Annotated in this window: 60 protein-coding genes and 1 tRNA gene (1 of these 61 running past the window's edge); 52 read left to right on the top strand and 9 right to left on the bottom strand. The window is 69.3% G+C overall.

What is annotated here, in order from left to right; all coding sequences use genetic code 11:
* Window positions 1-246: 246 nt before the first annotated feature.
* Both EXU48_RS22980 and EXU48_RS22985 read right to left on the bottom strand, forming a co-directional pair.
* A complete protein-coding gene (locus EXU48_RS22980) occupies window positions 247-906 on the bottom strand; it encodes a response regulator transcription factor (RefSeq protein WP_133110041.1) in 660 nt (219 codons plus the stop codon).
* The gene (locus EXU48_RS22985; RefSeq protein WP_133110042.1) at window positions 903-2,465 is read right to left on the bottom strand and encodes a sensor histidine kinase; all 1,563 of its coding nucleotides are present in this window, start codon (window positions 2,463-2,465) and stop codon (window positions 903-905) included. The genes EXU48_RS22980 and EXU48_RS22985 overlap by 4 nt, the downstream gene beginning before the upstream one ends.
* Window positions 2,466-2,643: 178 nt before the next feature.
* Between EXU48_RS22985 and EXU48_RS22990 the strand changes: the two genes are divergently transcribed.
* The 10 genes from EXU48_RS22990 to EXU48_RS23035 all read left to right on the top strand — a co-directional run bounded on the left by EXU48_RS22990 (window position 2,644) and on the right by EXU48_RS23035 (window position 15,490).
* A tRNA-Trp gene (locus EXU48_RS22990) sits at window positions 2,644-2,716 on the top strand.
* A 58-nt stretch (window positions 2,717-2,774) separates the two neighbouring features.
* Window positions 2,775-3,353, top strand: coding sequence for a preprotein translocase subunit SecE (gene secE, locus EXU48_RS25470; RefSeq protein WP_328591670.1), 579 nt, complete (start codon window positions 2,775-2,777; stop codon window positions 3,351-3,353).
* Window positions 3,354-3,508: 155 nt separating this feature from the next.
* Complete coding sequence (nusG, locus tag EXU48_RS23000) at window positions 3,509-4,279, top strand: transcription termination/antitermination protein NusG (protein WP_133110043.1); 771 nt, start codon at window positions 3,509-3,511, stop codon at window positions 4,277-4,279.
* A 102-nt stretch (window positions 4,280-4,381) separates the two neighbouring features.
* Window positions 4,382-4,813, top strand: coding sequence for a 50S ribosomal protein L11 (gene rplK, locus EXU48_RS23005; protein WP_133110044.1), 432 nt, complete (start codon window positions 4,382-4,384; stop codon window positions 4,811-4,813).
* A 101-nt stretch (window positions 4,814-4,914) separates the two neighbouring features.
* A complete protein-coding gene (gene rplA / locus EXU48_RS23010; RefSeq protein ID WP_133110045.1) occupies window positions 4,915-5,616 on the top strand; it encodes a 50S ribosomal protein L1 in 702 nt (233 codons plus the stop codon).
* 332 nt (window positions 5,617-5,948) lie between these two features.
* Window positions 5,949-6,476, top strand: coding sequence for a 50S ribosomal protein L10 (gene rplJ, locus EXU48_RS23015; protein WP_133110046.1), 528 nt, complete (start codon window positions 5,949-5,951; stop codon window positions 6,474-6,476).
* 66 nt (window positions 6,477-6,542) lie between these two features.
* Window positions 6,543-6,935 carry a 50S ribosomal protein L7/L12 gene (gene rplL, locus EXU48_RS23020; protein ID WP_133110047.1) on the top strand — a complete coding sequence of 131 codons (393 nt, stop codon included), beginning with the start codon at window positions 6,543-6,545 and terminating at the stop codon, window positions 6,933-6,935.
* A gap of 344 nt (window positions 6,936-7,279) precedes the next feature.
* On the top strand, window positions 7,280-10,804 hold the full coding sequence (gene rpoB / locus EXU48_RS23025; RefSeq protein WP_133110048.1) for a DNA-directed RNA polymerase subunit beta: 3,525 nt from the start codon (window positions 7,280-7,282) through the stop codon (window positions 10,802-10,804).
* Between the two features lie 99 nt (window positions 10,805-10,903).
* Entirely contained in the window at window positions 10,904-14,794 is a 3,891-nt protein-coding gene (locus EXU48_RS23030; RefSeq protein WP_133110049.1) for a DNA-directed RNA polymerase subunit beta', read from the top strand.
* 150 nt (window positions 14,795-14,944) lie between these two features.
* A complete protein-coding gene (locus EXU48_RS23035) occupies window positions 14,945-15,490 on the top strand; it encodes an NADPH-dependent FMN reductase (protein ID WP_165962959.1) in 546 nt (181 codons plus the stop codon).
* 114 nt (window positions 15,491-15,604) lie between these two features.
* On the opposite strand, the gene EXU48_RS23040 is transcribed toward EXU48_RS23035, so the two are convergent.
* The 5 genes from EXU48_RS23040 to EXU48_RS23060 are packed head-to-tail and all read right to left on the bottom strand — an operon-like array spanning window position 15,605 to window position 20,498.
* A complete protein-coding gene (locus tag EXU48_RS23040; RefSeq protein WP_133110051.1) occupies window positions 15,605-16,573 on the bottom strand; it encodes an ABC transporter ATP-binding protein in 969 nt (322 codons plus the stop codon).
* Entirely contained in the window at window positions 16,570-17,373 is an 804-nt protein-coding gene (locus tag EXU48_RS23045; RefSeq protein WP_133110052.1) for an ABC transporter permease, read from the bottom strand. The genes EXU48_RS23040 and EXU48_RS23045 overlap by 4 nt, the downstream gene beginning before the upstream one ends.
* Window positions 17,366-18,160, bottom strand: a complete 795-nt coding sequence (locus EXU48_RS23050) for an ABC transporter permease (protein ID WP_235857227.1) — start codon at window positions 18,158-18,160, stop codon at window positions 17,366-17,368. The genes EXU48_RS23045 and EXU48_RS23050 overlap by 8 nt, the downstream gene beginning before the upstream one ends.
* Before the next feature lie 35 nt (window positions 18,161-18,195).
* Window positions 18,196-18,972 (bottom strand): ChbG/HpnK family deacetylase, encoded by a 777-nt coding sequence (locus tag EXU48_RS23055; protein ID WP_133110053.1) that lies wholly within the window; start codon window positions 18,970-18,972, stop codon window positions 18,196-18,198.
* Window positions 18,969-20,498, bottom strand: coding sequence for an MFS transporter (locus EXU48_RS23060; RefSeq protein WP_133110054.1), 1,530 nt, complete (start codon window positions 20,496-20,498; stop codon window positions 18,969-18,971). Before EXU48_RS23060 ends, EXU48_RS23055 begins: the two co-directional genes overlap by 4 nt.
* A 526-nt stretch (window positions 20,499-21,024) precedes the next feature.
* Here EXU48_RS23060 and rpsL point away from each other — a divergent pair.
* From rpsL to EXU48_RS23260, 40 genes are all read left to right on the top strand, one after another.
* Window positions 21,025-21,399, top strand: a complete 375-nt coding sequence (rpsL, locus tag EXU48_RS23065; protein ID WP_133110055.1) for a 30S ribosomal protein S12 — start codon at window positions 21,025-21,027, stop codon at window positions 21,397-21,399.
* On the top strand, window positions 21,399-21,869 hold the full coding sequence (gene rpsG / locus EXU48_RS23070; RefSeq protein ID WP_133110056.1) for a 30S ribosomal protein S7: 471 nt from the start codon (window positions 21,399-21,401) through the stop codon (window positions 21,867-21,869). Before rpsL ends, rpsG begins: the two co-directional genes overlap by 1 nt.
* A gap of 78 nt (window positions 21,870-21,947) precedes the next feature.
* Complete coding sequence (fusA, locus tag EXU48_RS23075) at window positions 21,948-24,062, top strand: elongation factor G (protein WP_133110057.1); 2,115 nt, start codon at window positions 21,948-21,950, stop codon at window positions 24,060-24,062.
* A gap of 123 nt (window positions 24,063-24,185) precedes the next feature.
* Window positions 24,186-25,376: an elongation factor Tu gene (gene tuf, locus EXU48_RS23080; protein ID WP_133110058.1), complete on the top strand. Its 1,191-nt coding sequence runs from the start codon at window positions 24,186-24,188 to the stop codon at window positions 25,374-25,376.
* 192 nt (window positions 25,377-25,568) lie between these two features.
* On the top strand, window positions 25,569-25,940 hold the full coding sequence (locus tag EXU48_RS23085) for a hypothetical protein (protein WP_133110059.1): 372 nt from the start codon (window positions 25,569-25,571) through the stop codon (window positions 25,938-25,940).
* A 550-nt stretch (window positions 25,941-26,490) separates the two neighbouring features.
* Window positions 26,491-26,799 (top strand): 30S ribosomal protein S10, encoded by a 309-nt coding sequence (gene rpsJ / locus EXU48_RS23090; protein ID WP_006946210.1) that lies wholly within the window; start codon window positions 26,491-26,493, stop codon window positions 26,797-26,799.
* Window positions 26,800-26,809: 10 nt separating this feature from the next.
* A complete protein-coding gene (gene rplC, locus EXU48_RS23095; protein WP_133110060.1) occupies window positions 26,810-27,475 on the top strand; it encodes a 50S ribosomal protein L3 in 666 nt (221 codons plus the stop codon).
* A 5-nt stretch (window positions 27,476-27,480) separates the two neighbouring features.
* Complete coding sequence (gene rplD / locus EXU48_RS23100) at window positions 27,481-28,173, top strand: 50S ribosomal protein L4 (RefSeq protein ID WP_133110061.1); 693 nt, start codon at window positions 27,481-27,483, stop codon at window positions 28,171-28,173.
* Entirely contained in the window at window positions 28,170-28,472 is a 303-nt protein-coding gene (gene rplW, locus EXU48_RS23105; RefSeq protein WP_133110062.1) for a 50S ribosomal protein L23, read from the top strand. Before rplD ends, rplW begins: the two co-directional genes overlap by 4 nt.
* 40 nt (window positions 28,473-28,512) lie before the next feature.
* Window positions 28,513-29,349 carry a 50S ribosomal protein L2 gene (rplB, locus tag EXU48_RS23110; RefSeq protein WP_133110063.1) on the top strand — a complete coding sequence of 279 codons (837 nt, stop codon included), beginning with the start codon at window positions 28,513-28,515 and terminating at the stop codon, window positions 29,347-29,349.
* An 18-nt stretch (window positions 29,350-29,367) separates the two neighbouring features.
* Window positions 29,368-29,649, top strand: a complete 282-nt coding sequence (rpsS, locus tag EXU48_RS23115; RefSeq protein WP_133110064.1) for a 30S ribosomal protein S19 — start codon at window positions 29,368-29,370, stop codon at window positions 29,647-29,649.
* A gap of 52 nt (window positions 29,650-29,701) precedes the next feature.
* Window positions 29,702-30,070, top strand: a complete 369-nt coding sequence (rplV, locus tag EXU48_RS23120; RefSeq protein ID WP_133110065.1) for a 50S ribosomal protein L22 — start codon at window positions 29,702-29,704, stop codon at window positions 30,068-30,070.
* Window positions 30,070-30,879 (top strand): 30S ribosomal protein S3, encoded by an 810-nt coding sequence (gene rpsC, locus EXU48_RS23125; protein ID WP_133110066.1) that lies wholly within the window; start codon window positions 30,070-30,072, stop codon window positions 30,877-30,879. Before rplV ends, rpsC begins: the two co-directional genes overlap by 1 nt.
* A gap of 3 nt (window positions 30,880-30,882) precedes the next feature.
* Window positions 30,883-31,302 carry a 50S ribosomal protein L16 gene (gene rplP / locus EXU48_RS23130; RefSeq protein WP_133110067.1) on the top strand — a complete coding sequence of 140 codons (420 nt, stop codon included), beginning with the start codon at window positions 30,883-30,885 and terminating at the stop codon, window positions 31,300-31,302.
* The gene (gene rpmC, locus EXU48_RS23135) at window positions 31,302-31,544 is read left to right on the top strand and encodes a 50S ribosomal protein L29 (RefSeq protein ID WP_133110068.1); all 243 of its coding nucleotides are present in this window, start codon (window positions 31,302-31,304) and stop codon (window positions 31,542-31,544) included. The genes rplP and rpmC overlap by 1 nt, the downstream gene beginning before the upstream one ends.
* 14 nt (window positions 31,545-31,558) lie before the next feature.
* Window positions 31,559-31,852 (top strand): 30S ribosomal protein S17, encoded by a 294-nt coding sequence (gene rpsQ / locus EXU48_RS23140; protein WP_133110069.1) that lies wholly within the window; start codon window positions 31,559-31,561, stop codon window positions 31,850-31,852.
* Between the two features lie 108 nt (window positions 31,853-31,960).
* On the top strand, window positions 31,961-32,329 hold the full coding sequence (rplN, locus tag EXU48_RS23145; protein WP_133110070.1) for a 50S ribosomal protein L14: 369 nt from the start codon (window positions 31,961-31,963) through the stop codon (window positions 32,327-32,329).
* 2 nt (window positions 32,330-32,331) lie between these two features.
* Window positions 32,332-32,676, top strand: a complete 345-nt coding sequence (gene rplX, locus EXU48_RS23150) for a 50S ribosomal protein L24 (RefSeq protein ID WP_133110071.1) — start codon at window positions 32,332-32,334, stop codon at window positions 32,674-32,676.
* Complete coding sequence (gene rplE, locus EXU48_RS23155) at window positions 32,673-33,257, top strand: 50S ribosomal protein L5 (protein ID WP_133110072.1); 585 nt, start codon at window positions 32,673-32,675, stop codon at window positions 33,255-33,257. The genes rplX and rplE overlap by 4 nt, the downstream gene beginning before the upstream one ends.
* Before the next feature lie 6 nt (window positions 33,258-33,263).
* Window positions 33,264-33,449 (top strand): type Z 30S ribosomal protein S14, encoded by a 186-nt coding sequence (locus EXU48_RS23160; RefSeq protein WP_133110073.1) that lies wholly within the window; start codon window positions 33,264-33,266, stop codon window positions 33,447-33,449.
* A 57-nt stretch (window positions 33,450-33,506) separates the two neighbouring features.
* Complete coding sequence (gene rpsH / locus EXU48_RS23165; protein WP_133110074.1) at window positions 33,507-33,905, top strand: 30S ribosomal protein S8; 399 nt, start codon at window positions 33,507-33,509, stop codon at window positions 33,903-33,905.
* Between the two features lie 24 nt (window positions 33,906-33,929).
* Window positions 33,930-34,469 carry a 50S ribosomal protein L6 gene (gene rplF / locus EXU48_RS23170; RefSeq protein ID WP_133110075.1) on the top strand — a complete coding sequence of 180 codons (540 nt, stop codon included), beginning with the start codon at window positions 33,930-33,932 and terminating at the stop codon, window positions 34,467-34,469.
* Between the two features lie 2 nt (window positions 34,470-34,471).
* Entirely contained in the window at window positions 34,472-34,843 is a 372-nt protein-coding gene (gene rplR, locus EXU48_RS23175; RefSeq protein ID WP_133110076.1) for a 50S ribosomal protein L18, read from the top strand.
* 37 nt (window positions 34,844-34,880) lie between these two features.
* Window positions 34,881-35,573, top strand: coding sequence for a 30S ribosomal protein S5 (gene rpsE, locus EXU48_RS23180; protein ID WP_133110077.1), 693 nt, complete (start codon window positions 34,881-34,883; stop codon window positions 35,571-35,573).
* Window positions 35,570-35,752 (top strand): 50S ribosomal protein L30, encoded by a 183-nt coding sequence (gene rpmD, locus EXU48_RS23185; RefSeq protein WP_133110078.1) that lies wholly within the window; start codon window positions 35,570-35,572, stop codon window positions 35,750-35,752. The genes rpsE and rpmD overlap by 4 nt, the downstream gene beginning before the upstream one ends.
* A 1-nt stretch (window position 35,753) precedes the next feature.
* Window positions 35,754-36,287, top strand: a complete 534-nt coding sequence (gene rplO / locus EXU48_RS23190) for a 50S ribosomal protein L15 (protein WP_133110079.1) — start codon at window positions 35,754-35,756, stop codon at window positions 36,285-36,287.
* 154 nt (window positions 36,288-36,441) lie between these two features.
* Window positions 36,442-37,743 (top strand): preprotein translocase subunit SecY, encoded by a 1,302-nt coding sequence (secY, locus tag EXU48_RS23195; RefSeq protein WP_133110080.1) that lies wholly within the window; start codon window positions 36,442-36,444, stop codon window positions 37,741-37,743.
* Window positions 37,740-38,309: an adenylate kinase gene (locus tag EXU48_RS23200; RefSeq protein ID WP_133110081.1), complete on the top strand. Its 570-nt coding sequence runs from the start codon at window positions 37,740-37,742 to the stop codon at window positions 38,307-38,309. Before secY ends, EXU48_RS23200 begins: the two co-directional genes overlap by 4 nt.
* A gap of 8 nt (window positions 38,310-38,317) precedes the next feature.
* Entirely contained in the window at window positions 38,318-39,136 is an 819-nt protein-coding gene (map, locus tag EXU48_RS23205) for a type I methionyl aminopeptidase (protein WP_133110082.1), read from the top strand.
* Window positions 39,137-39,469: 333 nt separating this feature from the next.
* Complete coding sequence (locus EXU48_RS23210; RefSeq protein ID WP_165962961.1) at window positions 39,470-40,948, top strand: sugar transferase; 1,479 nt, start codon at window positions 39,470-39,472, stop codon at window positions 40,946-40,948.
* Window positions 40,949-41,044: 96 nt separating this feature from the next.
* Window positions 41,045-41,830, top strand: a complete 786-nt coding sequence (locus EXU48_RS23215) for an inositol monophosphatase family protein (RefSeq protein ID WP_133110084.1) — start codon at window positions 41,045-41,047, stop codon at window positions 41,828-41,830.
* Between the two features lie 335 nt (window positions 41,831-42,165).
* A complete protein-coding gene (locus tag EXU48_RS23220) occupies window positions 42,166-44,625 on the top strand; it encodes a helix-turn-helix transcriptional regulator (RefSeq protein ID WP_133110085.1) in 2,460 nt (819 codons plus the stop codon).
* Window positions 44,626-44,832: 207 nt separating this feature from the next.
* Complete coding sequence (locus EXU48_RS23225; RefSeq protein WP_165962962.1) at window positions 44,833-47,412, top strand: LuxR C-terminal-related transcriptional regulator; 2,580 nt, start codon at window positions 44,833-44,835, stop codon at window positions 47,410-47,412.
* Between the two features lie 773 nt (window positions 47,413-48,185).
* Window positions 48,186-48,407: a translation initiation factor IF-1 gene (gene infA, locus EXU48_RS23230; RefSeq protein ID WP_133110087.1), complete on the top strand. Its 222-nt coding sequence runs from the start codon at window positions 48,186-48,188 to the stop codon at window positions 48,405-48,407.
* 75 nt (window positions 48,408-48,482) lie between these two features.
* Window positions 48,483-48,596: a 50S ribosomal protein L36 gene (gene rpmJ / locus EXU48_RS23235; protein ID WP_133110088.1), complete on the top strand. Its 114-nt coding sequence runs from the start codon at window positions 48,483-48,485 to the stop codon at window positions 48,594-48,596.
* A 169-nt stretch (window positions 48,597-48,765) separates the two neighbouring features.
* Window positions 48,766-49,143, top strand: coding sequence for a 30S ribosomal protein S13 (gene rpsM / locus EXU48_RS23240; protein WP_133110089.1), 378 nt, complete (start codon window positions 48,766-48,768; stop codon window positions 49,141-49,143).
* A gap of 69 nt (window positions 49,144-49,212) precedes the next feature.
* Window positions 49,213-49,620: a 30S ribosomal protein S11 gene (gene rpsK / locus EXU48_RS23245; protein WP_133110090.1), complete on the top strand. Its 408-nt coding sequence runs from the start codon at window positions 49,213-49,215 to the stop codon at window positions 49,618-49,620.
* 199 nt (window positions 49,621-49,819) lie between these two features.
* A complete protein-coding gene (locus EXU48_RS23250) occupies window positions 49,820-50,824 on the top strand; it encodes a DNA-directed RNA polymerase subunit alpha (RefSeq protein ID WP_133110091.1) in 1,005 nt (334 codons plus the stop codon).
* A gap of 41 nt (window positions 50,825-50,865) precedes the next feature.
* Window positions 50,866-51,468: a 50S ribosomal protein L17 gene (gene rplQ / locus EXU48_RS23255; protein WP_133110092.1), complete on the top strand. Its 603-nt coding sequence runs from the start codon at window positions 50,866-50,868 to the stop codon at window positions 51,466-51,468.
* 218 nt (window positions 51,469-51,686) lie between these two features.
* The gene (locus EXU48_RS23260) at window positions 51,687-52,406 is read left to right on the top strand and encodes an alpha/beta fold hydrolase (RefSeq protein ID WP_235857228.1); all 720 of its coding nucleotides are present in this window, start codon (window positions 51,687-51,689) and stop codon (window positions 52,404-52,406) included.
* A 9-nt stretch (window positions 52,407-52,415) separates the two neighbouring features.
* On the opposite strand, the gene EXU48_RS23265 is transcribed toward EXU48_RS23260, so the two are convergent.
* Window positions 52,416-53,177, bottom strand: coding sequence for an ROK family protein (locus EXU48_RS23265; RefSeq protein ID WP_133110093.1), 762 nt, complete (start codon window positions 53,175-53,177; stop codon window positions 52,416-52,418).
* A gap of 160 nt (window positions 53,178-53,337) precedes the next feature.
* Here EXU48_RS23265 and truA point away from each other — a divergent pair, with 160 nt between their 5' ends.
* Complete coding sequence (truA, locus tag EXU48_RS23270; RefSeq protein WP_235857229.1) at window positions 53,338-54,177, top strand: tRNA pseudouridine(38-40) synthase TruA; 840 nt, start codon at window positions 53,338-53,340, stop codon at window positions 54,175-54,177.
* Window positions 54,178-54,224: 47 nt separating this feature from the next.
* Here the strand turns inward: truA and EXU48_RS23275 are convergent, their stop codons facing one another.
* On the bottom strand, window positions 54,225-54,761 hold the full coding sequence (locus EXU48_RS23275; RefSeq protein ID WP_328591671.1) for a DUF5709 domain-containing protein: 537 nt from the start codon (window positions 54,759-54,761) through the stop codon (window positions 54,225-54,227).
* Between the two features lie 151 nt (window positions 54,762-54,912).
* Between EXU48_RS23275 and EXU48_RS23280 the strand changes: the two genes are divergently transcribed.
* Window positions 54,913-56,243 carry the 5' portion of an ABC-F family ATP-binding cassette domain-containing protein gene (locus EXU48_RS23280; protein ID WP_133110095.1) on the top strand. Its footprint extends 352 nt past the window's final position, so only the first 1,331 of its 1,683 coding nucleotides appear in the window; it begins with the start codon at window positions 54,913-54,915; its stop codon lies beyond the right edge, outside the window.

The raw sequence follows: 56,243 nt of genomic DNA on the forward strand, positions 1-56,243 counted from the left end.
GGCGCCGGCACCTTCGCCGGCGGCACCGGCACCGGCACCGGCGCCGGCACCCGCGCCGTCCGCGCCGTCGCCGGTGGCGCAGGCCTCGCCGGTGTCCGCCGCCTCGCCCGCGTCCGCCGTCTCCGCCGCGTCCGCGGACTCGGGCGACTGAGGCGAACGGGACGATCGCGGCGACGTCCACCGTCTCCACCGGGTCCGCGTCGACGCCGGGTGGCCACCCGTCGGGCCGCCCGGCGTCGGTGCGCCTCAGCGCAGCCGGTACCCCATGCCGCGCACCGTCTCGAAGCGCTCGGCGCCGAGCTTCTTGCGCAGATAGCGCACATAGACGTCGACGACGTTCGAACCCGGGTCGAAGTCGTAGCCCCAGACCCGTGAGAGCAACTGCTCGCGGGTGAGCACCTGCCCGGGGTTGCGGAGGAACGTCTCGGCGAGGGTGAACTCCCGGGCCGACAGGTCCACCTCGGCACCCCCGGCGCGGGCCCGGCGGGTCCGCAGGTCGAGGGAGAGGTCGCCGTGCACGAGCGTGGTCGGCTCGGCGGCGCCCGCCTCCGAGCGGAGCCGCAGACGGACCCTGGCCAGCAACTCCTCGAACCGGAACGGCTTCGCCATGTAGTCGTCGGCGCCGCTCTCGAGACCGGCCACGGTGTCCGTCACCGAGTTCCGGGCGGTCAGGATGATCACGGGAATCGTGATGTTCATCGCCCGGACCTGGCGCAGCACCGCGAAGCCGTCGATGTCTGGCAGCCCGAGGTCGAGGACCATCAGGTCGAAGTCACCGGTGCTCGCGAGGTCCACCGCCTCCCGGCCGGTGGTGACGGCGGTGGGTGCGTACCCGGCGGAGCGGAGCCCCTTCGCGACGAAGGACGAGATCCGGACCTCGTCCTCAGCGATCAGGATCTGGCTCATCTGTTCTCCAGGGTGGTGGTGCTCGGCTCGCCGCCGGCGTGGTGGGAGGGCTCGGAAGGGTGGTCCGGGCTGGGGGACTCGTCCGGCGCCGGGTCGGTCGGGCCATCGGGGTCGGCTGGGTCAGGCAACATCTCGGGCGCGGCCACGAGGGGCAAGTGGATACTGACGGTCGTGCCGTGACCGAGCCTGGACTCGGCGCTCGCGCGGCCGTGGTGCGCCGTGGCGATGGAGCGCACGATGGTCAGGCCGAGCCCGGAACCCTCGGCGGGGCTGCCCGCACGCTCGAAGCGGTCGAAGATCCGGCCCAGGTCCTCCTCGGCGATGCCGACGCCCTCGTCGCGGACCCAGAGCCGGACCTCGGTGTTCGTCGCCGAGCTCCCCAGTGCGATCGTGGATCCCGGCTCGGAGAACTTCACCGCGTTCGAGGCGAGCTGGAGCAGCGCCTGCGTGATCCGGCGCGGGTCGATCTCGGCCGTGACGTCGGCGAGGCCGTCCAGGGTCCAGCGCCGGTCCCCGAGCGGTCGGGCCTTGGTAAGGACCTCGTCGGTGAGCAGGGCGACGTCCGTGGGCTCGGGGCTGACGAAGTCGGGCCGGCTCGCCTTCGCCAGCGTGACCAGGTCCTCCACGAGCCCGTTCATCCGGTCGAGCTCGTCGAGTGCGAGGTCCTTGGTACCCGCGGCGTCGACCGGGTCGGTGGGGTCCATCAGTTCGAGGTGACCCCGGATGATGGTCAGCGGGGTGCGCAGCTCATGACCGACGTCGTCGAGCAACTGGCGCTGGGACGCGAACGCCTCCTCGAGTCGGGCCAGCATCCCGTTGATGGTCTCGGTGAGCACGGCGAGGTCGTCGTTGCCGACCACCGGGATCCGCCGGGACAGGTCGCTGGACGTGGCGATCTCGTCCGCCGCGGTGCGCAGCAGCTTGATCGGTTCGAGCAGACCACCGACCACGAACCAGCCGATCAGGGCCATCCAGGCGATCGCACCGAGGGCCACGAGGGCGTAGGTGCGGAACGTCTCGCCCAGTTCCGCGTGCTCGGCGTCGAGGTTCCAGGCGAGCACGAGGGCGCCGGGCGTGCCGCCGGGCTCCGGGGCGACCGGCACCGCCGCCACGTAGTAGGTCCGCACCTGCGTGCTGACCTGCCAGAACCGGCTCCGCTCCCAGTTGGCGGCGTCGGCGACGGCGGCGACGAGTTCGGGGTCCTCGGTGATCCACTGCTGGGTCGGACCCGCATCGGCCACCAGGGCCACCTCGGTGCCCAGCATCGAGAACATGGCCTCGTTCGGCTGCACGACCATCCTGCTCAGGGCGGTGCGCAGCAGGGCTTCCGCCGACGCGAAGGGCTCGCCCGTGGTGGGATCGATACCGTCGGTCGCGAGCTTGTCGAACTCGGCCCTCGAGTCCTGCAGGACGGCGCGGATGCGGTCGTCGACCCGGTTGGTCTCCAGGACGTAGGCGATGGTGCCGGCCAGGGCCACCGTGAGGGTCGTGAGGAGTACGAGCGCGACCATCACGCGGGTGCGCACCGAGGCGCGCAGGCGGAGTCGACGAAGGCCCATCGAACGATTATCCCGTAGTTGCCCGTGCCCGCCGGGATCCTGGACGGTGAGCCTCGGCACACGGGTTCGACCCATGGCGCCGACTCCCGTACACTCATCCGAGGTGGTTGACGCCCGCCATGATGGATCGTGCCCGAGTGGCCCTGGTCCACCGGCACCCGGGCGGCACTCATCGCGAAGGGTAGTGGCGCAATTGGTAGCGCACCGGTCTCCAAAACCGGCGGTTGAGGGTTCGAGTCCCTCCTGCCCTGCACAGTCCGTCGATCGCCCGTCGAGCCGCCATCCACACGAACGAGTTGGGGAACACCTGTGAGCACACCCACGAACCCGGAGTCGGGCGAACCCGACGGCGGCGAACGTGGCGACGTCACCGGCCCCACCGACCCCGTCGACGAGGTCTCCTCGGCGGAGGTGGCCGACGCCGACGACGTGGGCTCCGACTCCGACGAGAACGCGAGCGACGCCGTCGACGAGCCCGCGACCGACTCCTCGACGGAGGCGGCCGCCACGACCGGGAGCGCGAGCCGGTCCACCTCCCGGCGGGCCTCCTCGGACGCGGGCGGGCGGTCCGTGAGCAAGTCGGGGTCCGCGAAGCCCACGTCGGCCAGGGCGGACAAGGCCGTGGCCGCGACCGCGGGAGCCGGCAAGGGTCGCGCGACCCGGAGCCGTGCGGAGGCCGAGCGCGAGGTGCGGCTGAACGTCTTCCAGCGGATCGCGCTCTTCGTCCGCCAGGTGATCGCCGAACTCCGGAAGGTCGTCACCCCGACCCGGTCCGAACTGCTGACCTACATCGCGGTGGTGGTCGTGTTCGTGCTGATCATCATGGCGTACGTCGGAGTGCTGGACTTCGCGATCGGCAAGCTGGTGCTCTGGGCGTTCGGCTCCTAGCGCCGCAGGCTCCCACCACGATGCCCCGGGGGGCGTCACCGGCGATGTGACGCCAGTTGCGCGAAGCGGGACAATGACGAGGTCGGACGGTTCCGATTCTCGATGAAGCATGCAGGATCAACGAGCAGGACAAGACGAGGGAAGCAGGTCAGGACGTGTCTGAAGAGACCCGCGACACCGGCGAGGCGGTCGACGTCGTCGAGGAGGTCGGCGCCGACGGCGTGGACTCCGGCGACGGTACGGACCCCGCGGGCATCGCCGAGGACTCGGCCGTGTCCGAGCAGGATTCCGCCGAGGCCGGCGTCGACGCCACCGACGAGGACGAGGACCCGCTCGTCGCCTTCCGGCGCGAACTGCGGATGCTGCCCGGCGACTGGTACGTGATCCACTCCTACGCCGGCTACGAGAACCGGGTGAAGGTCAACCTCGAGTCCCGGATCCAGTCACTCAACATGGAGGACTACATCTTCCAGGTCGAGGTGCCCATGGAGGAGGTCGTCGAGATCAAGAACTCCGTCCGCAAGGTGGTCCGCCGGGTGCGGATCCCCAGCTACGTGCTGGTGCGGATGGACCTCACCGACGAGTCCTGGGGCGCCGTGCGGCACACCCCGGGCGTCACCGGCTTCGTCGGGCACACGCACTCGCCGGTCCCGCTGAGCATGGACGAGGTCATGTCGATGCTCGCCACCACGGTGGAGCAGAAGGCCCCGGCCGCGACCGGTGGTCGCGCCCCGGCCGCCACTCCCGCCGTGCAGGTCGACTTCACCGTGGGCGAGTCGGTCACCGTCACCGACGGCCCGTTCGACACCCTGCCGGCCACCATCTCCGAGATCAATGCCGAGGCCCAGAAGCTCAAGGTGCTGGTCTCGATCTTCGGCCGCGAGACGCCCGTCGAGCTGTCGTTCAACCAGGTCGCCAAGATCTGATCCCGCTCATCCGAGCAAGGGTCCGGACCGGGCCCTGACCGCAAGGTCGTGCAACCGGGTCATCGCCCACGGCGTAGGCCCATCAACAGAAAGCAGCAAGGCATGCCCCCCAAGAAGAAGGTCACCGGCCTCATCAAGCTCCAGATCCAGGCCGGCGCGGCCAACCCCGCGCCGCCGATCGGCCCCGCGCTCGGTCAGCACGGCGTGAACATCATGGAGTTCTGCAAGGCCTACAACGCGGCCACCGAGTCGCAGCGCGGCAACGTGATCCCGGTCGAGATCACCGTCTACGAGGACCGCTCGTTCACGTTCATCACGAAGACGCCGCCGGCCGCCGAGCTCATCAAGAAGGCCGCCGGTGTGGCCAAGGGCTCCGGTACCCCGCACACGACCAAGGTCGGTTCGCTGACCAAGGAGCAGGTCCGCGAGATCGCCCAGACCAAGTTCGAGGACCTCAACGCCAATGATCTCGACGCCGCGTCGCTGATCATCGCCGGCACCGCCCGTTCCATGGGCATCACCGTCACGGACTGAACCGTCCCTGACCCACAACCCGCTGCGGGCGCCACGCCCGCCGCACAGTGGAAGGGTCCGCGCGGGCCCGCACCACGACTGCTCAGTCGAAGGAGAAGCAGATGACCACGCGCAGCAAGGATTACCGCAAGGCCGCCGAACTCGTGGAGGCCGACCACGTCTACGCCCCAGCGGAGGCGATCGAGGTCGCCCGCAAGGGTGCCGCGACGAAGTTCGACTCGACCGTCGAGGTCGCGTTCCGGCTCGGGGTCGACCCCCGCAAGGCCGACCAGATGGTTCGCGGCACCGTGAACCTCCCGCACGGCACCGGCAAGACGGCCCGGGTGCTGGTCTTCGCGACCGGTGACCGCGCGGAGCAGGCCATCGCGGCCGGTGCCGACGAGGTCGGCGGCGACGAACTCATCGAGAAGGTCGCCGGCGGCTACACCGACTTCGACGCGGCCGTCGCCACGCCGGACCTGATGGGCAAGGTCGGTCGACTCGGCCGTGTGCTCGGGCCCCGTGGCCTGATGCCGAACCCGAAGACCGGCACCGTCACCATGGACGTCACCAAGGCCGTCACCGACATCAAGGGCGGCAAGATCGACTTCCGGGTGGACAAGCACGCCAACCTGCACTTCATCATCGGGAAGGTCTCGTTCAGCCCCGAGAAGCTGCTGGAGAACTACACGGCCGCCTACGAGGAGGTCATGCGCCTGAAGCCGGCCTCCTCCAAGGGCCGCTACATCACCAAGGCCGTGCTCAGTACGACCATGGGCCCCGGCATTGCGATCGACCCGGCGAAGCTGTCCGCGGAGGTCTGAGACCCGCCCGTTGCACGACCATCGGCCCGGCCCCTGAAGACGGGGGGCCGGGCCGACGTGTGAGCGTCGAGTCCGGCCGGTCACGCCGTGGCCCATCCCACAGGCCCGGGATTTGGCCCGGTCGCCGACGCTGTGTAAACTTGTGCCTGCCCAAGACCGCCGGTCGCCCGTCACACGACGGGGCCAAGTCCGCAGATGCGGAGCCAGCGCAGGTGAACGAGTTCGATCAGTGCCGGAACGTCAGTTCCGAATTCGAACCCCGTGCATCTGCGCGGGGTTCTTTCCGTATGTGCGCCCCTCGACCTTCGCGGCACATCTCGGAAGGAGGGCCCATGGCACGGCCTGACAAGGCGGCAGCAGTTGCCGAACTGACGGAGAAGTTCCGCCAGTCCACGGCCGCTGTGCTGACCGAGTACCGCGGGCTCACGGTGGCCCAGCTCAAGTCGCTGCGCACCGATCTCGGCGGTACCACCAGCTTCGCCGTGGTGAAGAACACGCTCACCGGCATCGCGGCCAAGGAGGCCGGCATCGACGCGTTCGATGGCGAGCTCACCGGTCCGTCGGCCATCGCCTTCATCTCCGGTGACCCGGTCGAGGCGGCCAAGAGCCTGCGTGACTTCGCCAAGGCGAACCCCAAGCTGGTCATCAAGGGTGGTGTCCTCGACGGGCGCGCCCTGACGTCCGAGGACGTCACCAAGCTCGCGGACCTCGAGTCCCGCGAGGTGCTCCTGGCCAAGGCGGCCGGTGCGTTCAAGGCGAAGCTGCACCAGGCGGCCTACGTCTTCAACGCCCCTGCCTCCAAGGCGGTGCGCACCATCGAAGCCCTGCGTGAGAAGCAGGCGACGGAGGCCGCGGCCTGAGGCCCGGTCTTCGACCAACCACCCACTGCTTCTCCGCAAGCAGGACCAACAGGAAGGAACGCCATCATGGCGAAGCTCAGCACCGACGAGCTCATTGACGCTTTCAAGGAGCTCACCCTCATCGAGCTCTCCGAGTTCGTGAAGCAGTTCGAGGAGACCTTCGAGGTCACCGCCGCCGCCCCGGCCGCCGTTGCGGTCGCCGCCGGCCCGGCCGCCGGTGGCGGCGCCGCTGACGAGGCCGAGGAGCAGACGGAGTTCGACGTCATCCTCGAGTCGGTCGGCGACAAGAAGATCCAGGTCATCAAGGAGGTGCGCGCCCTCACGAGCCTCGGCCTGAAGGAGGCCAAGGACCTCGTCGACAGCGCCCCCAAGGCGATCGTCGAGGGCGTGGCGAAGGACGCCGCCGACAAGGCGAAGGAAGCCCTCGAGGGCGCCGGCGCCACCGTCACCGTCAAGTGATCTGACGGCGGGTGCCCGGCTCCGCCACGTCGCGCCGCGAGCGATGACGAGGTGGAGCGCGGCGGCCCGCCTGCGGTACCAGGCCACGGCATCGACAGATGTCGGCGCGGCCACAATGACGAGGCCCGCACCGGACACGGTGCGGGCCTCGTCGCCACTGGACAAGCGTAGCCAAAGTGGCTATGCTGTCGCTTTGCGCTGTCTTCTGCCCCCAGCACATGCTTCCCGAACCGGGTTCATCGTTCACGTCCACGTGTGCGATGTCGGTCCCGGGCGAAGTTCGGGCGGGGTTTGTTCGGGGTGGTCCGGCGCGCGTGCACACAATTCGTAGGGAAGGACCCCTCTTGGCTGCCTCGCGCACCCCTTCTGCTCCGACTACCGACGCTATCGCCCAACGTACCGCCTCTCGACGGGTCTCCTTCGCAAAGATCCAAGAGCCTCTCCAGGCACCCGACCTGCTCGGGTTGCAGACCGACAGCTTCGACTGGCTGCTCGGCAATGAGGAGTGGCAGGCGCGTGTTCAGGCTGCCGTCGACTCGGGCAACAACGACGTCACCATGACCTCCGGCCTCGAGGAGATCTTCGAAGAGATCTCACCGATCGAGGACTTCGGGGCGACGATGTCGCTGTCGTTCCGGGACCACCGGTTCGAGCCCCCGAAGTACACCGCCGACGAGTGCAAGGAGAAGGACTTCACCTTCTCCGCGCCGCTGTTCGTCACGGCGGAGTTCGTCAACTACACGACCGGTGAGATCAAGTCGCAGACGGTCTTCATGGGCGAGTTCCCGCTCATGACCGAGCGCGGCACCTTCATCATCAACGGCACCGAGCGGGTCGTCGTGTCCCAGCTCGTCCGGTCGCCCGGCGTGTACTTCGAGCGCACCCCGGACAAGACCTCCGACAAGGACATCTTCACCACCAAGGTGATCCCTTCCCGCGGCGCCTGGCTCGAGTTCGAGATCGACAAGCGCGACGCCGTCGGCGTGCGCGTCGACCGCAAGCGCAAGCAGTCGGTCACGGTGTTCCTCAAGGCCCTCGGCATGACCGAGAGCGAGATCCGCGAGTCTTTCGCCGACTACCCGTCCGTGCTGGAGACCCTCGAGAAGGACAGCGTCCACACGCAGGACGAGGCGCTGCTCGACATCTACCGCAAGATCCGTCCGGGTGAGCCGCCCACGGTCGAGGCCGGCACCGCCCTGCTCGACAACTTCTACTTCAACTCCAAGCGTTACGACCTGGCGAAGGTCGGCCGCTACAAGGTGAACAAGAAGCTCGGCGTGGACGCCGCGATCGACGACTCCGTGCTCTCGCGCGACGACATCATCGCCACCATCAAGTACCTCGCCGCACTGCACAAGGGTGAGGCCGAGATCCCCGGCCTCAAGGACGGCAAGGAGGTGGCCGTCCGCGTCGAGACCGACGACATCGACCACTTCGGCAACCGTCGTATCCGCGCCGTGGGCGAGCTCATCCAGAACCAGGTGCGGACCGGGCTGTCCCGGATGGAGCGCGTGGTCCGGGAGCGGATGACCACCCAGGACGTCGAGGCGATCACGCCGCAGACCCTGATCAACATCCGTCCCGTCGTCGCCTCCATCAAGGAGTTCTTCGGGACCAGCCAGCTGTCGCAGTTCATGGACCAGAACAACCCGCTCGCGGGTCTGACCCACAAGCGCCGGCTGTCCGCGCTCGGTCCGGGTGGTCTCTCCCGTGACCGCGCCGGCATGGAGGTCCGTGACGTCCACCCCTCGCACTACGGCCGGATGTGCCCGATCGAGACCCCGGAGGGTCCGAACATCGGGCTGATCGGGTCGCTGGCGACGTACGCCCGCATCAACCCGTTCGGTTTCGTCGAGACCCCGTACCGCAAGGTCGTCAAGGGTCGCGTCACCGACGATGTGGACTACCTCACCGCCGACGACGAGGACCGCTACGTCATCGCGCAGGCCAACGCCCCGCTGACGGACGACGGCCACTTCGCCGAGTCCGACGTGCTGGTCCGGGTCCGCGGCGGGGACACGCTGGACATCGCTGCCGAGAACGTGGACTACATGGACGTCTCCGCACGTCAGATGGTCTCCGTCGCGACCGCGATGATCCCGTTCCTCGAGCACGACGACGCGAACCGCGCCCTCATGGGCGCGAACATGCAGCGCCAGGCCGTGCCGCTGGTCCGCAGCGAGGCCCCGCTCGTCGGAACCGGCATGGAGCGCCGCGCGGCGGTCGACGCCGGTGACGTCATCGTGGCCACGAAGCCGGGTGTGGTGCAGGAGGTGTCCGCGGACGCGATCGTCGTGGCCCAGGACGACGCCACCACGTTCACCTACCGGGTCGCCAAGTTCCGTCGCTCCAACCAGGGCACGTCCTACAACCAGCGGGTGCTGGTCGAGGAGGGCGCCCGGGTCGAGGTCGGTTCCGTGCTCGCGGACGGCCCCGCCACCGACGAGGGCGAGCTCGCTCTCGGACGCAACCTGCTGGTCGCGTTCATGTCGTGGGAGGGTCACAACTACGAGGACGCGATCATCCTCTCCCAGCGTCTGGTCCAGGACGACGTCCTCTCCTCGATCCACATCGAGGAGCACGAGGTCGACGCTCGCGACACGAAGCTCGGGCCGGAGGAGATCACGCGGGACATCCCGAACGTCTCCGACGAGGTCCTCGCGGACCTGGACGAGCGCGGCATCATCCGCATCGGTGCCGAGGTCGGGGCCGGGGACGTGCTGGTCGGCAAGGTCACCCCCAAGGGTGAGACCGAGCTGACCCCCGAGGAGCGCCTGCTGCGCGCCATCTTCGGTGAGAAGGCGCGTGAGGTGCGCGACACCTCGCTGAAGGTGCCCCACGGCGAGTCCGGCACGGTGATCGAGGTCCGCGAGTTCAACCGCGAGGACGGCGACGAGCTGCCCCCGGGCGTGAACCAGTTGGTGCGGGTCTACATCGCCCAGCGACGCAAGATCACCGACGGCGACAAGCTCGCCGGGCGCCACGGCAACAAGGGCGTCATCTCGAAGATCCTGCCCGTTGAGGACATGCCGTTCCTCGAGGACGGCACCCCGGTGGACATCATCCTGAACCCGCTCGGTGTGCCGGGCCGGATGAACGTCGGACAGGTCCTCGAGACCCACCTCGGGTGGGTCGCGAAGCAGGGCTGGGAGGCCGGCATCGCCGAGGGCACAGGTGCGAAGTCCGCCACCCCGGCGTGGGCGAAGAACCTCGCCCCGGAGGCGCTCAAGGGCGCGCCCGGCACCCCGGTGGCTTCGCCGGTGTTCGACGGTCTGCACGAGGATGAGTTGACGGGGCTTCTGGACTCCACGACCCCCACCCGGGACGGGGACCGGCTCGTCGACGCGACCGGCAAGGCGCGGCTCTTCGACGGCCGCTCCGGCGAGCCGTTCCCGTCGCCGATCGCGGTCGGCTACATGTACATCCTGAAGCTGCACCACCTGGTGGACGACAAGATCCACGCGCGTTCCACGGGTCCGTACTCGATGATCACGCAGCAGCCGCTGGGTGGTAAGGCGCAGTTCGGTGGTCAGCGGTTCGGCGAGATGGAGGTGTGGGCCCTCGAGGCGTACGGCGCCGCCTACGCGCTCCAGGAGCTGCTCACCATCAAGTCCGACGACGTCCCCGGCCGGGTCAAGGTCTACGAGGCGATCGTCAAGGGCGAGAACATCCCCGAGCCGGGCATCCCCGAGTCCTTCAAGGTGCTCATCAAGGAGATGCAGTCGCTGTGCCTGAACGTCGAGGTGCTCAACTCCGACGGGACGTCCATCGAGATGCGTGACACCGACGAGGAGGTGTACCGGGCCGCTGAGGAGCTCGGTATCGACCTCTCCCGTCGTCCCGACGCGAGCAGCGTCGAAGAGATCTGAGCGGCACCGTCGGTGACCGGGTCCACGTGACCCGGCCACCGACGGCCCCCTCATCCTGATTTGGTTCCACACGGTGTTCCACCGAAGGAAGTAGGAAAATTGCTCGACGTCAACGTCTTCGACGAGCTACGTATCGGTCTCGCGACCGCGGACGAGGTCCGCGCCTGGTCGCACGGTGAGGTCAAGAAGCCGGAGACCATCAACTACCGCACCCTCAAGCCCGAGAAGGACGGCCTCTTCTGCGAGAAGATCTTCGGCCCCACCCGGGACTGGGAGTGCTACTGCGGCAAGTACAAGCGCGTGCGCTTCAAGGGCATCATCTGTGAGCGCTGCGGCGTCGAGGTGACCCGTTCGAAGGTCCGCCGCGAGCGGATGGGCCACATCGAGCTCGCCGCCCCGGTGACCCACATCTGGTACTTCAAGGGCGTCCCGTCCCGGCTGGGCTACCTGCTGGACCTGGCTCCGAAGGACCTCGAGAAGGTCATCTACTTCGCGGCCTACATGATCACCTCGGTCGACACCGACGGCCGTCACGAGGACCTGCCGAGCCTGCAGAACGAGATCGACCTGGAGAAGGCCGAGATCGCGAAGCGTCGTGACCTCGACGTGGCCAACCGCGGCGAGCGTCTCGAGGCCGACCTGGCCGAGCTCGAGGCCGAGGGGGCCAAGGCGGACGCCCGCCGCAAGGTCAAGGACTCGGCCGAGCGTGAGATGGCTCAGATCCGCAAGCGCGCGGACAACGAGCTGGACCGCCTCGAGCAGGTCTGGGACCGCTTCAAGAACCTCAAGGTCGCCGACCTCGAGGGCGACGAGATGCTCTACCGCCAGCTGCAGGACCGCTACGGCAACTACTTCGAGGGATCGATGGGTGCCGGAGCGATCCAGAAGCGGCTCGAGAGCTTCGACCTCGAGGCGGAGTCCGAGTCGCTGCGGGAGACGATCCGAACCGGCAAGGGCCAGCGCAAGACCCGTGCCCTCAAGCGGCTCAAGGTCGTCAACGCGTTCCTGACCACGAACAACTCGCCGCTCGGCATGGTGCTGGACTGCATCCCGGTGATCCCGCCGGACCTGCGTCCGATGGTGCAGCTCGACGGTGGCCGGTTCGCGACCAGCGACCTGAACGACCTCTACCGCCGCGTGATCAACCGCAACAACCGGTTGAAGCGACTGCTCGACCTCGGCGCGCCCGAGATCATCGTGAACAACGAGAAGCGGATGCTGCAGGAGGCCGTCGACTCGCTGTTCGACAACGGACGGCGTGGGCGTCCGGTGACCGGTCCGGGCAACCGGCCGCTGAAGTCGATCTCGGACATGCTCAAGGGCAAGCAGGGCCGGTTCCGGCAGAACCTGCTCGGCAAGCGCGTCGACTACTCCGGTCGTAGCGTCATCGTGGTCGGCCCGCAGCTCAAGCTGCACCAGTGCGGCCTGCCCAAGCAGATGGCGCTGGAGCTGTTCAAGCCGTTCGTCATGAAGCGGCTCGTCGACCTCAACCACGCGCAGAACATCAAGAGCGCCAAGCGCATGGTGGAGCGTGCGCGCTCCGTCGTGTGGGACGTCCTCGAAGAGGTCATCACCGAGCACCCCGTGCTGCTGAACCGCGCACCGACGCTGCACCGCCTGGGCATCCAGGCGTTCGAGCCGCAGCTGGTCGAGGGGAAGGCGATCCACCTGCACCCGCTGGTGTGTGGTGCGTTCAACGCCGACTTCGACGGTGACCAGATGGCCGTGCACCTGCCGCTCTCCGCGGAGGCGCAGGCCGAGGCACGGATCCTGATGCTCTCGAGCAACAACATCCTCAAGCCGTCCGACGGACGCCCCGTGACCATGCCCTCCCAGGACATGATCATCGGGCTGTTCCACCTGACGTCGGACCGTGAGGGCGGGCTCGGCGAGGGCCGCGCGTTCACCTCCGCGGCGGAGGCCCTGATGGCCTTCGACGGCGGTGAGCTCGACCTGAACGCGAAGATCACCCTGCGGCTGACCGACCTGGTCCCGCCGGAGGGCTGGGAGGCGCCGGAGGGCCACACCGAGGGCGACCCGATCCTGTTCGAGACCACCCTGGGCCGCTCCCTGTTCAACGAGGCGCTGCCGGTGGACTACCCGTTCATCAACACGGTCGTGGACAAGAAGGTGCTCTCGGCGATCGTCAACGACCTCGCGGAGCGTTACCCCAAGGTGGTCGTCGCGGCCAGCCTGGACGCCCTGAAGGAGGCCGGCTTCAAGTGGGCCAGCCGTTCGGGTGTGACCATCGCGATCTCCGACGTCGCGACGCCGGCGAACAAGGCACAGATCCTCGAGGGCTACGAGACGAAGGCCGCGAAGGTCCAGGGTCAGTACGACCGTGGTCTACTCACGGACGACGAGCGTCGTCAGGAGCTCGTGGAGATCTGGAACCAGGCCACCGACGAGGTCGCGGCCGCCATGCGGGAGAACTTCTCGAAGACCAACCCGGTGAACCGGATGGTCGGCTCGGGTGCCCGTGGGAACTGGATGCAGGTACGTCAGATCGCCGGTATGCGTGGTCTGGTGGCCAACCCGAAGGGTGAGATCATCCCGCGGCCGATCAAGTCGAACTACCGCGAGGGCCTCTCGGTGGTCGAGTACTTCATCGCCACCCACGGCGCCCGGAAGGGTCTGGCCGACACCGCGCTGCGGACGGCCGACTCCGGCTACCTGACCCGTCGTCTCGTGGACGTGTCCCAGGACGTCATCATCCGTGAGGACGACTGTGGCACCGAACGCGGGCTCACGCTGCCGATCCTGGAGCGCACGGCCAGTGGCCAGGCACGCCGCACGGACACCGTCGAGACCAGCGTCTACGGGCGCAGCCTCGCGGGTGCGGTGACCGGCCCCGACGGCGCAGTCCTCGGTGAGGGCGGCGACGACGTCGGCGACGTGCTCCTGGACCGGCTCATCGAGGCCGGTGTCGAGCAGCTCAAGGTCCGGTCGGTGCTCACCTGTGAGTCCCGCGTCGGCACCTGTGCCAAGTGCTACGGCCGTTCGCTGGCCACCGGCAAGCTGGTCGACATCGGTGAGGCCGTCGGCATCATCGCGGCCCAGTCGATCGGTGAGCCCGGCACCCAGCTCACGATGCGGACCTTCCACACCGGTGGTGTGGCGAGCGCCGAGGACATCACGCAGGGTCTGCCGCGTGTGACCGAGCTGTTCGAGGCCCGCACCCCCAAGGGTGAGGCCCCGATCGCGGAGGTCGCCGGCCGGATCGCCATCGACGAGAGCGAGCGCTCGCGTCGCCTGGTGATCACGCCTGACGACGGCAGCGAGGAGATCGCCTACCCGGTCACCAAGCGCTCGCGACTGCTGGTGCACGACGGCGATCACGTCGCCGTCGGTCAGCAGCTGGTCGCCGGTGCCGTTGACCCGAAGAAGGTGCTGCGGATCCTCGGCCCGCGTGCGGTGCAGAAGCACCTCGTGGACGAGGTCCAGGAGGTCTACCGCTCCCAGGGCGTGGACATCCACGACAAGCACATCGAGGTCATCGTCCGGCAGATGCTGCGCCGGGTCACGGTGCTCGACTCCGGTGACTCCCGCCTGCTGCCGGGTGAGCTGGCCGAGCGGGCACGGTTCGAGGACGAGAACCGTCGGGTGGTCTCCGAGGGTGCCCAGCCGGCCTCGGGTCGCCCCGAGCTGATGGGGATCACGAAGGCCTCCCTGGCCACCGACTCGTGGCTGTCCGCGGCGTCGTTCCAGGAGACCACGAAGGTGCTGACCGAGGCCGCGATGAGCGGTCGCTCGGACTCCCTGCTGGGTCTGAAGGAGAACGTCATCCTCGGTAAGCTCATCCCGGCCGGGACCGGCCTGCCGCGCTACCGCAACGTGCGCGTCGAGCCGACCGAGGCCGCGAAGGCCGAGATCTACCCGAGCTTCGGGTACGACGAGATCGACTACACGCCGGTGTCCGAGGGCTCCGGCGAGGCGATCGCTCTCGAGGAGCTCGACCTCGGCCGCGGCTTCGAGGCGGACTTCCGCTGAGTCGCATGGCCTGAGCCACCAGCGAAGGGCCCGGCATCCCGCAAGGGGTGCCGGGCCCTCGTTCGTGTACGGGCTCGGGCCGCGGTGTGAGGCCCGGCACACTCGGCCACCGAATGGAATATGGTTGAAGATTCAGGCATTGTTTCGTGCATGCATTCACACAAGATCGGAATCATCGTCAGTTCCTCCCGCCCGACCCGGATCGGCACCAAGGTCGCCACGTGGGTCGGCGGGCTGGCACCGCACGGGGCCGAGGTCGAGATCATCGACCTGGCCGAGGTGGCCCTGCCCTTCCTCGCCGAGGCCGAGCTGCCGGCCACCGGCAACTACGCCGAGGCCAGCACGGTCGCCTGGGCCGAGCGGGTGCGCACCTATGACGCCCTCATCGTCACCCTGCCCGAGTACAACGCCGGCTACCCGGCCGTCGTGAAGAACGCCATCGACACCCTCCACGCCGAGTGGAACGAACTGCCGATCGGCATCGTGGGCTACGGTTGGGGCGGCGCCGCGGGATCCGCCCGGCAGTTCGGCGAGGTCCTCGACCGCGTCAAGGCGCTGCGCCTCGACGGTCCAGGCCTCAGTTTCGGCCAGGACCTCACGCCCGACGGCGACTTCCTCGACGCCGCTCCGGCCGACGACGTGCGTGGCCTCTACGACCAACTCGTCGCCGCCGTGCGCGAGAAGGTGGCCGCCTGACCCGCCGGCCCTGACCCGTTCCGACCGCAGCGGCGGTGGCGCTCGGCGCCACCGCCGCTCGTCTGCCCGGCCTCGGTGGCGGCACCGGGCAAGGGGCCGAGGATGGCTGCCGGCTCAGGCCCCGCTGGCGTACAGCCGTCGGACCACGTCCTCGATGTCCGGCTCCTCGATCGTCAGGTCGCGCACCGAGGCCCGTGCCGACACCTGCGCGAGGACCGCGGCCGCCGTCGTCGATCCGGGTGTGAAGGCCAGCCGCTGACGTAGCCCGTCGGCCTCGACGCCGAGCAGCCGGGTGCCGGCGACGTCATCGAGTGGGGCCGCGTTCTCCTCCAGGTCGACGACGATCACCCGGTCGGCACCGACCCGCCGGACGAGGCCGGCGAGGGTGCCGTCGTAGGCCATCCGCCCGTGGTCGACCACGATGATCCGGTCGGTCAGGCGCTGCACGTCGTCCATGTCGTGCGTGGTCAGCAGGAGCGTGGTGTCGGACGTGGCGCGTTCCTCGAGCAGGAACTGGCGCAGCCGCTCCTTGCTGAGCACATCGAGCCCGATGGTCGGCTCGTCGAGGATGAGGAGGTCGGGGGAGTGCAGCAGCGCCGCCGCGATCTCACCCCGGATGCGCTGCCCGAGGCTCAACTGGCGCACCGGTGTCTCGAGGAAGTCGCCGAGGTCGAGCCGCTCGACGAGCGTGTCGCGCCGCGCCCGCAGCGCCTGGGGCCCGAGCCGGTGGATCGCCGCCAGGGCGCGGTAGGACTCCGAGAGTGGCAGGTCCCACCACAGCTGGGACCGCTGCCCGAACACCACCCCGATCCGCCGCGCCAGTTCCCGGCGGTGGCGGTGCGGGTCGAGGCCACAGGTGCGGACCCGTCCGCTGGTGGGCACCAGGATGCCGGTGAGCATCTTGATCGTGGTGGACTTCCCGGCGCCGTTGGCGCCGATGTAGCCGACGGCGGCGCCCGCCTCGATCGTGAAGGCCAGGTCGGCGACCGCGCGGGTGACCGAACGCCGTCGGCGCAGGCCGCGACCGGTGTGGACGACGAAGTCCCGGCTCAGGTCCGTCGCGCTGATGATCGGTTCGGTCATGATCCCGCTCCCGTGTAGTGACGCAGGCCCGCCCGCCAGCCGAGCAGGGCGACGGTCCAGATCCCCGCGGCCGCAACCGGCGCGAACCAGCCAAGCACCGCCGGGGTCCAGGCCGGGCCGGAGTGGCCCAGCAGGACCAGGGTCGGTAGGTACGCGGTGAACGCGGCCGGCACCACGAACGTGAACAGCACCCGCATCGGCAGCGTGAAGATCGAGGTCGGGTACGAGGCCGCATAGTTGCCGCCGTAGGTGAACGCGTTCGCGAACTCCCCGCCCTCCACGAGCCAGAACTGCACGCCGGCCGCGCACACGAACAGCGCTGCGAAGATCACCGCGCTGAACACCGGCGTGAGGACGGCCAGGGCCACCAGCGCCGGCGACCACGCGATCGTGTTCATCGACAGGGCGACCACCAGGACCACCACGGCCACGGCCGTGCGGCCGAGTCGGCGTAGCTGCAGGTCGCTGGTGATGAGCTGGGCCAGCACCGGCAGCGGTCGCAGCAGGAACGCGTCCAGTGTTCCGGTGCGCAGGTACCGGGGTAGCGAGTCCACGTGCCCGACCACCATGTCCGCGGTTGAGAAGCCGATCCCGGCGAAGGAGAACAGCAGCAACGCCCCGGCCAGATCCAGCTCGCCGAGCACGCTGATCGAGGAGAAGATTACGAGCACCTCGGCGAGCTCGAGGACCCCGATCCCGGCCGCGCCGACGAGGTCCATGGCGAAGGACCGTCGGTAGGCCAGCTGGGCGCGCAACCGCGAGGCGAGCAGCGCCCGGTAGGGCCTCAGCAGCTCAGCCACCCTGCACCACCACCTTCCGGGCCCCGACCTCGAACACCACGCGACCGATCACGAGCAGGCCGATCGCCCAGGCGACCTGCTCACCGAGCAGGATGAACGCCTCCGGCCCGTCGGCCCGGCCCATGATGATGTCGATCGGGTGCTGCAGCATCGCCGGGAACGGCGTCCACGCCGCGATCGTCGCCAGCCAGGGCGGGAACCAGTGCACCGGGACGACCAGGCCGCAGAGGAGGTTGGAGGCGACCAGGTAGAGCGTCGTCACCCCGCGCAGCTCGAGGAGCCAGAAGGCCGCCAGATTCATGAGCCAGCGGCACGCGAACGACACCACGACGGCGAGGGTCACCGAGACGAGGCCGAGCAGGTAGGGGAGAGCCTCGGCGGGCAGTGCCAGTCCGGTCACGAGCGCGCCGACCAGCAGCGGTGGCGCACCTCGTGGTAGGAGTTGGAACGCGGCCCGGCCCAGATCCGCGGCGAGATAGCCGGCCTGAGGGTCGATCGGGCGAGCCAGGTCGATGGCGATGTCGCCGGTCCGGATCCGCTCCGCGAGCTCGGTCCAGGTGAACACGTTCACGGGGCCGATCAGGGCCTGGGCGAGCCAGGCGTAGGTCGCACCGGTGAGCGCGTCGTAGCCCGCCAGCGTGCCGCCCGCGGCCCCGATCGCCCCCATGGTGATGGCCGCCTTGATGAGGCCGAACACCGAGTTCGTGAACGCCCCGGCGGCGGCTGCGGAGCGGTACGCGGACCACCTGCGCCAGCCGAGACCGGCGTAGACGGCGAGTGCGGACACAAGAGCGAGAACTTACTCGCGCCCCCGGACGGGCGTCAAGGCCCGGCTCCCTCCTGGGGCGATGCCCCGTGCGCGGCCCAGCTGGTCGGCACGACCCCCGCCGCCTCGAGGCGCGCCCGCAGCAGGCCGTCCCGGAGCAGTTCGAACTCCCAGACGCGCTTGGCGCCCAGTCCGTCGATCTCGGCGACGGCCGGATGCAGGAAGAACTCGCTGACCCCGGCCGGGAGCGTCCCCACGGCAGCGGCGTAGGTGCGTGCCGCGTCCCGCGGGCCGTCGATCGCCGCCACTGGCCGCGGGTCGGTGTGGATCGTCTCCGGAAGCCGGACCCCGGAGTCGTCCGCCAGGGCGACGGCGAGCCGATGTGCGGCAGGTGCTCCGGTGCCGTCGGGCAGACGTCTGGGCAACCGGAGCGGCAGGCGGTGCCGGGCGGCCACGGCGATGGCCTCCATGAGGACCCCGCCCGGCCGGGTCGCCTCCGGGCCAAGGCCGTAGAGAGCCTCCGTGTGCAGGTCGAGGTGGGTGGGCGGAGCGGCGCGGGTGCGCATCCAGTCCACCTGGTCCTCGATCGCGGCCTCGATCTCGGCGTGGCCCGCCGTGGCGAGCCAGGCCGGCTCGAACTCCACGTGGAGCCCGACGGCGATCGGCAGTTCGAGCTCGAGGGCCGCCTGTGCGTGGTCCCGCCCGACCAGCAACGAGGTCGCCGTGACGGTGCCGGACGCGGCCAACTCCGCGACGGCGTCGTTGACCGCGGGGGACAGGCCCAGGTCGTCCGCGGTGATGATGGCACGGATGGCACGGACGTCTCCGCTCATGCGCGGGGAGGCTCGCCGGCCTGACGGGGCGCGGCGGGCGGGTCGTCGTCGCTCACCCGGGCGCCGGTGTTCGGGTCGTGGACCGCCGCCGCCTCTGCGACCTCCGCGCCGGCGGGGCCATCGATGGTCCCCGTCGGGACGATCTCGGCTGCTGCGCCGCGGTCGAACCGGACGAACCGGGACAGGATCGCGGCGCAGGTCACCAGGACGAACGGGAAGGTGGAGAGCAGGAACCGGGCCGCCTCGTCCGGGCGAGTGCCCGTGTCGTCGCCGCTGTGGAACCCGAACAGGGCGGCCACGGCGAGGAAGCCGAGGGACTTCACGAACGCGTTCAGCCGGTTGAAGAAGCCGAACGCGGACAGGAACATGCCCTCCCGGCGGACCCCGGTGCGCGCGGTGTCCTCGTCGAGGAGTCTGGCCACGATCAGGTCCATGGTGGCCATCACCCCGCTGTAGCCGAGGCCGACCAGGGCTCCGCAGACGATCGCGGTGGCCAGCGAGTTCGCCAGCGACATCGACGCCAGCGCGAGCGCGAGCACGATCAGGGCGATCCGCCAGATCGGTTCCGGGCCGTACCGCCGGACCAGCCGGGTCCACAGCAGCAGGCACATGGCGGAGATGCCGATGACCGTGGCGAGCAGGTACGTGGCGTTGCCCTCGGGCAGGCGCAGCGTGTACTTGACGAAGAACGCGACGGCGGCGATCACCAGCGCCATGCCGGCGGAGTAGAGCCCGCTGGTGACGGCGATCAGCCAGAACTTCCGGTTCGCGACGATGACCCGCAGCGAGTCGAGCAGCCGAGGCTGCTCGGCGGACAGGGCCCGTGGATCCTCACGGGCACCGAGCGCGCAGAAGATGATCACCACGGCCGCGACGGCCCCGAAGATCATGGCCGTCCGGGAGTAGCCGATCGCGGTCGTGATCATCGGGGTCAGCGCCACCGAGATGATCATCGCGACCAGCTGGAAGCCCTGCCGGAGCGAGTTCGCGACCGCGCGGCGGCGCTCGTTCGGGAACAGTTCCGGCAGCAGAGCACCGTAGTTGGCGTTCACAAGGGAGTCGGAGGTACCGGTCAGCACGGTGAAGACGGCGAACCAGACGATCAGGGTGGTGCCCTCGAGGCCGGTGGGCGGCGAGAAGAACAGGATGAACGAGATCGCGAGGATCGGTGCGGCCAGGATCATCCACGGGCGGCGGCGGCCCCACCGGCTCCGGGTCCGGTCGGAGAGATAGCCGTAGACCGGGTTGTCGATCGCGTCGATGACCGCGTAGACGCCCATGACCGCCGCGTAGGCGCGCCCGTCCATGCCGAGTTCGACGATGTAGAAGTACGCCATGAAGGCCGTGAACATGTTGATCGGGATCGACGTGCCGAACATCCCGACCGCGTAGCGGGCCGGCGGGGTGCCCGGTCGTCCGGAGGTCTCGGGCAGCCCGGTCGGGCGGGCTCCCGCGGGCGTCCCCGGCATCGGCGCGACCGCCGTCGCGGACTCGACCGCGCCGTCGTGATCGCCGTGTGTCGTCATCGTCGACCCCTTCTCCTGCCGTTCCCGCCACCTGCGAGCGGCCGACCGTCACCTGCCTCGAGCGTAGTGCGCGTCCGGAACGTGGACTCCGCGAACGAGGTCCCACCATGAACCTCCGATCGGCGCTAGGTTGGTGCCGCAGACCAGCGGCCGGGTCGGTGGAGGGTGTTTCGCACCACACCATGCCGCCCGCCTTTGACGCCCTCGTCGCGCGGAGAGTACTCTGGTCGGCAGTGCCCGCTCTGTCGGGCTCTCGCGTGCGCGCTCCTCACCAGGCCGCGGCTCCGAAGGGGGCTCGACCAAGGACGAGCGTGCGGTGGGTTCGCCCCCGTCCGGCACGCACACCGACCACCACTACATCCCGTGATGGGCCTGTGATGGGCGAGGTGTGTGTGAAGAACCGGGGCCGACACGCCCGAGCGCGGGGGTCACGTCGGGGTGGAATACGCCGGGCGCGAGCAGTGTTCCGGTCCTGATCGGCACCCCGATCACCAACGAGCAGTCAGACTTTCGAGACGGAGATGTAGTGCCCACCATTCAGCAGCTGGTCCGCAAGGGTCGCAGCGCCAAGGTCGGCAAGACCAAGACGCCTGCCCTCAAGGGCAGCCCCCAGCGTCGCGGCGTGTGCACCCGCGTGTACACGACGACCCCCAAGAAGCCGAACTCGGCCCTGCGCAAGGTTGCCCGCGTGAAGCTGTCCAGCCAGATCGAGGTCACGGCCTACATCCCCGGCGTCGGTCACAACCTGCAGGAGCACTCCATCGTGCTCGTGCGCGGTGGCCGTGTGAAGGACCTCCCGGGTGTCCGTTACAAGATCGTGCGTGGCGCCCTCGACACCCAGGGCGTTCGCGGCCGTCAGCAGGCTCGCAGCCGCTACGGCGCGAAGAAGGAGAAGAAGTAATGCCTCGTAAGGGTCCGGCCCCGAAGCGGCCGCTCGCGATCGATCCCGTCTACGGCTCGCCGACGGTCACCCAGCTGGTGAACCGGGTGCTGCTGGACGGCAAGAAGTCCACCGCCGAGCGGATCGTCTACGGCGCCCTCGAGGGCGTCCGCGAGAAGACGCAGTCCGACCCGGCGGTCGTGCTCAAGCGCGCGTTGGAGAACGTCCGTCCGACCCTCGAGGTCCGGTCCCGCCGCGTCGGCGGTGCGACGTACCAGGTGCCGATCGAGGTCCGCGCCTCGCGTCAGACCACGCTGGCCCTGCGGTGGCTCGTCGACTACGCGCGCGCCCGCCGCGAGAAGACGATGACCGAGCGACTCATGAACGAGATCCTCGACGCCTCGAACGGCCTCGGTGCCGCGGTCAAGCGCCGCGAGGACACCCACAAGATGGCCGAGTCGAACAAGGCCTTCGCGCACTACCGCTGGTAGTCGACCCGGTCGTGGCGCCGGCACCCCCGGCGCCATGACCCACCTGATCACGCTCGTATCGACCAGAAGAGAGCAACTGTGGCACTCGACGTGCTGACCGACCTCACCAAGGTCCGCAACATCGGCATCATGGCCCACATCGACGCCGGCAAGACCACCACCACGGAACGGATCCTGTTCTACACGGGGGTCAACCACAAGCTCGGTGAGACGCACGACGGTGCGTCGACCACCGACTGGATGGAGCAGGAGAAGGAACGCGGCATCACGATCACCTCCGCCGCGGTGACCTCCTTCTGGAACGGCAACCAGATCAACATCATCGACACCCCGGGCCACGTGGACTTCACGGTCGAGGTGGAGCGCTCGCTGCGCGTCCTCGACGGCGCCGTCGCCGTCTTCGACGGCAAGGAGGGCGTCGAGCCGCAGTCCGAGACGGTGTGGCGTCAGGCCGACAAGTACGACGTGCCGCGCATCTGCTTCGTCAACAAGATGGACAAGCTCGGTGCGGACTTCTACTACACGGTCGACACGATCATCAAGCGTCTCGGTGCCAAGCCGCTGGTCATGCAGCTGCCGATCGGCTCCGAGAGCGAATTCGTGGGCGTCGTCGACCTGGTCACGATGAAGGCGTTCGTGTGGCCGGGTGACGCCAAGGGTGACGTGAGCATGGGTGCCGCCTACGAGACCCGCGAGATCCCCGAGGACCTCCTCGAGCGCGCGCAGTCCTACCGCGCCCAGCTGATCGAGGACGTCGCCGAGTCGTCCGACGAGCTCATGGAGAAGTTCCTGGAGGGCGAGGAGATCAGCAACTCCGAGCTCAAGGCCGGCATCCGCAAGATGACGATCAACTCCGAGGCCTACCCCGTGTTCTGTGGCTCGGCCTTCAAGAACCGTGGCGTGCAGCCGATGCTGGACGCGGTCATCGACTACCTGCCGTCCCCGATCGACGTGCCGCCGATGATCGGTCACGACCCGAAGGACGAGGCGGTCGAGCTGACCCGCGCGCCCTCGGAGGAGGAGCCGTTCTCCGCCCTCGCGTTCAAGATCGCGGCGCACCCGTTCTTCGGGACGCTGACGTTCATCCGCGTCTACTCCGGCGTCGCCCACCCCGGCGACCAGGTCATGAACACGACCAAGGGCCGCAAGGAGCGCATCGGGAAGCTGTTCCAGATGCACGCCAACAAGGAGAACCCGGTCGAGGAGGCCCACGCCGGCCACATCTACGCCGCGATCGGCCTCAAGGACACCACCACCGGTGACACCCTGTCGGCCCTCGATGCGCCGATCGTGCTCGAGTCGATGTCCTTCCCGGACCCGGTCATCTTCGTGGCCATCGAGCCGAAGACGAAGGGTGACCAGGAGAAGCTGTCCACGGCCATCCAGAAGCTCTCGGCCGAGGACCCGACGTTCACCGTCTCGCAGAACGAGGACACCGGCCAGACCGAGATCGGCGGCATGGGCGAGCTCCACCTGGACATCCTGGTGGACCGCATGCGTCGCGAGTTCCGCGTCGAGGCGAACGTCGGCAAGCCGCAGGTCGCCTACCGCGAGACGATCCGCCGCAAGGTGGAGAAGCTCGACTACACCCACAAGAAGCAGACCGGCGGCTCCGGCCAGTTCGCGAAGGTCCAGATGACCTTCGAGCCCCTCGACAGCGAGTCGGGCGAACTGTACGAGTTCGACAACAAGGTCACCGGTGGCCGCGTCCCGCGGGAGTACATCCCGAGCGTCGACGCCGGTGTGCAGGACGCCCTGCAGGTCGGCGTGCTCGCCGGCTACCCGCTCGTGGGTATCAAGGCCACCCTCCTGGACGGCGCGTACCACGACGTCGACTCCTCCGAGATGGCCTTCAAGATCGCCGGCTCGATGGCCCTCAAGGAAGGCGTCAAGCGCGCCGACCCGGTGCTGCTGGAGCCGGTCATGGACGTCGAGGTGCGCACGCCCGAGGAGTACATGGGCGACGTCATCGGCGACCTGAACTCCCGCCGTGGCCAGATCCAGTCGATGGAGGACGCCAGCGGCGTTAAGGTGGTTCGCGCCTTGGTGCCGTTGTCGGAGATGTTCGGCTACATCGGTGACCTGCGGTCCAAGACCCAGGGTCGTGCGGTGTACTCGATGCAGTTCAGCAACTACGCCGAAGTGCCTCGGAATGTCTCCGAGGAGATCATCAAGAAGACCCGGGGCGAGTAGTCCCACAGGTCGACCCTGTTTCACCATCACCAAACCGACCCGTAGGATCACTCAGTCTCAGTGGGGCGACAGCCAGTCACCTCAGATGCTGCGTATAACTACCCAAGTTCCAGGAGGAACCCAGTGGCGAAGGCCAAGTTCGAGCGGACCAAGCCGCACGTCAACATCGGCACGATCGGTCACGTCGACCACGGCAAGACGACGCTGACGGCTGCCATCTCCAAGGTGCTCGCTGACAAGTACCCGGACCTGAACGAGTTCACCCCGTTCGACCAGGTCGACAACGCTCCCGAGGAGCGTCAGCGCGGCATCACGATCAACGTCTCCCACGTGGAGTACCAGACGGAGAAGCGCCACTACGCGCACGTTGACGCCCCCGGTCACGCTGACTACATCAAGAACATGATCACCGGTGCCGCGCAGATGGACGGCGCGATCCTGGTGGTCGCGGCGACCGACGGTCCGATGGCCCAGACGCGTGAGCACGTGCTGCTCGCCCGCCAGGTGGGTGTGCCCTACCTGCTCGTCGCGCTCAACAAGTCCGACATGGTCGACGACGAGGAGATCCTCGAGCTCGTCGAGATGGAGGTCCGCGAGCTGCTGTCGAGCCAGGAGTTCGACGGCGACGAGGCGCCGGTCGTGCGCGTCTCCGGTCTGAAGGCCCTCGAGGGCGACCCGGTCTGGGTCAAGTCCATCGAGGACCTCATGGAGGCCGTCGACGAGAACGTCCCGGACCCGGTCCGCGACATCGAGAAGCCCTTCCTCATGCCGATCGAGGACGTCTTCACCATCACCGGCCGCGGCACCGTCGTCACCGGTCGGGTGGAGCGTGGCCAGCTGAAGGTCAACGAGGAGGTGGAGATCGTCGGTATCCGCGCCCCGCAGAAGACGATCGTCACCGGCATCGAGATGTTCCGGAAGCTGCTCGACACCGCTGACGCGGGCGAGAACGTCGGGCTGCTGCTGCGTGGCACGAAGCGTGAGGACGTCGAGCGCGGCCAGGTCGTCTCCAAGCCGGGTTCGATCACGCCGCACACCGACTTCGAGGCCCAGGTCTACATCCTGGCCAAGGACGAGGGCGGCCGTCACAACCCGTTCTACGCGAACTACCGTCCGCAGTTCTACTTCCGCACCACCGACGTCACCGGCGTCATCACGCTGCCCGAGGGCACCGAGATGGTCATGCCGGGCGACAACACCGAGATGACGGTCGAGCTGATCCAGCCGATCGCCATGGAGGAGGGCCTCGGCTTCGCCATCCGTGAGGGTGGCCGGACCGTCGGCTCCGGTCGAGTGGTCAAGATCATCAAGTGATCCACCGCCGGGCGCGAGCCCGGCGCGGGACATGACGAAGGGCCCGACGGCGTCACGCCGGCGGGCCCTTCGTCGTCCCCGCTCGGGCCCGAGCGGCCGCCGGGACCGGTGGTTGCCGGGCGCTCCGGACGTGGCAGAGGTCCCCATGTCCCCGCGACCGGCCGGGCCCGGGTGCCGGATAGGCTGGTCCGCATGGGATGGTTCACACAGGGGAATGACGCCAAGGGTCCGACGCCAGCCGAGGCGGAGGCGCTGTGGGACGCCGAGGCGCCTGAGGCCGGGCCGGGTGCGGCCACGCTGAAGCTCACCGACGCGTTCCAGGTGCCCGGCAGCGGTGTCGTGTTCACCGGTCGCGTCGAGAGCGGCACGTTCCGGGTCGGCCAGCAGGTCATCGTCACGGGGAGGTCGGGCTTCGCCCGCGGTACCATCGGCGACATCTCGCTCGGCCAGGAGCGGCCCGCGTCCGTGGGCGCCGGCAAGTACATCAGCTTCAACGTGGCGAACCTGAGCCTGCGGGTCGAGATCCTCGGGCTGGACGAGAACGCGAAGATCGTCGGTCTCTGAGCCGCGCCGCTGGACGGCGGACGCGGTCCGAGGGCGGCCTCCGGGCCGACGGCGATGTCGAACTCGGCCGCCGTCCGTCCCGCGTTCCCGGCTCGTGCCCGGCGGGACCGGCTCGCGTCCGGGCGAGCCCTCCCGTGCGGCCTCGAGTCCTGCTGGTACGGTGACGGAGGCCATCCGAGGGGTGCGGCCCCCGGCCGACGTGACCTCCGGCGTCGGGCCGTGTGGTGCAGGCCACCGGTGCCCGAGTTGGGATCTGCCCATGACCTGTGGCAGACTGTTCAGGTTGCCTCGTGCGAGGGGTGCAGGACACGCGTGTGCGTGGGTCGGAGGTTTCCGGCCGGGCGCAGACACGACGAGTCCGGCCATCGACGCGGCAGCCGACCCAGACCGATCCGATTTGACTGGCCCGCGGGGCAGGCGAACGGATCACACAAGTCATCTTCCGACCCAACACCAACCGGTGTACGGCGGTGGGGTGCGCCGCACAGCGCGACACGCCCGAGCGCGGGGGTCGGTCAGTTGGTACTAAGAGAGAGAGTCAGACGACGCCATGGCGGGACAAAAGATCCGCATCCGGCTCAAGTCCTACGACCACGAGGTCATCGACAGTTCGGCGCGCAAGATCGTCGACACGGTGACTCGCGCTGGTGCGACGGTCGTGGGCCCGGTGCCGCTGCCAACCGAGAAGAACGTGTTCTGCGTCATCCGTTCTCCGCACAAGTACAAGGACAGCCGCGAGCACTTCGAGATGCGCACGCACAAGCGGCTGATCGACATCGTGGACCCGACGCCGAAGGCCGTGGACTCGCTCATGCGACTCGACCTGCCGGCCGACGTCAACATCGAGATCAAGCTCTGAGGACTCAGTCATGACTTCTACTCCCCAGCAGTCCGAGCGCGCCGTCAAGGCGATCCTCGGCACGAAGCTCGGCATGACCCAGGTGTGGGACGACGCCGGTCGTCAGCTCCCGGTCACCGTCGTGCAGGTGGGCACCAACGTCGTGACCCAGATCCGCACGGTGGATAAGGACGGCTACTCCGCTGTCCAGCTCGGCTTCGGCCAGATCGACCCGCGGAAGGTCACCCAGCCCCTCCGGGTGCGCGCCGACAAGGCGGGCGTGACCCCGCGCCGGCACGCAGCCGAGTTCCGCACCTCCGACGCCGAGTCCTACGAGGTCGGCCAGGAACTGACCGCGGAGACGTTCGAGGCCGGTGCCCTGGTCGACGTGATCGGCACCACCAAGGGCAAGGGCACCGCCGGTGTCATGAAGCGGCACGGCTTCTCCGGGGTGGGCGCCTCCCACGGTGCGCACCGCAACCACCGCAAGCCGGGCTCGATCGGTGGGGCCTCTACCCCGTCGCGCGTGTTCAAGGGCCTGCGCATGGCCGGCCGGATGGGCCACGACCGCCAGACCACCCAGAGCCTGACCATCCACGCCGTGGACGCCGAGAAGGGCCTGGTGCTGATCACCGGCGCCGTCCCCGGTCCCAAGGGCGGACTGGTCGTCGTTCGCACCGCCGTGAAGGGGGCGTGAGAGTCATGACCGACGCAACCGTGATCGACGTCATCGACGCCAAGGGCAAGAAGTCCGGGTCGGTGGATCTCCCCGCTGAGATCTTCGACGTCCAGACCAACGTGCCGCTGATCCACCAGGTCGTCGTCGCCCAGCTCGCGGCGGCCCGCCAGGGGACGCACAAGACCAAGACCCGCGGAGAGGTCCGCGGCGGTGGTCGCAAGCCCTACAAGCAGAAGGGCACCGGCCGCGCCCGTCAGGGCTCGACCCGCGCGCCGCAGTTCGCCGGCGGTGGCATCGTCCACGGGCCGGTTCCGCGCGACTACAGCCAGCGGACCCCCAAGAAGATGAAGGCCGCCGCCCTGCGCGGTGCGCTCTCCGACCGCGCTCGCGCCGGCCGCCTGCACGTGGTGAGTTCCTTCGTGACCGGCGACACGCCGTCGACCGCCACCGCGGTGTCGGTACTCGTCGGGGTCGCCTCCTCGCGCCACGTCCTCGTGGTGCTCGAGCGAGCGGACGAGCTCAGCTGGAAGAGCCTGCGCAACGTGCCCTCGGTGCACCTGATCTACCCGGACCAGCTCAACACCTACGACGTGCTGGTGAGCGACGACGTGGTCTTCACGTCGGGCGCCTACGAGGCATTCGTGGCCGGCCCCGCAGCGGGCCGTGGCGCGACCGCCGTCGCCAGCTCTGCCGAGGTCGAGGAGGAGCAGAAGTGAGCGCAGCACTCAAGGACCCGCGCGACGTCGTGATCTCCCCGGTCGTCTCCGAGAAGAGCTACAACCTTCTCGACGAGGGCAAGTACACCTTCGTGGTGGACCCGCGCTCGAACAAGACCGAGATCAAGATCGCCATCGAGCAGATCTTCAACGTCAAGGTCGCGTCGGTGAACACGATCAACCGCAAGGGCAAGACGCGGCGCACGCGCTTCGGGATGGGCAAGCGCAAGGACACCAAGCGCGCCATCGTCACGTTGCGCGAGGGCAGCATCGACATCTTCGGCGGAGCGGTCGGCTGACGCCGACTCTCGGACCAGAACAGATTGAGGATCTAATCCCATGGGAATCCGTAAGTACAAGCCGACGACGCCGGGCCGCCGCGGTTCGTCCGTTGCCGACTTCGTCGAGATCACCCGCACGACGCCGGAGAAGTCGTTGGTCCGTCCGCTCACCAAGAGCGGCGGCCGCAACTCCTCGGGCCGGATCACGGCGCGGCACATCGGCGGTGGCCACAAGCGCGCCTACCGCGTGATCGACTTCCGTCGTCACGACAAGGACGGCGTGCCCGCGAAGGTCGCGCACATCGAGTACGACCCGAACCGCACCGCGCGTATCGCTCTGCTGCACTACGCCGACGGCGAGAAGCGCTACATCCTCGCCCCGGTCCGCCTGAAGCAGGGTGACCGTATCGAGAACGGCGCGGGCGCCGACATCAAGCCGGGCAACAACCTCCCGCTGCGCAACATCCCGGTCGGTACCGTCATCCACGCCGTCGAGCTCAAGCCCGGCGGCGGTGCGAAGATCGCCCGGTCGGCCGGCTCCTCGGTGCAGCTCGTCGCGAAGGACGGCCCGTACGCACAGCTGCGGATGCCCTCCGGTGAGATCCGCAACGTCGACCTCCGCTGCCGCGCCTCCATCGGTGAGGTGGGCAACGCCGAGCAGTCCAACATCAACTGGGGCAAGGCCGGCCGGATGCGGTGGAAGGGCAAGCGCCCGACCGTCCGTGGTGTCGCCATGAACCCGGTCGACCACCCCCACGGTGGTGGTGAAGGCAAGACCTCCGGTGGACGTCACCCGGTCAGCCCCTGGGGCCAGACCGAGGGCCGTACCCGCCGTCCGAACAAGCCGAGCGACAAGCTCATCGTGCGCCGTCGCCGTACCGGCAAGAAGCGCTGATAGGGAGACGACGACGAGATGCCTCGCAGTCTGAAGAAGGGTCCCTTCGTGGACGGCCACCTGCAGAAGAAGGTGGACGTGCAGAACGAGAAGGGCACGAAGAACGTCATCAAGACCTGGTCCCGTCGGTCGGTCATCACCCCCGACTTCCTGGGTCACACCTTTGCAGTTCACGACGGTCGCAAGCACGTCCCGGTGTTCGTCACCGAGTCGATGGTCGGCCACAAGCTGGGGGAGTTCGCCCCGACCCGCACGTTCCGTGGGCACGAGAAGGACGACCGCAAGGCGCGTCGTCGCTGATCTCGCGGCACGCGAACTCACCAAGCACACTCTTTGAGAAGGCAGGACATCGATGGAAGCCAAGGCGCAGGCGCGGTTCGTGCGCGTCACGCCCCAGAAGGCCCGGCGCGTCGTGGACATCATCCGCGGCAAGCAGGCCGATGAGGCCGTGGCCGTGCTCCGCTATGCCCCCCAGGCGGCGGCGGAGACCGTGCGCAAGGTAGTGGAGAGCGCGGTCGCCAACGCCCGCGTGAAGGCCGAGCAGGCCTCGGTCGCCTTCAACGAGGGCGACCTGGTCATCGCGGAGGCGTTCGTGGATGAAGGTCCCACGCTGAAGCGGTTCCGGCCGCGTGCCCAGGGACGGGCCAACCAGATCCTCAAGCGCACCAGCCACATCACCGTGATCGTGGCTGAGCGACAGACCAAGGGAGGGGCTCGCTGATGGGCCAGAAGGTCAACCCCACAGGGTTCCGGCTCGGCATCACCACCGACCACCGGTCCCGCTGGTTCGCTGACTCCACCAAGGAGGGGCAGCGCTACCGCGACTACGTCCGCGAGGACGTCGAGATCCGCAAGCTGATGGCCACCGGCCTGGAGCGGGCCGGAATCTCCAAGGTGGAGATCGAGCGCACCCGCGACCGGGTCCGCGTCGACCTGCACACCGCCCGCCCGGGCATCGTCATCGGACGCCGCGGCGCCGAGGCCGACCGCCTGCGCGGTGAGCTCGAGAAGCTCACCGGCAAGCAGGTGCAGCTGAACATCCTCGAGGTGAAGAACCCCGAGATCGACGCCCAGCTCGTCGCCCAGGGCATCGCCGAGCAGCTCGCCTCGCGGGTCTCCTTCCGTCGTGCGATGCGCAAGGGCATGCAGTCCGCGCAGCGCGCCGGTGCCAAGGGCATCCGGGTGCAGTGCTCCGGTCGCCTCGGTGGTGCCGAGATGAGCCGGAGCGAGTTCTACCGCGAGGGTCGCGTGCCGCTGCACACCCTGCGGGCGTACGTGGACTACGGCTTCTTCGAGGCGCGCACCACCTTCGGACGCATCGGCGTCAAGGTGTGGATCTACAAGGGCGACCAGACCGAGAAGCAGTTCGCTGCCGACCAGGTCAACTCCGGTCCCCGACCGCGTGGTCGTGGCGACCGTGGCGACCGCCCCCGCGGTCGTCGCAACGACGCCCCTTCGGCGCCCGCCGCCGAAGCCCCCGCAACCACCCCCGCCGCGGCTCCGGCCGGCGGCTCCGAGACGGAGGCCTGAGCCATGCTCATCCCCCGGCGCACCAAGCACCGCAAGCAGCACCACCCCACCCGGCGTGGCGCGGCCAAGGGCGGAACGAACGTCACGTTCGGCGACTTCGGCATCCAGGCCGTCGAGCCCGCGTACGTCACGAACCGCCAGATCGAGGCTGCTCGTATCGCCATGACCCGTCACATCAAGCGTGGCGGCAAGGTGTGGATCAACATCTTCCCCGACCGCCCGCTCACCAAGAAGCCGGCCGAGACCCGCATGGGTTCCGGCAAGGGTTCGCCGGAGTGGTGGGTCGCCAATGTCAAGCCCGGTCGAGTTCTCTTCGAGCTCGCCGGAGTGAACGAAGAGCTTGCTCGCGAGGCCCTGCGCCGCGCGCAGCACAAGCTCCCGATGAAGACGCGTTTCGTGCGTCGCGAGGGTGGTGACGCGTGATGGCTATCGGATCCAAGGAACTGGCGCCGTCCGAGCTCGACGGCATGGACAGCGAGCGCCTGGTCGCCGAGCTGAAGAAGGCCAAGCAGGAGCTGTTCAACCTGCGGTTCTCCTCGGCCACCGGCCAGCTCGAGGACCACGGCCGGCTGAAGACGGTGCGTCGCGACATCGCCCGCATCTACACGATCCTGCGCGAGCGCGAGCTCGGGATCCGTACCGAGCCCACCGCCGACGCGAAGTGAACGAGGCAACGACAATGAGCACCCCCACCACCCCGGAGACCGGGGCCGACGAGGCCACGCGGGCCGACCGCAAGGTCCGCCGCGGTTATGTGGTCAGCGACAAGATGGACAAGACCGTCGTGGTCGAGGTCGAGGACCGGGTCAAGCACCCGCTCTACGGCAAGGTCATGCGTCGCACCAACAAGGTCAAGGCCCACGACGAGGCGAACGAGGTCGGCATCGGTGACCTCGTGCTGATCATGGAGACCCGTCCGCTGTCCGCCAGCAAGCGGTGGCGCGTCGTCGAGATCCTCGAGAAGGCCAAGTAGAACCGCCTGAGCCCGGGTGCGCGCATCCGGGCCGGGCACCTGACAACCATCCGTTCGGCAAGGCTCGCTCGAGAGCGAGAACCGGCACGACGACAGGAGTAGATCCACATGATCCAGCAGGAGTCGCGACTCAAGGTCGCCGACAACACGGGTGCCAAGGAGATCCTTTGCATCCGCGTTCTCGGCGGTTCCGGTCGTCGCTACGCCGGCATCGGCGATGTCATCGTCGCCAGCGTCAAGGACGCGATCCCCGGCGGCAACGTGAAGAAGGGCGACGTCGTCAAGGCGGTCGTGGTTCGTACGGTGAAGGAGCGCCGGCGTCCGGATGGCTCCTACATCCGATTCGACGAGAACGCAGCAGTGATCCTCAAGGCCGACGGCGAGCCGCGCGGCACGCGCATCTTCGGCCCCGTGGGCCGCGAGCTGCGTGACAAGAAGTTCATGCGCATCGTCTCGCTCGCACCGGAGGTGCTGTAACCATGGCAAAGGTCAAGAAGGGCGACCTGGTGGTCGTCATCGCGGGCCGCGACAAGGGCCAGCAGGGGCGGGTCCTCGAGGTCCTGGTCGACTCCGACCGGGTGATCGTCGAGGGTGTGCAGCGCGTGCAGCGCCACACCAAGGTCGCGCAGTCCCAGCGGGGCTCGCGCACCGGCGGCATCGAGACCGTCGAGGCCCCGATCCACATCAGCAACGTGATGGTGGTGGACGCCGAGACCAAGAAGGGCACCCGGGTCGGCTACCGCACGGAAGAGGTCGAACGTGACGGCCGCACCCGCACGCAGCGGGTCCGCGTCGCCAAGCGTTCCGGTAAGGACATCTCATGAGCACCGTCACCGAAACGTCGGCGGACGCCCCCGTCGCGCTGCCCCGGCTCAAGCAGAAGTACCGCGAGGAGATCATTGCGGGACTTCGCGAGGAGTTCTCGCACGCGAACGTCAACCAGGTGGCGGGTCTGACCAAGATCGTCGTCAACATGGGCGTCGGGGACGCCGCTCGCGACTCCAAGGTCATCGAGGGCGCCATCCGCGACCTGACCGCGATCACCGGCCAGAAGCCCCAGACCACCCGGGCCCGCAAGTCGATCGCGCAGTTCAAGTTGCGCGAGGGTCAGCCGATCGGCGCGCACGTGACGCTCCGGGGCGACCGCATGTGGGAGTTCCTGGACCGGCTCCTGACGTTCGCGCTGCCGCGGATCCGTGACTTCCGCGGGCTGTCCCCGAAGCAGTTCGACGGGAACGGCAACTACACCTTCGGCCTCACGGAGCAGTCGATGTTCCACGAGATCGACGTGGACAAGATCGACCGTGTCCGCGGCATGGACATCACGGTCGTCACGACCGCTACCACGGACGAGGAGGGTCGTTCGCTGCTGCGTCGACTCGGCTTCCCGTTCCAGGAGGCCTGAGCGCAGATGGCGAAGACCGCGCTGATCCAGAAGGCGAACCGCAAGCCGAAGTTCGGTGTGCGGGCCTACACCCGGTGCAACCGTTGCGGCCGTCCGCACTCGGTGTACCGCAAGTTCGGCCTGTGCCGAGTGTGCCTGCGGGAGATGGCCCTTGCCGGCCAGCTCCCCGGCGTGACCAAGAGCAGCTGGTAAAACGACTACGTCGCAGGTCCCGATGAGGAAACCGCGGCGAGGAAGGGCAACAGCCCAATGACAATGACAGACCCGATCGCCGACATGTTGACGCGTCTGCGCAACGCGAACTCGGCGTATCACGAGTCGGTTCCGATGCCGTACTCCAAGCTCAAGTCCCACATCGCGGAGATCCTCCAGGCGGAGGGCTACATCACCGGTTGGTCCGTCGAGGACGCCGAGGTGGGCAAGACCCTGAACCTCTCGCTGAAGTTCGGCCCGAACCGTGAGCGCTCGCTCGCGGGGGTGCGTCGTGTCTCGAAGCCGGGGCTCCGGGTCTACGCGAAGTCGACCAACCTGCCGAAGGTGCTCGGCGGCCTGGGCGTGGCGATCCTGTCCACCTCCTCGGGCCTGCTCACCGACCGTCAGGCGGCCAAGAAGGGCGTGGGTGGGGAAGTCCTCGCCTACGTCTGGTGACCAGGGAATCAGGAGGAGAACCCCATGTCTCGAATCGGTAAGGTTCCGGTCACCGTTCCCAGCGGCGTCGATGTCAACATCGACGGCGCCGAGGTCACGGTCAAGGGTCCCAAGGGCACCCTTGCACACACCATCCCCGCGCCCATCACCGTCGCCCGCGACGACGACGGCGCGCTCGTGGTCAGCCGCCCGAACGACGAGCGCGAGTCGCGTTCGCTGCACGGCCTGACCCGCACCCTGCTCGCCAACCTGGTGCAGGGCGTCACGCAGGGCTATGAGAAGAAGCTCGAGATCGTCGGTACCGGGTACCGCGTGGTCGCCAAGGGTTCCACCCTGGAGTTCGCGCTCGGCTTCTCCCACCCGGTCTCCGTGACCGCCCCGGAGGGCATCACCTTCGCCGTCGAGTCCCCGACCAAGTTCTCGGTCGCGGGCATCGACAAGCAGCAGGTCGGCGAGGTCGCCGCGAACATTCGGAAGATCCGCAAGCCCGAGCCCTACAAGGGCAAGGGCGTGCGGTACGCGGGCGAGCAGGTCCGCCGCAAGGTCGGAAAGGCTGGTAAGTAGCCATGGCTCTGTCCATCAAGGGAACGGGCAAGCGCGTCGCCCGGTCGCGGCGTCACCTCCGGGTGCGCAAGCGCGTCACCGGCACTCCCGAGCGTCCCCGCCTGGTCGTGAACCGATCGGCTCGCCACATGGTGGCGCAGCTGGTCGACGACACCACCGGCACGACGCTGGTGTCCGCCTCGACGCTCGAGGCAGACCTGCGCAGCGGCGACGGTGCGAAGACCGACAAGGCTCGCCAGGTCGGCGAGCTCGTCGCCGAGCGTGCGAAGGCCAAGGGCGTCGACGCCGTCGTGTTCGATCGTGGCGGCAACAAGTACCACGGACGGGTCGCAGCGGTCGCCGAGGGCGCCCGCGAGGGGGGACTGTCCCTGTGACCACGGCCCAGCATTCCGACAAGCAAAGGATCGCATGATGGCTGCTCCACAGCGCAGCAGGACCGGCGGGACCGCCGGCACCGCCGGTGGCGGCACCGGCGAGCGTTCGAACGAGCGCTCCAACGATCGCCGCGACCGCCGCGGCGGGGACAACCGTCGCGGGAACGACGCCGACAAGAACGCCTACGTCGAGCGCGTCGTGACCATCAACCGCGTCTCGAAGGTCGTCAAGGGCGGGCGGCGGTTCAGCTTCACCGCCCTGGTCGTCGTCGGCGACGGTGAAGGCACCGTGGGCGTCGGCTACGGCAAGGCCAAGGAGGTGCCCGCGGCGATCGCCAAGGGTGTCGAGGAGGCCAAGAAGAACTTCTTCAAGGTTCCGATGATCCAGCGCACCATCCCGCACCAGGTGCAGGGTGAGGCGGCGGCCGGCGTGGTGTTCCTGCGCCCGGCGTCGCCGGGTACCGGGGTCATCGCCGGCGGTCCGGTCCGCGCCGTCCTGGACTGCGCCGGGATCCACGACGTGTTGTCCAAGTCGCTCGGGTCCGAGAACGCGATCAACATCGTGCACGCCACGGTGGCCGCGCTCCAGGGTCTCGAGCAGCCCGAGGCCGTCGCCGCCCGGCGCGGACTCCCGCTCGAGGACGTCGCCCCGGCGGCGTTGCTGCGGGCGCAGGCCGCCGGACGCAGCGAGGCCGCTGAGGCTTCGACCTCCGGGGCGGTGGCATCATGACGCAGCTCAAGGTCACCCAGAAGAAGTCCGTCATCGGCGGCAAGCAGAACCAGCGCGACACGCTGCGCTCGCTCGGTCTGAAGCGCATTGGCGACACCGTCGTCAAGGAGGACCGTCCCGAGATCCGCGGCATGGTCACCACGGTGGCGCACCTGATCACCGTCGAGGAGGTCGACTGACATGGCTGAGAAGGCTGTGAAGGCGGAGAACAAGGCCGACAAGGCCGTGGCGGAGAAGTCCGCGAAGTCGGAGGCGGCCACCGAGTCGCGTCCGGGCACCCTCAAGGTGCACCACCTGCGTCCCGCCCCGGGTGCCAGGACCGCGAAGACCCGTGTGGGTCGCGGTGAGGGATCCAAGGGCAAGACCGCCGGTCGCGGCACCAAGGGCACGAAGGCGCGTTACCAGGTGCCGGCGCGGTTCGAAGGTGGTCAGACGCCGCTGCACATGCGGCTGCCGAAGCTGCGCGGGTTCCGGAACCCGTTCCGTACCGAGTACCAGGTGGTGAACCTGGACAAGTTGTCGGCGCTCTACCCCGAGGGTGGCGCGGTCAGCGTGTCCGACCTGGTCGCGAAGGGTGCCGTGCGTGACGGCCACCCGGTCAAGGTGCTCGGCACCGGCGAGGTCAGCGTGAAGCTGGACGTCACCGCGCACGCGTACTCCGCGTCCGCGAAGGACAAGATCGTCGCAGCAGGCGGAAGCATCGAGCAGGCCTGAGGCACCCAAGGTGTACGGCGGCGCAGGAAACAATGGTTCCTGCGCCGCCGTACGCCGTTACCGGCCCGACGACCGTTAAGGTCGGACGGTACCCATCGGGCGAACCGGTGTGCGCGAGATGCGCACCGACCCGTTGACCCAAGCAGGAGGACCTTTGCTCGGCGCATTCGCTCGCGCGTTCCGGACCCCGGACCTGCGGAAGAAGTTGCTCTTCACGCTGGCCATGATGGCCCTGTTCCGGCTCGGTTCGTTCGTCCCCACGCCCGGCGTCGACTACGTCAACGTCCAGCAGTGCATCGGCACCGCAGGCGATGGCCAGGACGTCCTCGGCCTGGTCAACCTCTTCAGTGGTGGCGCACTGCTCCAGCTGTCGGTGTTCGCCCTCGGGATCATGCCGTATATCACCGCGAGCATCATCATCCAGCTCCTGCGGGTGGTCATCCCACGGTTCGAGGCCCTGCACAAGGAGGGCCAGTCCGGCACCGCGGTGCTGACCCAGTACACCCGCTACCTGACCATCTTCCTGGCAGTCCTCCAGGCGACCACGATCATCACGGTCGCCCGGACCGGCAACCTGTTCCCGGACTGCGGGGTCCCGATCATCCCGAACGACTCGGCCGTCACGATGATCCTGATGATCGTCACGATGACCGCCGGGACCGGCCTGATCATGTGGATGGGTGAGCTCATCACCGAGCGCGGTGTCGGCAACGGGATGTCGCTGCTGATCTTCACCTCGATCGCGGCGTCGTTCCCGAGCGCGATGTGGCAGATCGCCACCTCGGACAACGGGATCGTCAACTTCACGATCTTCCTCGTCATCGCGATCCTGGTCGTCGGCCTGATCGTCTTCGTCGAGCAGTCCCAGCGCCGGATCCCGGTGCAGTACGCGAAGCGCATGGTCGGCCGACGCATGTACGGGGGCTCGAGCACGTACATCCCGATCAAGATCAACATGTCCGGTGTGATCCCGGTGATCTTCGCCTCATCCCTTCTCGCGCTCCCGACCCTCGCGGCGCAGTTCGTCGAGGACCAGACCACCCCATGGGTGCAGTGGGTCGCGGTGAACCTCATGGACCCCGGCGCGAACATCCACATCGCGATCTACATCGTGCTGATCATCTTCTTCGCGTACTTCTACACCTCGATCACGTTCAACCCGGACGAGGTCGCGGACAACATGAAGCGCTACGGCGGGTTCATCCCGGGCATCCGCGCCGGCCGGCCCACCGCTGAGTACCTGCAGTTCGTCATCTCGAGGATCACCGCCGCCGGCGCGATCTACCTCGCCCTGGTCGCGCTGATCCCGACGATCGCGTTCAAGCTCATGAACATCAGCACCCAGATCCCCTTCGGTGGCGTCTCCCTGCTGATCGTCGTGGGTGTCGGTCTGGAGACCGTCAAGCAGATCGACGCGCAGCTCCAGCAGCGCCACTACGAAGGGTTCCTCCGATGACTCGACTCGTCCTCCTCGGTCCGCCCGGAGCCGGCAAGGGCACCCAGGCCGCGCGCGTCGCCGAGCGCCTCGGCGTGCCGGCCATCTCCACCGGTGACATCTTCCGTGCCAACGTTGCCGAGGGCACCGACCTCGGCAAGCTGGCCCAGCGGTACATGGACTCGGGCGAGTACGTCCCGGACGAGGTGACCAACGAGATGGTCGCCGACCGCCTGACCCAGCCGGACGCCGTCGGCGGCTTCCTGCTCGACGGTTATCCGCGCACCGAGGCCCAGGTGCGCGAGCTGGACGACATGCTGGCCGGTGCCGGCACCGCGCTGACCCGCGTCGTGGAACTGACGGCGGACCCCGAGGAGGTCGTAGCCAGGCTGTTGAACCGGGCCCAGGAGCAGGGCCGCGCCGACGACACCGAGGACGTCATTCGACGCCGTCTTGAGGTGTACGCCGAGCAGACCGCACCGCTGGTCTCGCTCTACTCCGAGCGCGGGCTGCTGGTCCGCGTGGACGGCATGGGCGATGTCGTCGAGGTCACCCAGCGTCTGCTGGCCGCGCTCGACGCCGACTGAGCCGCGTCGTGTTCGGCCGCGACCGGATCGAGTACAAGACCCCCGATCAGATGCGCATCATGCGCCGAGCGGGGCTCGTGGTCGCGGACCTGCTCGACGCGGTACGGGAGCGGATCCGGCCCGGGGTGACCACGGGCGAGCTCGACGAGGTGGCCGCCCGGGTGATCGCCGACGCCGGCGCCACCTCGAACTTCCTGCACTACCACGGCTTCCCGGCCCGGATCTGTGTGTCGGTCAACTCCGAGGTGGTGCACGGCATCCCGGGGGAGCGGGTGATCGAGCCCGGTGACGTGGTCGCGGTCGATGGCGGCGCCATCGTGGACGGATGGCATGGTGACTCGGCGTTCTCGGTCGTGGTGCCGGACGCCGATCCCGCGGACCTCGACCTCGTGCGGGTCACGGAGGAGTCGATGTGGGCGGGGATCGCGGCACTCGCCACGGCGGAGCGCCTCGGTCAGGTGGGCGAGGCCATCGACGACGTCGTCACCGCCGCCGGTGGGCTGGGGATCGTCGCCGAGTACGTCGGCCACGGGATCGGTTCGGCCATGCACCAGCCGCCGGACGTGCTCAACTATCGCTCCGGCCACCGCGGACCTCGGGTCCGCGCCGGCATGTGCCTCGCCGTCGAGCCGATGCTCGTGCGGGGTGAGCCGGCGACGGCGGTCCTCGCCGACGACTGGACGGTGGTCACCGTGGATGGTTCCCGTGCCGCCCACTTCGAGCACACGGTCGCGGTCCACCCGGGTGGAATCTGGGTTCTGACGGCCCGGGACGGGGGCGTGGAGGGCCTCGCCCGGCACGGGGTGAGGGTGGCTCCGCTCGGCTGATCGAGCGTTCCGAGCACGCCCGTTCGGCCTGCCACATGCTTGGAACGATCAACTCCCACCCCGTCGTGGGACGCCTCACCCTCGCCTCACCCGCCACGTGAATCTGGTTCACCCACGGCCACCTCGCAATCATCCCTCGAACTCCTTACCGCGCCCGAACCCAGGTGGTTGAGTTCCACACAGCCGGGGATGTCAGAGGCGGCCGATCCCGCCCCTCGCTTCGCGGGAAGCCACCAGGTTGACGGAGGACGGGGCAGTGTTGATTCGTGTCATCACCGATGCGGCGAGGACGATCTCCTGCGCGCACGGAGCACAGGACGACGAGGTAGACCGGTGGCACTGACAACCGACCGTCCCTCTCGGATCCGCTCGGGCCGCGGGGAGCTCCTCGCCAGCCTGATCTCGCGGATCGCGTCGCCGGTTCCCGCTGAGGAGGAGCCGACCTGGGCGGAGGCCTCCCGTCGGTACCGGGCGATCGCGATCGCGTCGGACGCGGTGATCGCCGTGGCCGTCACCTGGCCCGCCGCCGCGTTGATGTACCCGGGCGGCCTCGCGCTCGCCATCGGAGTCGTCGTGGCCGCGTTGTTCGTGACGACCGTCGCCCTGCACGACGGTTACGACACTCGTCGAGCCGCATCGGGCGCCGCCGAACTCACCGCCATCGCGCGCAGCGGATTGCTGCTGGCCGTCGGGGTGATGGCCCTGGTCTTCGTGAACGTGGACCTGCCCCGGGTGGCGGTGATCACCAGCCTCGTCCTGATGACCGGCGGCGCTCTCGCGCTGCGACTCGGACAGCGCTCCGTGGTTCGGCACGCCCGCTCACGGGGCAGGATGTTGCGGCGCACCCTCCTCGTCGGTTCGCCGGAGCGGCTCGCACCGGTCCTCGCCGAACTCGCCCGCGAGCCTCGGCACGGCTTCGCGATCACCGGGATCTGCCCGCCCGCCGGCAGCGGTGCCGAGGACTCCGACGCGCCCGTGGTCGGCACCGTCGAGGAGGTGCCCGACCTCATCCGGAGCCTGCGGGTGGAGACCCTGGTGATCGCCGGGGACGGCATGAGCGTCGAGGAGCTGACGAGGTTCCGGCGTCGGATCGAAGGGCTCGACGTCGAGTTGCTGGTGGCCCCGAACGTGGCCCGGGCCGGCTCGACCAGAGTGTCGCTGCGGGGCCTGACGGACACCCCGGTGCTGAGCGTGACCACCGGCCCGGGCCGGCGGCACCACTGGGGCAAGGCGGTCCTCGATCGAGGGCTCGCCGCCGTCCTCCTGCTGCTCGCCATGCTGGTGCTCGTCCCTGCTGCGATCGCGGTCCGGCTGACCTCCCGGGGGGCCGCGCTGTTCCGGCAGACTCGCGTGGGTCTGAACGGCCGACCGTTCACGATGTACAAGTTGCGGTCGATGTACCCGGATGCGGAGGCGCGCCTGGCGGCCCTCGAGGGTCGCAGTGACGGCAACGGCACACTGTTCAAGATGCGTCGCGACCCCCGGACCACGCCGGTCGGCCGGTTCCTGCGCCGCTTCTCCATCGACGAACTCCCGCAGCTGTGGAACGTGCTTCGCGGTGACATGTCCCTCGTCGGTCCCCGGCCGCCGCTGGTCAGCGAGGCCGCCGGATACGACGACGCGAGTCGCCAACGGCTGCAGGTCCGTCCCGGGCTCACCGGACTGTGGCAGGTGAGTGGCCGCTCGGACCTGTCCTGGGAGGAGTCCATCCGGCTCGACCTGCGCTATGTCGACAACTGGACCCTGACCATGGATCTGACGATCCTCTGGCGCACCGCACGCGCCGTCCTCGGAGGCCGCGGTGCCTATTGAACCAGCGGGTTGGTGCCGGGTGGAGGGGGTGCGCCCTCGTACCCCCGACGGGGGCGCATCCCCGCCTCCCGGCACCACGTCGCGCGTGGTGCGTCGATGATCGCCGGACGGGCGCCCGTCGCGGCGACGATGGAGGCAGACGTCGACGACCTGCACCTCGCCCAGGTGCTGGCCGGTTCGACCGGCGACCTCCTCGAGGAGTTGCGCGCCGACTGTGCAGGGCTCGAGCCTTCCGAACTCGGCCGTCGCGCCCGGGCGCGGGCGGGCAGTTTCCTGGCGTCCCAACTGATCGCACGATGCCCGATGGACTCGGTGCTGTCCGGCGTGAACGCGGGCAGTTCGGACCCGCGGGCCAGACGCACGTGGTTGATCGGCGCACTGGACGGCGCCGAGGAGTTCGCGACCGGCCGCCGGGACTGGGGGGTCAGCGTCGCCCTCCGGTCCGGGGGCGTCGTGACGGCGGCCGCCGTGGCTCTCCCGGGGCTGGACATGCTGCTCAGCATCGATTCGAGGACCCCGCCGTATCCCGGTGAGGCGCAGCGGCGCCTGGTCGTCGAGCGGGGCGCCAGCGCGGCGCTGGTGGACGCGGTGGCCGTGGCGATCGGCGGTCGCGCTGTCCGGGCCGGGTCCGTCGCGTACCGCACCGCGGCCGTCGTGCGGGGTGAGGCGGACGCGCACCTGCACCTGGGCCGACTGCCGGTCTGGGACGTCGCGGCTCCGGTTGCCGTGGCACGCGCGGCCGGGCTCCACACGAGCCTACTGAACGGCAGCGAGGTCCCACTCGACCGGCCCGACCACGTGGTGCCCGACCTGATCATCTGCCGCAGGGAACTGGCGCCGGAACTCCTCCGGATCGTCAGCGCCATGCCGCTGACCGAATGACCGGGCCAGGGCCGGCTCCGCGAGCGGCGCAGCGAAGCCGGGTTCGCGGCGTGTCCTAGCCGGCCAGGACCGGCGCGAGTGTGGTAACGAGCAGGTCTCGATCTAGATCATTCACTGACATGATCGCGACCTTCTCGTTATCCTCGGGTGGTCAACCCAGTGTGAGATCGTCTGCGAGCCGCGTTCGAGCCCGTAACGGTGTGTCAGGGGGGCCTCATCGTCGCTATGCCCGACTCGTTCGGTGGCTTGATCGCTCGGAACGCGCACAGTGGTGCGCGAAGGTCGTGCTGCCTGCGTGACACGCCGTGGAACCGGATGCCTGCCGGAGGGGCCCGGTGACGGCCGAGACCGCGTCGCTCCCTCCTGGCCTGCCGCGGATCCCACGTGACACCCAGATCAGCGAGCACGTGCTCAACACGCTTGCGGGCGAGCACCCGCTCACGGTCCTGCGTGGGCCGCGGGGGTACGGGAAGACCAGTGCCATCGTGACCTGGATGCGCAGCGCCGACCGCCCGCACGCGACCGTCTACGTCACCCTCAGCATCGCCAGCAACGAACTGGACGGATACTGGGCGGAGCTACGGTCGGGGCTCGAGCGAGCGGAACTCCTGGGCCCTGCGGCACCGGGTTCCGACCCGCATGCGGACGTGACCGTGCTGCTCGCGGAGCGGCGGGAGCCACTGGTCCTGATCATCGACGACTTCCACGAGGCCGGGCTCAAACACGGCGCCGCGACGATCGACGACGAGATGGTCGACCTCGTGCGGCAGAACGACCAGCTGTTCCTGGTGGTCGGTTCACGGACCCTGCGAGCACTCGAGACCACCGGTGCCCTGTCCGTCGAGGCCGCGATGATCGGTCCGGCCGACCTGCGGATGACCGGGCCGCAGGTGCACGACCTGGCGTCCCGGCTCGGGCTCACGATCACGATGGACCAGGCCCAGCAGATCGCCGTCGACCTGGGTGGTTGGCCCTCGGCGATCCGGGCCGGGCTGATGCGTGCCGTGTCCGGCTCCGACGGCATCGACGGGCCGCTGGTCGACGGGAGCCTCGTCGATGGTTACATCGCCACGATGGTGCGCGACCTGCGGTTCGAGAACGTGCGTTCGTTCCTGCTGCGCACGGCGATCCCCGAGCAGTTCGACATCGAGATGGCCCGCGCGATCGCACCCGAGGGCAACACCGTCCGGATCCTGCGGAACGTGCGGGCGGCCGGGCTGCTCAGTGAGCGGCACACCGTCGAGGGGCAGATGTACTCCTACGCCCCGGCGATCCGCAACGCACTGATCCGGGTCATGCGGGAGTCACGCCCCGAGCTGTTCCGGGAGGTGCATCTGGCGCTGATGCATCTCTCGGCTGCCAACCGGGACCCCGGCGAGACGCTGACACATGCGGTGCACGCGGCCCAGTGGGCCACTGCGATGGACGTCATCGAACGGCAGTGGGCGCGCCTGCTCACGCACCAGCCGCTGACCCTGATCGCCGCGGCGCGGCGGTTCCCCGACGACATGGTCGCGCAGAACGCCCGGCTCCGGGTGGCCGTCGACTACGTCGAGGGCGCACTCGACCCACACTCACCGGACACGAACATCTGGGCGGTCCCGGACTACAGCGCCATCAACGCCATCGTCGAGGAGAACCGGTCGGAGGCAGGGGATCCCGAGCGCGACGAGAGCCTCGTGCTCCTGCAGTGGGGCATCTCCAGTCTGCTCGGCGGCAACCTGGACACGGCCATCTACGCCTTCGGCCGTGCCCGTGAGCGCGGACTGATCTCGCCGGCGGACACCGGCGCGCTCCAGATGGGGACCGTCGGCCTCGCCCTGGTGCACGCCGTGAACGGCGAGCCGGACCTGGCCCTGCGCTGGCTGGAGGACTCCACCCTCCAGGACCGGATCCAGCACGCCCAGCCCGAGGATGCCCGGGACATCTCGCTGGTCGCGGCCAGCATCGCCCGGGCACTCGCCATGGCCGACGCAGCCCACCCCGGCGCCGACGAGGCGGTCGCCACGATGATCGAACCACGGCACCGGGACGAGCTCTGGGCACTGACCGTGTTCATCCGAGCCCACCACGTGGTGCTCCACGGCACTCCGGACCGGATGTTCCGGCAGACCAACCACCTGCGCGCCGCGCTGCGCCACATCGCCCGCGGGAGCCTGGTCGAAGCGGTCCTCAGCTCGACCCTCGTGGAGTTGCTCCTGGTGGCCCAGATGCCGGGGGTGGCCCGTGAGGTCGCGGACCGCTACGACGGAAACCCGGTGGCCTGGGCCGCGATCGCGAAGGTGCATCTGACCGACCGGACGTTCGGGGAGGCGATCGCCTACGCGACGAAGTCGCTCGACTCCGGAGGGTCGCGGCGCGCGGCCATGGAGTGCCAGGTCATCCTGGCCAGCGCCCACCACGCGTTGGGCAACCTCACCGAGGCCAGGCGGGCGTTCGCCGACGCCGTACGGCTGGGGCAGGCGACCGGGCAGCGGCGACCGTTCTTCCTGATGCAGCGGTACGTCTTCGACACCCTCGCCGGCGACGACCCCCGGATCCACCAGCTCTGGCCGGGCGCCGAGGGTGCGCCGGTGCAGCCGCCAGCGCCGCTGGCGGACGAGATGCAGACGCTGACCATGCGGGAGGCGCAGGTGCTGCGGGCGCTCGAGGTCCACGCCGGGCCGGTGGGCATCGCCCACGACCTCGGACTGTCGGTGAACACCGTGAAGACACACCTGCGCACCATCTACAAGAAGTTCGGCGTCTCGAACCGGAACGAGGCGCTCGCCGTGGCGGAGCGCGGCCTGCACTGAGGCTGGGTTCCGTTCCGTCAGGAACGCGGCAGGAGGAGCCTGTCGAAGCCGCACGTAATGGCATCCAATGGCACGAAGTCCGGTCGCGACGTCGCCAGTTCGTCGTCGGAAGGCTGACGTACGGCCGCGGGGTCGACCATGATGGTGACTTGTTCGAGGTCACCAGCGCCCCCGATGGGCGATCGGGTGACCGGGGAGGAGCGGACGATGATCTCACCGGCCGGCCAGGGCGCAGGCGACGGCTTCGGCATGCCCCGGGTCCCGATCGGGTTCATCGCCGCGCCCGAGGTGCGTCGCCAGCTGGGTTCGGTTCCGTCCCTGGTGGTCTTCCGCAGCCCCAGGGGCTGGGGGAAGACCAGCACGGCGTCGCACTGGCTGCGCCGACACGGCTCCGGGTACGACCGGATCTGGATCAACGTGCCCAGTCGCGACGTCGACCGGGAGGAGTTCTGGCGGATCGTGTATCGGCGCATCAGCGACGCCGGCCTGGGGGATCTGACGGGATCGGACACCTGGGACGACGTCCATGGCGCGATCTGGAAGCGGGGCCGGGACCTGATCATCGCGATCGACGGGCTGCACCACGTCACCGACCTCGGTGTCGACGAGGAGCTTCTCGCGCTCGTGAACGCGAACGAGTCGTTCCACCTGTTCGTGACGGCGCGCAGCGAGCGCCCGATCGAGACGCTCGCGAAGATCACCGCCGACGGCATGGTGTTCCGCGTGGCCCAGCTGACGCTCGGCACGGCGGAAGTGGCGGAGCTGGCCGAGGCGGTGGGCCTACCGGTCAGCCTCGCCGAGGCCCAACGGCTGCGGACCGAGCTCGGTGGGTGGCCCGCGCTCGTGCGGGCGGTCCTGGGTGACTCGAGCCGCGGCCCCGACGGTGAGCTACGGATCGACTGGTCCGCCGTCGAGAAGTACACACGCCTGGTCCTGAGTGACCCCGACGTGGCGGCGACCGCCGCGTTCGTGATGGCGATCGCCGTCCCACGGGAGTTCACCGAGGACATCGCCGCCCATGTCCTCGGGCGAGGCGTGGCAGACCTGGCGTTCGACTACCTGACCGGTTCGGGCCTGCTCACCAGGTCGGCCGCGCCCGGCCCGCCCGCCTTCCACTATTCGAGCGTGGTGCGCCATGCCATCCTGCGGGTGTACGCCGAGCGGGATCCCGAGGGCTACCAACGGGCCAACCGGGACATGGCCGCGTGGTACCGGGAGCGCGGCGTCGCCGATGCCGCGCTGGAACACGCGGTTCGCGCGGAGGACTGGCCCTCGACCGCGTCGCTGATCGAGGCCTTCTGGGTCGAGCTCGTCTCGGGCCATCCCGACCAGGTGCGGGACGCGCTGGGACGACTGCCGGCGGCGCTGGTCCGGGGGAGCGCCCGGCTGCTGGTCGCGCGGGACTACATCCTCAACGTGGACACCTCCGAACGCTCGTTGTCGGCGCTCAGGGCGGGGCTGCTGGACGTCGACTCCGACCTCGGCCGCACGGGCGAGCTGAGACTGTCGCTGGGTCAGGTCCTGTCGCTGCGGTCCACGGGCCAGTACGAGGTGGCCCGGGAGATCGTCGAACGGCAACGGGTCGACCTGCTCACCGCGGAGGGGGACTGGACCGAGGACGTCCTCTCCGAGATGCCCGAACTGCTCCTTCAATGGAGCATCACCCGGCTGTTCGGTGCGGACACGGTGGGTGCCGCGTACGCGTTCCGGGAGGCCTACCGGTGGGCCGGCGAACGCGGGCTGACCCCGGCTAAGCGGGAGGCGGGCGCCGGCCTGGCGCTCTCATTGGCGGTACTCGGACACACCCTCGGCGCCCAGCGGTGGTTGGCGCGTGTCGAAGGCCTCGCCCGCTCCGACGACACCGAGCCGACCACCCTCGAGCACCTGAGCGTCCGGTTCGTGCAGGAGATCATCGACCTGGACTCCCTCCGGCTCGAGGTCGGACCGCAATGGTGCGATCCCAAGGTCCCGGTCGCGCTCGGCGACCTGAGGGCCATCGCGCTCCAGCTCCACGCGAGCCGGTCGATGCACGCGGGCAGCCGGTTCGACTCCATCGGCATGCTGGAGAGTTACCGGCAGCAGTTGCAGGAGCAGGGCCGGGGACCGGGTCTGGCCGACAACGTGGTGGTCACCGCGCTCGTGGACCTGCTGATCCAGACCGGCCAGTCCGACCGTGCCCGGGCGATGCTCGCCCACGCCGATCCGGCGAGCTCGTGGCAACGGCTGGCCCTCGCCCGTCATTCGCTGTACGCGGGGGAGTTCGAGGACGCGATCGCCTTCACGGACAACGCGGTCCCCCAGGCCGGCGTCCGGCCACGCACCGCCCTGCACCTGGCGCTGATCCGAGCCAGCGCGTCCCACCGCGCCGGACTCGCCGATCAGGCCGCCGATGCCCTGCACCTTGCGATCGCGGTCGCCGAGCAGAGCGGGCAGTTGCGGCCGTTCCTGATGGTGCCGCGGGCGGACCTGGAGGAGATCGGTGCATCGATGCCCCAGGCCGCGGAGTTCCTCTACCGCCCGGAACTGGTGGACGCACCGGAGCTGTTCCCGGCCCCGCACGAGGCGATCCGGCTCAGCGAACGCGAGCTGAGGGTCCTCACGGAGATCGCCCCCGGCCTGTCGCTGAGCCACGCGGCCCGACGTCTGTACGTCTCGGAGAACACGATCAAGACCCAGATGCGCAACATCTACCGGAAGTTGGGCGTGCACACCCGCGAGGACGCCATCGACCGCGCGCGTGAACTCGGTCTGCTGGCACCCCTGGCGGACGTCGACTCCGTCGACTGAGCCCGGCGCGGTCGACGAGGTCACCCTCCTCCCTCACCCGCACCACCCGTAGTCGCGGCTGCCGATTCACCAGCCGATCACCACGCGGGTGGCTACGCGGCCCGTCCGGATCTGGTGATCTTGTTCCGGTCCCGCCTCCGCGTCGAGTAGCCCATGACGCCGGTCGTGCCGGATCCAGACGACCGATCGCCGAGGCTGGGGGAGACACGTGAGCCACACAGCGGGATAGGACATGCGGTGGCCGATCGGCCACCGCCACAGACGCGGCCGCCGTTTCGCTCCCCCCGGGACGACGCCGCACCACACAGGGGCCTCGGTCGTCTCCCCCACGGCCGGGGCCTCTGTGCTCCGTCCGGCCCTCGCGTCTCACCCCCTCCGGGTCAGGAGTCACCCCGGCACGATCACCACCCGTTCATCTGTCGGGGGCATTGGTCCGGGCCGGGGGATCTGGTCAGATTGATCATGTTCGGACCGGTACACCGGTCCGGGTTCCGCACCCGCGACTCCAAGCGCGGATCCGCGGTAACGAGCAGGGGCTCCGGTCGTTTCCCCCACGGCCGGGGCCCCTGCTTCGACGTTCGGCGCCGGTCGGTGTGAGCGAGACCGCAGTGGGGTCGCTTCCCCGCGGTTACCGCAACTGTCGGCGATGCCGTACGATAGACCGTTGGGCGTGGCATGTCGCGGGTTCTCCCGCGCGCACCGTGTCGCGCCCGGTTCGGACCAGCAGGTCGGCGGGCACGTCGGCATGCACAGCACAGCAGTTAGCGGAGGACATGGCAAAGAAGGACGGTGTCATCGAGATCGAGGGCAACGTGGTCGAGGCGCTGCCGAACGCGATGTTTCGCGTGGAGCTCACCAACGGTCACAAGGTTCTCGCTCACATCTCGGGCAAGATGAGGCAGCACTACATCCGGATCCTCCCCGAGGACCGGGTCGTGGTCGAACTCAGCCCGTACGACCTGTCCCGCGGACGCATCGTCTACCGCTACAAGTAACCCCCCTCTCGATCAAGCCGTCGCGAGCAAACCCCACGGGGCGTTGTTCCCGCGCGCGGCGGCAAAGGAAGAGCCATGAAGGTCAAGCCGAGCGTCAAGAAGATCTGCGACAAGTGCAAGGTGATCCGCCGTAACGGAAGCGTGCGCGTCATCTGCGACAACCCGCGGCACAAGCAGCGCCAGGGCTGAACCCCTGACGCGTCCGGCGCACCCGACCAGGGTGACGCCACCAGCGCATCATCAGCTCCGCCGTCGCCCATGAGGGCGTACGCGGCGCAACCCCCGGTCGGAGGCCGGGGCCCGGAACACCGGGACGATGGTGCGGCAGACCTCCGATACTCACAGGAGTGAGAAGAAGTTGGCACGAATCGTCGGCGTCGACCTCCCCCGCGAAAAGCGGCTCGAGGTTGCGCTCACCTACATCTTCGGCGTCGGGCGTACCCGGGCAGCCGAGACCCTGACCTCCACCGGCCTGAGCCCCGACCTGCGGGTCAAGGACCTCACCGACAACGAGATCGTCGCCCTGCGTGACTTCCTCGAGGGCAACTACAAGCTCGAGGGTGACCTCCGCCGCGAGATCGCCGCGGACATCCGCCGCAAGGTCGAGATCGGCTGCTATCAGGGCCTGCGGCACCGCCGCGGCCTGCCCGTGCACGGGCAGCGCACCAAGACGAACGCTCGCACCCGCAAGGGTCCGAAGCGCACCGTGGCCGGCAAGAAGAAGGCCGCCCGCTAGCAGTAGTCCGTCGACCGGCACACCGCCGGTCCGGATCGACGACCTCACCGAAGAAGAAGGAACCCCAGAATGCCTCCCAAGACTCGCCAGGCAGCCGGTGCGCGCAAGCCGCGCCGCAAGGAGAAGAAGAACGTCTCCGCGGGCAACGCCTACATCAAGTCCACGTTCAACAACACCATCGTCTCGATCACCGACCCCTCGGGTGCGGTCATCTCCTGGGCCTCCTCCGGCCAGGTCGGCTTCAAGGGGTCGCGCAAGTCCACCCCGTTCGCCGCCCAGCTCGCCGCCGAGGCCGCTGCCCGCAAGGCGCAGGAGCACGGCATGAAGAAGGTCGACGTGTTCGTCAAGGGTCCGGGTTCGGGCCGCGAGACCGCGATCCGCTCCCTCCAGGCCACCGGCCTCGAGGTCGGCTCCATCCAGGACGTGACGCCGCAGGCACACAACGGGTGCCGGCCGCCCAAGCGCCGCCGCGTCTGAGTCGGCATGTGTCGGCATGAGCCGGCATGAGCCGGCATGAGCCGACACTGAAGGGCCGGGCCGAGGCGGCGACCGTCGCCGCGGCCCGGCCCCGCACAGCACGCACCACAGCAGTACCGCACGACCCCCTCGACCGGACCGATGGGCGAGGGGCTTTGCATGGCGTCATATGGCGGACGCCTGCCGAAAGGACACATCCGTGCTCATCGCACAGCGCCCCTCCCTGACCGAGGAAGTCGTCGACGACTACCGTTCGCGGTTCGTCATCGAGCCTCTCGAGCCGGGCTTCGGGTACACCCTCGGTAACTCCCTGCGTCGGACCCTGCTCTCCTCCATCCCGGGAGCTGCGGTCACGAGCATCCGGATCGACAGCGTGCTCCACGAGTTCTCGACGATCACCGGTGTCAAGGAGGACGTCACCGAGATCATCCTGAACATCAAGAACATCGTGGTGTCCTCGGAGAACGACGAGCCAGTCGTGATGTACCTGCGCAAGCAGGGCCCCGGCACCGTGACCGCTGCCGACATCACCCCGCCGGCTGGCGTCGAGATCCACAACCCGGACCTGCACATCGCGACCATCAACGCCAAGGGCAAGCTCGAGATCGAGCTCACCGTCGAGCGTGGCCGCGGGTACGTCTCGGCCGCCCAGAACAAGAACTTCGACGCTGAGATCGGGCGCATCCCGATCGACTCGATCTACTCGCCGGTGCTCAAGGTCACCTACAAGGTCGAGGCCACCCGTGTGGAGCAGCGCACCGACTTCGACAAGCTCATCGTCGACGTCGAGACGAAGCGCTCGATGGCCCCGCGCGACGCGCTCGCGTCCGCCGGGAAGACCCTCGTCGAGCTGTTCGGCCTGGCCCGTGAGCTGAACACCGAGGCGGAGGGTATCGAGATCGGCCCGTCGCCGACCGACGCCGCCGTCGCCGAGGACCTCGCTCGCCCGATCGAGCAGCTGGACCTGACCATCCGGTCCTACAACTGCCTCAAGCGCGAGGGCATCCACACCGTGGGTGAACTCGTGGCGCGCAGCGAGGCGGACCTGCTCGACATCCGGAACTTCGGTGCGAAGTCGATCACCGAGGTCAAGGAGAAGCTGGTCGGCCTGGGCCTCTCGCTCAAGGACAGCCCCGCGGACTTCGACCCGACGCTCGTGGCGAACGCCTACGACGACGGCGACGACTTCGACGCCTACAACTGACCTGCCGGTCTTCCCATCTCGTTAGGAACTGAGGAAACACAATGCCCAAGCCCACGAAGGGTCCCCGCCTCGGAGGCGGACCGGCGCACGAGCGGTTGATCCTGGCCAACCTGGCCCAGTCGCTGTTCGAGCACCAGCGGATCACGACGACGGAGGCCAAGGCCAAGCGGCTGCGTCCTCTGGCCGAGCGCCTGATCACCAAGGCCAAGCGCGGCGACCTGCACGCCCGCCGTCAGGTCCTCGCCGTGCTCTCCCGCAAGGACGTGGTGCACACGCTGTTCGCCGACATCGCTCCGGCGATGGCCGAGCGCGAGGGCGGCTACACGCGGATCACGAAGATCGGCCCCCGCAAGGGCGACAACGCCCCCATGGCGGTCATCGAGCTCGTGATGGAGCCGGTCAGCCCGAAGCAGGCCACGGTCCGCGAGGCCGAGGCCGCCACGAAGCGGGACGTCAAGGAGAAGGCCGCCAAGGCCGAGGCCGCCGAGGCCGCCGTGGCGGACGACGAGGCTGACGCCGTCGAGGACGTCGACAGCGACGCCGTCGACGCCGACGAAGCCACCACGGATGACGCCGCCCCCGCGGAGGACGCGGCCGAGGATTCCGACGAGGCCGACGCCGACGAGGCTGCGACCGAGAAGTAGAACCTCCTCTTCGGAGGACGAGACACCCGCCGCGGCACGACCTGCCGCGCCCGTCTCAACGAGGGGCCCGCCGGTCCAGGACAACCTCCTGGACGCGGGCCCCTCGCCTGTGTCCCCACCTCCGCCGTCGCGGATCTGACCGGGGACCCGCTGCCACCGGTGATCGGCGGGTGATCGGCAGATGATCGGCAGGGCGACCTTCCACGTACCCTGGATGGGTGAGCACACCGTCGATCGTCTTCCTGCACGGGATCCGGACCTCGTCCACGATGTGGCGCCGACAGGTCGAGATCCACGAGGCCGCCGGGCGCCGCGTCGCGGCCGTCGACCTGCCCGGTCACGGGAGCAGGATGGGCGAGCCGTTCTCGCTCGAGGCGGCTCGTGACGTCCTTGACGAGGCGGTCGCGTCGCTGCCCGGGCCGCACGTCGTGGTCGGGCTCTCCCTCGGTGGGTACCTCGCGCTGCACTGGGCGGCCCGCACGGATCGGCCGCCGGCGGCGGTCCTGGCCGCGTCCTGCTGCACGCAGCCGCGCGGCGCGGCGCTCGCCGGCTACCGCGCGGTCGCCGGGGCGATCGAGCGGTTGCCCGACCGGGGCCGGTTCCTCGGCAACACCATGGCGAGGCTGACCCTCACGCCGGAGTCCGCTCTGGACGTCAACGCCGGCGGCGTGCCGTGGGGAGTGATGGGTCCGGCGCTGGCCGCGATGGCCGAGGTGGACACGCTCGCCGATCTGGAGACCATCGAGGCACCGATCTGGTTCGTGAACGGCGCCTGGGACCACTTCCGCACCCAGGAACGCCGGTTCGTGCGCGCCGCGCAATACGGACAGTTGTGCGTCGTGCCGGGCGCCGGGCACCTGGTCAGCCTCGATCAGCCCGAGGCGTTCGCGCGCCTGACCGGCCTGCTCGCCGAACGGACCAGGCTGGTCGCGGTCTGAGCCGACGGGTCACTCGGTGCGCAGGGACCAGGCCCGCACCCCGCCGATGATCCCGGCGCTGTTGGGCACGATGACGACGTCGTCCCCCAGCTTTTCGAGGACGGTCGGGGTGAGCCGTCGCGAGTTCCCGCCGCCGATGTACAGCCGGTCCCAGAGGTAGACCGGTCGCAGTGCCTCCACCACTCGGCGGATCCGCCGCGACCACTGCGAGTCGCCCAGTCGGAGCCGTTCGTGCTCACCGACGTACTCGTCGTAGGTCAGTCCCCACCGGACCGGCCCCTGGGACAGTTCCTGGTGCGGGGCGAGCATGCCCCCGTCGAACAGGGCGTTGCCGAGTCCGGTTCCGAATGTCAGCATCAGCTCCAGGCCGGCGCCGGCGATCACCCCGGCGCCGTGCACCTCGGCGTCGTTGAGCACCAGAGCCGGCTGCCCGAGCTGCCCGCTGACCGCGGCCCTCATGTCGAAACCGGACCAAGCGTCGACGAGTTCGGGGAGCACCCGGGTCCGCGGGCCGGCCTTCGTGATGTAGTGCGGGGTGTGGACCACCACGCCGTGCCGGATCATCCCGGGCATGCCGACCGTCACGCGTCCCGCCGGGGGGAGCCGGCCGGCCAGGTCGGCGATCAGGGACAGCAGGCGCTCCGGTGGCAACGGATAGGGCGTCGCCGCCCGGACCGGTTGGGCGTGCATGGTACCGGCGGCGTCGAGCACGGACGCCTTGATGCCGCCGCCGCCACAATCGACCGCCAGCGTCGCTGGTGTGTCCTGCACGAGCGTGACTCTACCGGCGGCCCGGTCGTGGTGGACTTGGGTGGTGGTCCCCGACAGTGACGCAACGATCCCGCCCGCCCGGCACGCCCTCGCGCCGGCGCCTCGGTCGCGTGCCGCGGGAGGCGACCCGACTGCTCCCGCGCGCGACGCCGTCGTACGGGTGCGACTGGACGTCGCCTACGACGGCACGGGCTTCTCCGGCTGGGCCACCCAGCCAGGACTGCGCACCGTCCAGGGTGAGATCGAGGCAGGGCTGGCCCGGGTGCTCCGGCTGGCCGAGCCTGCCCGCCTGACCGTCGCGGGCCGGACCGACGCGGGCGTGCACGCCCGCGGGCAGGTGGCCCATGTGGACCTGCCCGGGACCGCGTGGGCAGCCACCCCCGGGCGCAGCGACCGGGTGCCCGCGGAGGCCCTGCGGCGCAGGCTGGCGGCGGTGCTCGCGCCCGACGTCGTGGTGCGCGGTGTCGCTCCCGCGCCGACCGGTTTCGATGCGAGGTTCTCCGCGATCTGGCGGCGCTACTGCTACCGGCTCGTCGACACGATCGGTGCCCGGGACCCATCGACCCGCGCCGCAGTGACATGGCACGGGCGTGGGCTGGACGTCGACGCCATGGATGCCGCGGCCCGGGACCTCGTCGGCGAGCACGACTTCGCCTCGTACTGCAAGCCCCGCCCTGGGGCCACGACGATCCGGACCCTGCAGGAGTTCTCCTGGCGGCGCGACCGTGCCTCCGGGGTGATCGAGGCCAGGGTGCGCGCCGACGCGTTCTGCCACTCGATGGTCCGAGCCCTCGTCGGCGGGTGCCTCGTGGTGGGGGAGGGACGTGCAGCGCCGGACTGGCCCGGGCTCGTGCTCGCGGCTCAGCGTCGCGATCCCCGGGTCACGGTCGCACCCGCGCGCGGGCTCACCCTCGAGGAGGTCGCCTACCCGCCCGACGGCGAACTCGCCGCCCGCGCACGCGTCGCCAGGGCGGTGCGAACCCTGGCACCGAAGGACTGACCGCGTCCCTGCCGCGTCCTGCCGGCCTCGCTCGCGGCGCTCGCGGGTCAGGACCGGCTGCTCCTGGGGCGGTCGGAGTCGTCGTCACGGTCCGGGCGGGACTCGTCCGGCAACCCGTCCTCGTCACCACGCACGTAGGCGACCACACCCTCGGGATCCGGCTCGCCGTCGTCGTCCTCGTCCTCGCCGACCACGATGTGGATCGCTGCCTCCTCCGCAGAGGCCGCACCGCCCGCGATGCCGGCGTCCCGGCCCCACCCGTCCTGCTCCCGGGCGCCGTCGCGGATGTCCTCGAGGCGCCCGGCCCGGTCGGCCTGGCGGTACTCGGTCGCGCCGGTCTCCTGCCACGCCTCCGGCCGCTCCTGAGCCAGGTGCTGGTCGTGACTCTCGCCGCGGGACTCCTCATAGGCGGTCTCGCCCCAGTGGTTGGTCCGCTCCCGGTCGGGGGGTGAGTAGCCCTCGTCCAGCAGGTCGTCCACGGCCCGCGACTCCAGCGTGTCCTCACGAGCCAGCTGATCGTTGTCACCCTCGCCGGGCAGCTCGGGATCGGCGCTGGTGCCCGGGGTCTCCTCGGTTCCGCTCATGCCCTCAGACTGGCACCTCCGGCCCGAGCGCGCACCAGTTCCCGTCCTGGACGGAGCATCGGTGGGACCCGACCCGCCACGAAACGGCACTTCGCGCCGGCCCCGGTGGAATCAAGTTGGTCCAGGGCCGCGCTGGCAGCATGCTGGGACCGTGGCACATCTGGAACTGGCCGGGATCGGCTTGAGCCTGCCTGACGGGCGGGCCCTGCTCGATGACGTCTCGCTGCGCGTCGGTGAGGGTGCGCGGATGGCGCTGATCGGCCCGAACGGCGCCGGTAAGTCGACCCTCCTGCGGATCGCCACGGGGCGGTTGGCATCGCATGCCGGGACGGTGACGCACTCCGGCTCGCTGGCGGTCATGGACCAGTGGGTGGGCCGGGACGCGGACGAGCGGACCGTCCGCGACCTGCTCGTCGAGCACGCGCCACCGATGCCAGCCGCCGTTGCCCGCCGGGTCGACGCGGCGGAGGAGGCGATGATGCTCGCCGACGACGAGTCCACGCAGCTCGCCTATGCGCAGGCGCTCGCCGACTGGGCCGACATCGGCGGGTATCAGCTCGAGGCCGAATGGGACGAGATCTGCATGTCGGTGCTCGCCCAGCCGTTCGAGCGGGCCCAGTGGCGCCGTGCGGACACCCTCTCCGGTGGTGAGGCGAAGCGACTCGTGCTGACCGCGCTGCTGCGCGGCCCCAGTGACATCCTGGTGCTGGATGAGCCGGACAACTCCCTGGACGTGCCCGCGAAGCGGTGGCTCGAGGGGCAGCTCCGAGCCAGCGGCAAGGCCATCCTCTTCATCAGTCACGATCGCGAACTCCTGGCCGCGACCGCCACGCAGATCGCGACCCTCGAGCCGGCCGCGTCCGGGTCCACCCTCTGGATCCACGGGGGTGGCTTCGGCAACTACGCGCAGGCCCGTGCCGACCGGATGGCGCGACTGGAGGACCTGCGCCGCCGGTGGGACGAGGAACACCAGAAGCTGCGCACCCTGATGCTGATGTACAAGCAGAAGGCGTCCTACAACGCCGACATGGCCTCGCGCTATCAGGCGGCACGGACCCGGCTGGAGAAGTTCGAGCGGGCCGGCCCTCCGCAGGAGGTCACCCGGGACCAGCACGTGAGCATGCGACTGACCGGCGGCCGGACGGCGAAGCGGGCCGTGGTGTGCACCTCGCTCGCCCTCCGGGGGCTGACCGAGCCGTTCGATCTCGAGATCTGGTTCGGTGAACGGGTCGCGGTGCTCGGGGCGAACGGCACCGGCAAGTCCCACCTGCTCCGGCTGCTGGCCGGCGGTGGCACCGACCCGGACGTGGCGCACCGGCCGGTCACCGACGTGCTGCCGGAGCCGGTCGCGCACACCGGCAGGGCCGTACTGGGTTCGCGCGTGCTGCCGGGCTGGTTCACGCAGCAGGCTCTCCCGCCGGCGCTCGTCGGGCGCACACTCGTGGAGATCCTCGGCCGTGGCGAGGGCCGCCGGCACGGCAT

The organism is Occultella glacieicola, from assembly GCF_004353825.1.
Taxonomy (GTDB): domain Bacteria; phylum Actinomycetota; class Actinomycetes; order Actinomycetales; family Beutenbergiaceae; genus Occultella; species Occultella glacieicola.

Bases quoted from the DNA above. Each gene is read 5' to 3' on its own strand.
- rpsK (WP_133110090.1), top strand. From the start codon at position 49,213: ATGCCTCCCAAGACTCGCCAGGCAGCCGGTGCGCGCAAGCCGCGCCGC.
- rplR (WP_133110076.1), top strand. From the start codon at position 34,472: ATGGCTCTGTCCATCAAGGGAACGGGCAAGCGCGTCGCCCGGTCGCGG.
- rplN (WP_133110070.1), top strand. From the start codon at position 31,961: ATGATCCAGCAGGAGTCGCGACTCAAGGTCGCCGACAACACGGGTGCC.
- rpsJ (WP_006946210.1), top strand. From the start codon at position 26,491: ATGGCGGGACAAAAGATCCGCATCCGGCTCAAGTCCTACGACCACGAG.
- EXU48_RS23040 (WP_133110051.1), bottom strand. From the start codon at position 16,573: ATGACCGAACCGATCATCAGCGCGACGGACCTGAGCCGGGACTTCGTC.
- EXU48_RS23035 (WP_165962959.1), top strand. From the start codon at position 14,945: ATGCATTCACACAAGATCGGAATCATCGTCAGTTCCTCCCGCCCGACC.
- infA (WP_133110087.1), top strand. From the start codon at position 48,186: ATGGCAAAGAAGGACGGTGTCATCGAGATCGAGGGCAACGTGGTCGAG.
- rpsH (WP_133110074.1), top strand. From the start codon at position 33,507: ATGACAATGACAGACCCGATCGCCGACATGTTGACGCGTCTGCGCAAC.
- rplE (WP_133110072.1), top strand. From the start codon at position 32,673: ATGAGCACCGTCACCGAAACGTCGGCGGACGCCCCCGTCGCGCTGCCC.
- rpsQ (WP_133110069.1), top strand. From the start codon at position 31,559: ATGAGCACCCCCACCACCCCGGAGACCGGGGCCGACGAGGCCACGCGG.
- EXU48_RS23055 (WP_133110053.1), bottom strand. From the start codon at position 18,972: ATGAGCGGAGACGTCCGTGCCATCCGTGCCATCATCACCGCGGACGAC.
- rplK (WP_133110044.1), top strand. From the start codon at position 4,382: ATGCCCCCCAAGAAGAAGGTCACCGGCCTCATCAAGCTCCAGATCCAG.
- EXU48_RS22985 (WP_133110042.1), bottom strand. From the start codon at position 2,465: ATGGGCCTTCGTCGACTCCGCCTGCGCGCCTCGGTGCGCACCCGCGTG.
- EXU48_RS22980 (WP_133110041.1), bottom strand. From the start codon at position 906: ATGAGCCAGATCCTGATCGCTGAGGACGAGGTCCGGATCTCGTCCTTC.
- rpsG (WP_133110056.1), top strand. From the start codon at position 21,399: ATGCCTCGTAAGGGTCCGGCCCCGAAGCGGCCGCTCGCGATCGATCCC.
- EXU48_RS23060 (WP_133110054.1), bottom strand. From the start codon at position 20,498: ATGACGACACACGGCGATCACGACGGCGCGGTCGAGTCCGCGACGGCG.
- EXU48_RS23200 (WP_133110081.1), top strand. From the start codon at position 37,740: ATGACTCGACTCGTCCTCCTCGGTCCGCCCGGAGCCGGCAAGGGCACC.
- EXU48_RS23275 (WP_328591671.1), bottom strand. From the start codon at position 54,761: ATGAGCGGAACCGAGGAGACCCCGGGCACCAGCGCCGATCCCGAGCTG.
- rpsE (WP_133110077.1), top strand. From the start codon at position 34,881: ATGGCTGCTCCACAGCGCAGCAGGACCGGCGGGACCGCCGGCACCGCC.
- rpmC (WP_133110068.1), top strand. From the start codon at position 31,302: ATGGCTATCGGATCCAAGGAACTGGCGCCGTCCGAGCTCGACGGCATG.
- rpsC (WP_133110066.1), top strand. From the start codon at position 30,070: ATGGGCCAGAAGGTCAACCCCACAGGGTTCCGGCTCGGCATCACCACC.
- rplX (WP_133110071.1), top strand. From the start codon at position 32,332: ATGGCAAAGGTCAAGAAGGGCGACCTGGTGGTCGTCATCGCGGGCCGC.
- EXU48_RS23215 (WP_133110084.1), top strand. From the start codon at position 41,045: ATGATCGCCGGACGGGCGCCCGTCGCGGCGACGATGGAGGCAGACGTC.
- rplF (WP_133110075.1), top strand. From the start codon at position 33,930: ATGTCTCGAATCGGTAAGGTTCCGGTCACCGTTCCCAGCGGCGTCGAT.
- rplC (WP_133110060.1), top strand. From the start codon at position 26,810: ATGACTTCTACTCCCCAGCAGTCCGAGCGCGCCGTCAAGGCGATCCTC.
- EXU48_RS23085 (WP_133110059.1), top strand. From the start codon at position 25,569: ATGGGATGGTTCACACAGGGGAATGACGCCAAGGGTCCGACGCCAGCC.
- EXU48_RS23160 (WP_133110073.1), top strand. From the start codon at position 33,264: ATGGCGAAGACCGCGCTGATCCAGAAGGCGAACCGCAAGCCGAAGTTC.
- rplV (WP_133110065.1), top strand. From the start codon at position 29,702: ATGGAAGCCAAGGCGCAGGCGCGGTTCGTGCGCGTCACGCCCCAGAAG.
- EXU48_RS23225 (WP_165962962.1), top strand. From the start codon at position 44,833: ATGATCTCACCGGCCGGCCAGGGCGCAGGCGACGGCTTCGGCATGCCC.
- rplL (WP_133110047.1), top strand. From the start codon at position 6,543: ATGGCGAAGCTCAGCACCGACGAGCTCATTGACGCTTTCAAGGAGCTC.
- rpmD (WP_133110078.1), top strand. From the start codon at position 35,570: ATGACGCAGCTCAAGGTCACCCAGAAGAAGTCCGTCATCGGCGGCAAG.
- rplQ (WP_133110092.1), top strand. From the start codon at position 50,866: ATGCCCAAGCCCACGAAGGGTCCCCGCCTCGGAGGCGGACCGGCGCAC.
- rplJ (WP_133110046.1), top strand. From the start codon at position 5,949: ATGGCACGGCCTGACAAGGCGGCAGCAGTTGCCGAACTGACGGAGAAG.
- rplP (WP_133110067.1), top strand. From the start codon at position 30,883: ATGCTCATCCCCCGGCGCACCAAGCACCGCAAGCAGCACCACCCCACC.
- rplB (WP_133110063.1), top strand. From the start codon at position 28,513: ATGGGAATCCGTAAGTACAAGCCGACGACGCCGGGCCGCCGCGGTTCG.
- rplD (WP_133110061.1), top strand. From the start codon at position 27,481: ATGACCGACGCAACCGTGATCGACGTCATCGACGCCAAGGGCAAGAAG.
- rplO (WP_133110079.1), top strand. From the start codon at position 35,754: ATGGCTGAGAAGGCTGTGAAGGCGGAGAACAAGGCCGACAAGGCCGTG.
- rpsS (WP_133110064.1), top strand. From the start codon at position 29,368: ATGCCTCGCAGTCTGAAGAAGGGTCCCTTCGTGGACGGCCACCTGCAG.
- rpmJ (WP_133110088.1), top strand. From the start codon at position 48,483: ATGAAGGTCAAGCCGAGCGTCAAGAAGATCTGCGACAAGTGCAAGGTG.
- rplA (WP_133110045.1), top strand. From the start codon at position 4,915: ATGACCACGCGCAGCAAGGATTACCGCAAGGCCGCCGAACTCGTGGAG.